At 48.6% G+C, this 55,891-nt stretch carries 61 protein-coding genes, 1 tRNA gene, 1 other RNA gene, 2 pseudogenes and 1 riboswitch (2 of these 66 cut by a window edge); of the genes and pseudogenes, 8 read left to right on the top strand and 57 right to left on the bottom strand.

Annotated features, from left to right (window positions below; all coding sequences use genetic code 11):
* From KNQ06_RS02275 to KNQ06_RS02220, 12 genes are all read right to left on the bottom strand, one after another.
* Window positions 1–196, bottom strand: the 5' portion of a protein-coding gene (locus KNQ06_RS02275) for a methionine ABC transporter ATP-binding protein (protein WP_023469162.1). It extends 827 nt beyond the left edge of the window; the window shows 196 of its 1,023 coding nt (coding positions 1–196); it begins with the start codon at window positions 194–196; its stop codon lies beyond the left edge, outside the window.
* 78 nt (window positions 197–274) lie between these two features.
* Window positions 275–379, bottom strand: a riboswitch (SAM riboswitch).
* A 57-nt stretch (window positions 380–436) separates the two neighbouring features.
* On the bottom strand, window positions 437–1,603 hold the full coding sequence (locus KNQ06_RS02270) for a bifunctional cystathionine gamma-lyase/homocysteine desulfhydrase (protein ID WP_149427756.1): 1,167 nt from the start codon (window positions 1,601–1,603) through the stop codon (window positions 437–439).
* The gene (locus KNQ06_RS02265; protein WP_064299451.1) at window positions 1,596–2,519 is read right to left on the bottom strand and encodes a PLP-dependent cysteine synthase family protein; all 924 of its coding nucleotides are present in this window, start codon (window positions 2,517–2,519) and stop codon (window positions 1,596–1,598) included. The genes KNQ06_RS02270 and KNQ06_RS02265 overlap by 8 nt, the downstream gene beginning before the upstream one ends.
* Window positions 2,516–2,980, bottom strand: coding sequence for an S-ribosylhomocysteine lyase (locus tag KNQ06_RS02260; RefSeq protein WP_023469165.1), 465 nt, complete (start codon window positions 2,978–2,980; stop codon window positions 2,516–2,518). The genes KNQ06_RS02265 and KNQ06_RS02260 overlap by 4 nt, the downstream gene beginning before the upstream one ends.
* A 3-nt stretch (window positions 2,981–2,983) precedes the next feature.
* Window positions 2,984–3,622 carry a class I SAM-dependent methyltransferase gene (locus KNQ06_RS02255; protein WP_215147271.1) on the bottom strand — a complete coding sequence of 213 codons (639 nt, stop codon included), beginning with the start codon at window positions 3,620–3,622 and terminating at the stop codon, window positions 2,984–2,986.
* Between the two features lie 539 nt (window positions 3,623–4,161).
* Window positions 4,162–4,443 (bottom strand): thioredoxin family protein, encoded by a 282-nt coding sequence (locus KNQ06_RS02250; protein ID WP_023469167.1) that lies wholly within the window; start codon window positions 4,441–4,443, stop codon window positions 4,162–4,164.
* A 98-nt stretch (window positions 4,444–4,541) separates the two neighbouring features.
* A complete protein-coding gene (gene gcvH / locus KNQ06_RS02245; protein ID WP_029342437.1) occupies window positions 4,542–4,925 on the bottom strand; it encodes a glycine cleavage system protein GcvH in 384 nt (127 codons plus the stop codon).
* Between the two features lie 64 nt (window positions 4,926–4,989).
* Window positions 4,990–5,352, bottom strand: a complete 363-nt coding sequence (locus tag KNQ06_RS02240; RefSeq protein WP_023469169.1) for an arsenate reductase family protein — start codon at window positions 5,350–5,352, stop codon at window positions 4,990–4,992.
* 34 nt (window positions 5,353–5,386) lie between these two features.
* Entirely contained in the window at window positions 5,387–5,839 is a 453-nt protein-coding gene (locus tag KNQ06_RS02235; RefSeq protein ID WP_149427758.1) for a DinB family protein, read from the bottom strand.
* A gap of 75 nt (window positions 5,840–5,914) precedes the next feature.
* A complete protein-coding gene (locus tag KNQ06_RS02230; RefSeq protein ID WP_047393397.1) occupies window positions 5,915–7,699 on the bottom strand; it encodes an acyl-CoA dehydrogenase family protein in 1,785 nt (594 codons plus the stop codon).
* A complete protein-coding gene (locus tag KNQ06_RS02225; RefSeq protein ID WP_055968856.1) occupies window positions 7,696–8,886 on the bottom strand; it encodes an acetyl-CoA C-acetyltransferase in 1,191 nt (396 codons plus the stop codon). Before KNQ06_RS02225 ends, KNQ06_RS02230 begins: the two co-directional genes overlap by 4 nt.
* Before the next feature lie 17 nt (window positions 8,887–8,903).
* On the bottom strand, window positions 8,904–11,321 hold the full coding sequence (locus tag KNQ06_RS02220) for a 3-hydroxyacyl-CoA dehydrogenase/enoyl-CoA hydratase family protein (RefSeq protein WP_215147269.1): 2,418 nt from the start codon (window positions 11,319–11,321) through the stop codon (window positions 8,904–8,906).
* Between the two features lie 183 nt (window positions 11,322–11,504).
* Between KNQ06_RS02220 and KNQ06_RS02215 the strand changes: the two genes are divergently transcribed.
* Entirely contained in the window at window positions 11,505–12,152 is a 648-nt protein-coding gene (locus tag KNQ06_RS02215) for a class I SAM-dependent methyltransferase (RefSeq protein ID WP_055968860.1), read from the top strand.
* A 524-nt stretch (window positions 12,153–12,676) separates the two neighbouring features.
* Here KNQ06_RS02215 and KNQ06_RS02210 read toward each other — a convergent pair.
* The 14 genes and pseudogenes from KNQ06_RS02210 to KNQ06_RS02140 form a co-directional block, all read right to left on the bottom strand.
* Complete coding sequence (locus tag KNQ06_RS02210; protein ID WP_215147267.1) at window positions 12,677–13,357, bottom strand: hypothetical protein; 681 nt, start codon at window positions 13,355–13,357, stop codon at window positions 12,677–12,679.
* Window positions 13,358–13,441: 84 nt separating this feature from the next.
* On the bottom strand, window positions 13,442–14,260 hold the full coding sequence (locus tag KNQ06_RS02205; protein ID WP_215147265.1) for a DUF2785 domain-containing protein: 819 nt from the start codon (window positions 14,258–14,260) through the stop codon (window positions 13,442–13,444).
* A 59-nt stretch (window positions 14,261–14,319) separates the two neighbouring features.
* A complete protein-coding gene (locus KNQ06_RS02200; protein WP_064299442.1) occupies window positions 14,320–15,237 on the bottom strand; it encodes a proline dehydrogenase family protein in 918 nt (305 codons plus the stop codon).
* Between the two features lie 84 nt (window positions 15,238–15,321).
* Window positions 15,322–15,996 carry a TVP38/TMEM64 family protein gene (locus KNQ06_RS02195; RefSeq protein WP_047393377.1) on the bottom strand — a complete coding sequence of 225 codons (675 nt, stop codon included), beginning with the start codon at window positions 15,994–15,996 and terminating at the stop codon, window positions 15,322–15,324.
* Window positions 15,993–16,652, bottom strand: coding sequence for a PAQR family membrane homeostasis protein TrhA (gene trhA / locus KNQ06_RS02190; RefSeq protein ID WP_035396436.1), 660 nt, complete (start codon window positions 16,650–16,652; stop codon window positions 15,993–15,995). Before trhA ends, KNQ06_RS02195 begins: the two co-directional genes overlap by 4 nt.
* 218 nt (window positions 16,653–16,870) lie before the next feature.
* Window positions 16,871–17,486 (bottom strand): annotated as a pseudogene (gene hisIE, locus KNQ06_RS16945) (bifunctional phosphoribosyl-AMP cyclohydrolase/phosphoribosyl-ATP diphosphatase HisIE).
* Window positions 17,483–18,232 carry an imidazole glycerol phosphate synthase subunit HisF gene (hisF, locus tag KNQ06_RS02175; RefSeq protein ID WP_023469183.1) on the bottom strand — a complete coding sequence of 250 codons (750 nt, stop codon included), beginning with the start codon at window positions 18,230–18,232 and terminating at the stop codon, window positions 17,483–17,485. Before hisF ends, hisIE begins: the two are co-directional and overlap by 4 nt.
* Complete coding sequence (gene hisA, locus KNQ06_RS02170) at window positions 18,226–18,930, bottom strand: 1-(5-phosphoribosyl)-5-[(5-phosphoribosylamino)methylideneamino]imidazole-4-carboxamide isomerase (protein WP_029342450.1); 705 nt, start codon at window positions 18,928–18,930, stop codon at window positions 18,226–18,228. The genes hisF and hisA overlap by 7 nt, the downstream gene beginning before the upstream one ends.
* Complete coding sequence (gene hisH / locus KNQ06_RS02165) at window positions 18,903–19,490, bottom strand: imidazole glycerol phosphate synthase subunit HisH (protein ID WP_215147262.1); 588 nt, start codon at window positions 19,488–19,490, stop codon at window positions 18,903–18,905. Before hisH ends, hisA begins: the two co-directional genes overlap by 28 nt.
* Complete coding sequence (gene hisB, locus KNQ06_RS02160; RefSeq protein WP_215147260.1) at window positions 19,487–20,068, bottom strand: imidazoleglycerol-phosphate dehydratase HisB; 582 nt, start codon at window positions 20,066–20,068, stop codon at window positions 19,487–19,489. The genes hisH and hisB overlap by 4 nt, the downstream gene beginning before the upstream one ends.
* Complete coding sequence (locus KNQ06_RS02155; protein WP_215147258.1) at window positions 20,041–21,012, bottom strand: pyridoxal phosphate-dependent aminotransferase; 972 nt, start codon at window positions 21,010–21,012, stop codon at window positions 20,041–20,043. Before KNQ06_RS02155 ends, hisB begins: the two co-directional genes overlap by 28 nt.
* Window positions 21,012–22,229 carry a histidinol dehydrogenase gene (gene hisD, locus KNQ06_RS02150; protein ID WP_029342453.1) on the bottom strand — a complete coding sequence of 406 codons (1,218 nt, stop codon included), beginning with the start codon at window positions 22,227–22,229 and terminating at the stop codon, window positions 21,012–21,014. The genes KNQ06_RS02155 and hisD overlap by 1 nt, the downstream gene beginning before the upstream one ends.
* A complete protein-coding gene (gene hisG / locus KNQ06_RS02145; protein WP_215147256.1) occupies window positions 22,226–22,837 on the bottom strand; it encodes an ATP phosphoribosyltransferase in 612 nt (203 codons plus the stop codon). Before hisG ends, hisD begins: the two co-directional genes overlap by 4 nt.
* On the bottom strand, window positions 22,838–23,659 hold the full coding sequence (locus tag KNQ06_RS02140) for an ATP phosphoribosyltransferase regulatory subunit (protein ID WP_023469190.1): 822 nt from the start codon (window positions 23,657–23,659) through the stop codon (window positions 22,838–22,840).
* A gap of 122 nt (window positions 23,660–23,781) precedes the next feature.
* On the opposite strand from KNQ06_RS02140, the gene hisJ reads away from it, so the two are divergent.
* Window positions 23,782–24,576 (top strand): histidinol-phosphatase HisJ, encoded by a 795-nt coding sequence (gene hisJ / locus KNQ06_RS02135; protein ID WP_215147254.1) that lies wholly within the window; start codon window positions 23,782–23,784, stop codon window positions 24,574–24,576.
* Between the two features lie 39 nt (window positions 24,577–24,615).
* Here hisJ and KNQ06_RS02130 read toward each other — a convergent pair whose 3' ends face one another.
* From KNQ06_RS02130 to hxlA, 3 genes are all read right to left on the bottom strand, one after another.
* Entirely contained in the window at window positions 24,616–25,386 is a 771-nt protein-coding gene (locus KNQ06_RS02130; protein WP_215147252.1) for a DUF4367 domain-containing protein, read from the bottom strand.
* A gap of 189 nt (window positions 25,387–25,575) precedes the next feature.
* Window positions 25,576–26,124: a 6-phospho-3-hexuloisomerase gene (hxlB, locus tag KNQ06_RS02125; RefSeq protein WP_215147251.1), complete on the bottom strand. Its 549-nt coding sequence runs from the start codon at window positions 26,122–26,124 to the stop codon at window positions 25,576–25,578.
* Complete coding sequence (gene hxlA / locus KNQ06_RS02120; RefSeq protein WP_023469194.1) at window positions 26,125–26,760, bottom strand: 3-hexulose-6-phosphate synthase; 636 nt, start codon at window positions 26,758–26,760, stop codon at window positions 26,125–26,127.
* A gap of 205 nt (window positions 26,761–26,965) precedes the next feature.
* Here hxlA and hxlR point away from each other — a divergent pair, with 205 nt between their 5' ends.
* On the top strand, window positions 26,966–27,331 hold the full coding sequence (gene hxlR / locus KNQ06_RS02115; RefSeq protein ID WP_029342458.1) for a transcriptional activator HxlR: 366 nt from the start codon (window positions 26,966–26,968) through the stop codon (window positions 27,329–27,331).
* Between the two features lie 55 nt (window positions 27,332–27,386).
* Here hxlR and KNQ06_RS02110 read toward each other — a convergent pair whose 3' ends face one another.
* Window positions 27,387–27,896, bottom strand: a complete 510-nt coding sequence (locus KNQ06_RS02110; protein ID WP_215147249.1) for a GNAT family N-acetyltransferase — start codon at window positions 27,894–27,896, stop codon at window positions 27,387–27,389.
* Window positions 27,897–28,075: 179 nt separating this feature from the next.
* Between KNQ06_RS02110 and KNQ06_RS02105 the strand changes: the two genes are divergently transcribed.
* Complete coding sequence (locus KNQ06_RS02105; RefSeq protein WP_215147247.1) at window positions 28,076–29,593, top strand: AAA family ATPase; 1,518 nt, start codon at window positions 28,076–28,078, stop codon at window positions 29,591–29,593.
* Window positions 29,577–30,287, top strand: coding sequence for a hypothetical protein (locus KNQ06_RS02100; protein ID WP_215147245.1), 711 nt, complete (start codon window positions 29,577–29,579; stop codon window positions 30,285–30,287). Before KNQ06_RS02105 ends, KNQ06_RS02100 begins: the two co-directional genes overlap by 17 nt.
* Window positions 30,288–30,436: 149 nt before the next feature.
* Here KNQ06_RS02100 and ssrA read toward each other — a convergent pair.
* The 13 genes from ssrA to KNQ06_RS02035 form a co-directional block, all read right to left on the bottom strand.
* Window positions 30,437–30,795: a transfer-messenger RNA gene (gene ssrA, locus KNQ06_RS02095) on the bottom strand.
* A 58-nt stretch (window positions 30,796–30,853) separates the two neighbouring features.
* Window positions 30,854–31,324, bottom strand: coding sequence for an SsrA-binding protein SmpB (gene smpB / locus KNQ06_RS02090; protein WP_023469198.1), 471 nt, complete (start codon window positions 31,322–31,324; stop codon window positions 30,854–30,856).
* Between the two features lie 32 nt (window positions 31,325–31,356).
* Window positions 31,357–33,711, bottom strand: coding sequence for a ribonuclease R (rnr, locus tag KNQ06_RS02085; RefSeq protein WP_023469199.1), 2,355 nt, complete (start codon window positions 33,709–33,711; stop codon window positions 31,357–31,359).
* A gap of 14 nt (window positions 33,712–33,725) precedes the next feature.
* Window positions 33,726–34,466 carry an alpha/beta hydrolase gene (locus tag KNQ06_RS02080; RefSeq protein ID WP_023469200.1) on the bottom strand — a complete coding sequence of 247 codons (741 nt, stop codon included), beginning with the start codon at window positions 34,464–34,466 and terminating at the stop codon, window positions 33,726–33,728.
* 101 nt (window positions 34,467–34,567) lie between these two features.
* Window positions 34,568–34,801 (bottom strand): preprotein translocase subunit SecG, encoded by a 234-nt coding sequence (gene secG / locus KNQ06_RS02075; protein ID WP_023469201.1) that lies wholly within the window; start codon window positions 34,799–34,801, stop codon window positions 34,568–34,570.
* Window positions 34,802–34,947: 146 nt separating this feature from the next.
* Window positions 34,948–35,865, bottom strand: coding sequence for a ribose ABC transporter substrate-binding protein RbsB (gene rbsB, locus KNQ06_RS02070; protein WP_035396322.1), 918 nt, complete (start codon window positions 35,863–35,865; stop codon window positions 34,948–34,950).
* A 27-nt stretch (window positions 35,866–35,892) separates the two neighbouring features.
* Window positions 35,893–36,861: a ribose ABC transporter permease gene (rbsC, locus tag KNQ06_RS02065; RefSeq protein ID WP_050678685.1), complete on the bottom strand. Its 969-nt coding sequence runs from the start codon at window positions 36,859–36,861 to the stop codon at window positions 35,893–35,895.
* Window position 36,862: 1 nt separating this feature from the next.
* Complete coding sequence (locus KNQ06_RS02060) at window positions 36,863–38,341, bottom strand: sugar ABC transporter ATP-binding protein (protein ID WP_215147244.1); 1,479 nt, start codon at window positions 38,339–38,341, stop codon at window positions 36,863–36,865.
* A gap of 12 nt (window positions 38,342–38,353) precedes the next feature.
* Window positions 38,354–38,743: a D-ribose pyranase gene (gene rbsD, locus KNQ06_RS02055; protein WP_215147243.1), complete on the bottom strand. Its 390-nt coding sequence runs from the start codon at window positions 38,741–38,743 to the stop codon at window positions 38,354–38,356.
* On the bottom strand, window positions 38,740–39,618 hold the full coding sequence (gene rbsK / locus KNQ06_RS02050; RefSeq protein WP_215147241.1) for a ribokinase: 879 nt from the start codon (window positions 39,616–39,618) through the stop codon (window positions 38,740–38,742). The genes rbsD and rbsK overlap by 4 nt, the downstream gene beginning before the upstream one ends.
* Window positions 39,615–40,595 (bottom strand): LacI family DNA-binding transcriptional regulator, encoded by a 981-nt coding sequence (locus KNQ06_RS02045; RefSeq protein WP_215147239.1) that lies wholly within the window; start codon window positions 40,593–40,595, stop codon window positions 39,615–39,617. The genes rbsK and KNQ06_RS02045 overlap by 4 nt, the downstream gene beginning before the upstream one ends.
* 197 nt (window positions 40,596–40,792) lie before the next feature.
* Complete coding sequence (locus tag KNQ06_RS02040) at window positions 40,793–41,032, bottom strand: hypothetical protein (protein WP_215147238.1); 240 nt, start codon at window positions 41,030–41,032, stop codon at window positions 40,793–40,795.
* A gap of 329 nt (window positions 41,033–41,361) precedes the next feature.
* Entirely contained in the window at window positions 41,362–41,715 is a 354-nt protein-coding gene (locus tag KNQ06_RS02035; RefSeq protein ID WP_058264670.1) for a hypothetical protein, read from the bottom strand.
* Window positions 41,716–41,850: 135 nt separating this feature from the next.
* Between KNQ06_RS02035 and KNQ06_RS02030 the strand changes: the two genes are divergently transcribed.
* Entirely contained in the window at window positions 41,851–42,171 is a 321-nt protein-coding gene (locus tag KNQ06_RS02030) for a hypothetical protein (RefSeq protein ID WP_023469210.1), read from the top strand.
* Window positions 42,172–42,300: 129 nt separating this feature from the next.
* On the opposite strand, the gene KNQ06_RS02025 is transcribed toward KNQ06_RS02030, so the two are convergent.
* The 10 genes from KNQ06_RS02025 to KNQ06_RS01980 all read right to left on the bottom strand — a co-directional run bounded on the left by KNQ06_RS02025 (window position 42,301) and on the right by KNQ06_RS01980 (window position 52,380).
* Window positions 42,301–42,549: a hypothetical protein gene (locus KNQ06_RS02025; RefSeq protein ID WP_230088506.1), complete on the bottom strand. Its 249-nt coding sequence runs from the start codon at window positions 42,547–42,549 to the stop codon at window positions 42,301–42,303.
* Between the two features lie 12 nt (window positions 42,550–42,561).
* Window positions 42,562–43,473, bottom strand: a complete 912-nt coding sequence (locus KNQ06_RS02020; RefSeq protein ID WP_215083695.1) for an acyl-ACP desaturase — start codon at window positions 43,471–43,473, stop codon at window positions 42,562–42,564.
* A 322-nt stretch (window positions 43,474–43,795) separates the two neighbouring features.
* Window positions 43,796–45,088: a phosphopyruvate hydratase gene (gene eno / locus KNQ06_RS02015; RefSeq protein ID WP_023469213.1), complete on the bottom strand. Its 1,293-nt coding sequence runs from the start codon at window positions 45,086–45,088 to the stop codon at window positions 43,796–43,798.
* Window positions 45,089–45,147: 59 nt separating this feature from the next.
* Complete coding sequence (gene gpmI, locus KNQ06_RS02010) at window positions 45,148–46,695, bottom strand: 2,3-bisphosphoglycerate-independent phosphoglycerate mutase (RefSeq protein WP_133207684.1); 1,548 nt, start codon at window positions 46,693–46,695, stop codon at window positions 45,148–45,150.
* Window positions 46,696–47,448, bottom strand: coding sequence for a triose-phosphate isomerase (gene tpiA / locus KNQ06_RS02005; RefSeq protein ID WP_023469215.1), 753 nt, complete (start codon window positions 47,446–47,448; stop codon window positions 46,696–46,698). It lies immediately after the preceding gene.
* Window positions 47,449–47,475: 27 nt separating this feature from the next.
* Entirely contained in the window at window positions 47,476–48,660 is a 1,185-nt protein-coding gene (locus tag KNQ06_RS02000) for a phosphoglycerate kinase (protein WP_035396304.1), read from the bottom strand.
* Between the two features lie 121 nt (window positions 48,661–48,781).
* Window positions 48,782–49,789 (bottom strand): type I glyceraldehyde-3-phosphate dehydrogenase, encoded by a 1,008-nt coding sequence (gap, locus tag KNQ06_RS01995; protein WP_023469217.1) that lies wholly within the window; start codon window positions 49,787–49,789, stop codon window positions 48,782–48,784.
* A gap of 53 nt (window positions 49,790–49,842) precedes the next feature.
* On the bottom strand, window positions 49,843–50,871 hold the full coding sequence (locus KNQ06_RS01990) for a sugar-binding transcriptional regulator (RefSeq protein ID WP_023469218.1): 1,029 nt from the start codon (window positions 50,869–50,871) through the stop codon (window positions 49,843–49,845).
* A 115-nt stretch (window positions 50,872–50,986) separates the two neighbouring features.
* Window positions 50,987–51,247: a glutaredoxin family protein gene (locus tag KNQ06_RS01985; protein ID WP_023469219.1), complete on the bottom strand. Its 261-nt coding sequence runs from the start codon at window positions 51,245–51,247 to the stop codon at window positions 50,987–50,989.
* Window positions 51,238–52,380: an RNA polymerase factor sigma-54 gene (locus tag KNQ06_RS01980; protein WP_215083692.1), complete on the bottom strand. Its 1,143-nt coding sequence runs from the start codon at window positions 52,378–52,380 to the stop codon at window positions 51,238–51,240. Before KNQ06_RS01980 ends, KNQ06_RS01985 begins: the two co-directional genes overlap by 10 nt.
* Before the next feature lie 154 nt (window positions 52,381–52,534).
* Here KNQ06_RS01980 and KNQ06_RS01975 point away from each other — a divergent pair.
* Both KNQ06_RS01975 and clpP read left to right on the top strand, forming a co-directional pair.
* Window positions 52,535–52,610: transfer RNA gene (locus KNQ06_RS01975), tRNA-Arg, on the top strand.
* Between the two features lie 182 nt (window positions 52,611–52,792).
* Window positions 52,793–53,377: pseudogene (gene clpP / locus KNQ06_RS01970) on the top strand (ATP-dependent Clp endopeptidase proteolytic subunit ClpP); the annotation flags it as partial.
* Window positions 53,378–53,489: 112 nt separating this feature from the next.
* Here clpP and KNQ06_RS01965 read toward each other — a convergent pair.
* From KNQ06_RS01965 to rapZ, 4 genes are all read right to left on the bottom strand, one after another.
* The gene (locus tag KNQ06_RS01965) at window positions 53,490–53,726 is read right to left on the bottom strand and encodes a hypothetical protein (RefSeq protein ID WP_023469221.1); all 237 of its coding nucleotides are present in this window, start codon (window positions 53,724–53,726) and stop codon (window positions 53,490–53,492) included.
* A gap of 82 nt (window positions 53,727–53,808) precedes the next feature.
* Window positions 53,809–54,765, bottom strand: a complete 957-nt coding sequence (gene whiA / locus KNQ06_RS01960; protein ID WP_023469222.1) for a DNA-binding protein WhiA — start codon at window positions 54,763–54,765, stop codon at window positions 53,809–53,811.
* Window positions 54,762–55,760 (bottom strand): gluconeogenesis factor YvcK family protein, encoded by a 999-nt coding sequence (locus KNQ06_RS01955; RefSeq protein ID WP_035409984.1) that lies wholly within the window; start codon window positions 55,758–55,760, stop codon window positions 54,762–54,764. The genes whiA and KNQ06_RS01955 overlap by 4 nt, the downstream gene beginning before the upstream one ends.
* On the bottom strand, window positions 55,760–55,891 hold the 3' portion of the coding sequence (rapZ, locus tag KNQ06_RS01950; RefSeq protein ID WP_050678698.1) for an RNase adapter RapZ. Its footprint extends 738 nt past the window's final position; 132 of the gene's 870 nt are visible here — the last part of the coding sequence; its start codon lies off the right edge, out of view — the gene reads right to left on this strand; it ends in the stop codon at window positions 55,760–55,762. The genes KNQ06_RS01955 and rapZ overlap by 1 nt, the downstream gene beginning before the upstream one ends.

Raw genomic sequence — 55,891 nt, 5'->3', positions numbered from 1 at the left:
CATCGATTTGGATCGAACCACTCGTTGGTGCTTCAAGCATATTCAGCAATCGGATCAAGGTCGATTTCCCTGCTCCGGAATAACCGATTATTCCAAAAATTTCACCGCGCTCGATTGTCAGATCGACATTCGCGACGGCTTCGACCGCTCCGCGCTTTGAGCGATAAATCTTTCCTACGTCTTGTAAACGAATCACAACTGTCCCTCCTAAAATAAAAAAAGTGCGCGCGTTTTAGAGCAAACGCGCGCACTTTTCAGTACACAAAACCATTTGCTCTCATCTCCCAGACTTTTGTCTGCTGGAATTAGCACCACTTCGGATTAGATCCGCGGTTGCCGGGTTTCATCGGGCCAGTCCCTCCACCACTCTCGATAAGAGTTTCGGTATTAAGTTTGTAGAATATATTCTGAATATTAGCAGGGGTTATTTTTGTTGTCAAACAGTTTTTTCAGAAACTTTTTCGAGGAACGTGAAAGCACGTGTTAAGTCTTCTTTCAAATCTTCCGCGTCTTCAAGTCCAACTGAAATCCGGACGAGACCGTCTGTGATGCCGAGTTCTGCCCGACGCTCTGCTGGGATCGACGCGTGCGTCATCCGTGCCGGCACCGAAATCAGACTCTCGACGGCACCAAGACTCTCAGCAAGTGTGAAGAAGTGTGTCGCCTCGACGAGTTTTTCTGCATTCGCTGCTGAACCAACATCAAAGCTGATCATCCCACCAAACCCAGTCGCTTGTTTCGCTTGGATGTCGTGACCAGGATGCGATGCAAGTCCTGGGTAGAAGATGTTCGAGACGATATCTTGCGCTTGTAGGAACGCAACGAGATCATGGGCTGTCTCTTCGATCGCATCCATCCGGATACCGAGTGTACGAAGACCACGGACGAGCAAGAAGCTGTCTTGCGGTCCAAGCACGCCGCCTGTCGAGTTTTGGATGAAGTGCAGCTCTTCGCCGAGCGCATCATCTTTGACGACGACAAGTCCAGCGACGACGTCCGAATGTCCGCCGATGTATTTCGTCGCACTGTGCAAGACGATGTCTGCACCAAGTGCGAGTGGTTGTTGATGATAAGGTGTCGCGAACGTGTTGTCGACGACGAGTTTAAGATCGTGACGTTTGGCAATCGTTGCGATGGCTGCGATGTCCGTCACTTTCAACAACGGGTTCGTCGGTGTTTCGACGTAGACGATCTTCGTGTTGTCTTGGATCGCTGCTTCCGTTGCCGCAAGGTCCGTCGTATCGACGAATGTCACTTCGATGTTGAACTTCGGTAAGACACGTTGCATCAAGCGGAACGTACCACCGTAGACGTCATCTGTCATGACGATGTGGTCGCCAGACTCAAGCAAGTGGAAGACGGCATGGATTGCTGCCATCCCAGAACCGAAGGCAAAACCACGTGCGCCACCTTCGAGATCCGCAATCAATCGTTCGATGCTCGTCCGTGTCGGGTTCGCTGTCCGTGAGTATTCGTATCCGTCCTTGAGTTGACCGATTTTATCCTGCTTGTATGTGCTTGTTTGATAGATCGGAGGTGTGACGGCTCCTGTTGCCCGGTCGACACCTGTTCCTCCATGAATCAATGCTGTCTTCTTACGCATGAGTTTCGTCCACCTTTTCAAAGATTTGTTGGCTTAAGTAGCGTTCGGCACTGTCTGCGAAGACGGTGACGATCGTACTGCCGGGGTGACGCTTTGCGATATCAAGCGCAGCAACGAGCGCTGCACCTGCTGAACTACCGACGAGTAATCCTTCGCGAGCAGCGAGTGTATGAACCGCGTCAAATGCATCGCGGTCAGAAATCGTATGAATCTCGTCGACGAGTTCACGCGGAACGAGACTTGGCCATTTTGCTGTTCCAATGCCTTCTGTCTTATGCGGACCGGCTGGACCACCATTTAAGACGGAGCCTTCCGGTTCGACGATCGCTGCTTTTGTACCGAGACGTTGTTTTAAGAAGTCCGCTGTTCCGGCGAACGTACCACCTGAACCACAACCGGCAACGAACCAGTCGATGTGCGACAAGTCCGCAATCAGCTCAGGACCGAGTGTCCGCTGATACGTGACTGGATTCTCTTCGTTTTCGAATTGTAACGGAACGTAACTGTTCGGAATTTCCTGACCGAGTTCTTTAGCCCGGTCGATAGCCCCTTGCATATCGAGTTCAGTCGGCGTGTTGACGACGGTTGCGCCGAGTGCCCGCATCAACGTCTGTTTTTCTTGACTGAATTTTTCCGGAACGACACAGATGACTTGAAGATCATATTTTTTAGCGGCGAGCGCCAAGCCGATGCCGGTATTCCCGGCTGTCGGCTCGATGATCGTACCGCCTGGTGTCACATGTCCGTTTTCGATTGCTGCATCAACGAGTTGAATGCCAAGGCGGTCTTTGACGCTGCCCCCAGGGTTCATCCATTCGAGCTTCGCCAAAATGCGCGTACCAGCAGGCAAATCGAATGAAGTGATCTCGTAGAGTGGTGTGTTTCCGACGAGGTCGCGGACGTTGTTCGCGATCATCCGAAGACGATGTCCCATTCATCACGACCGGCAAGCATTTTCTCGGCATAGTGCTTCGCTCCTTTGAGGTCATGTGCGCTCGCAAATCCACATTGGACTTCGTTTTGCGCTGGAATCTCTTCTGCTGCGAGGACGTCTTTCAACGTCTTCTCAACGAGTTCGCTCATTTTTTCGACTGAGTCGAAGTTCATCATCGCCATGTAGAAACCTGTTTGGCATCCCATCGGCGAGACATCGATGACATCATCCGAGTAGTTACGGATGTTTTCAGCAAGTAAGTGCTCGAGTGTGTGCATCGCACGCATCGGCATTTGCTCAACGTTTGGTTGTGTGAAACGGATATCGTATTTGACGACTTGGTCGACTTTACCTTCTTTATAACCCGCGACGCGGATATAAGGTGCTTTGACTTTCGTATGATCCAGGTTAAAGCTTTCGACGTTCATTTTTTGAAGTGCCATGATTTATTCCCCCATTTTCTCGGCTTCTACGAGCCAGACGAAGTGATTGTATTGTATAAATTTAACAGTGAATCCCCGTGATGTAAACAATTCTTCCATGACTGGAATCAACGGGTAAAACTCGCGTTCGAGATCTTCCGCTAACGCATCAAACCCTTGAGCACGTGCTTCACGGATCGTTTGCAGGCGCGCCTCTTCTGAGACGAACATCGTATCCGCGTAGACGATTTTTCCGTCTGCCGGTAAATGTGATGCCATCAGTTCGATTGCTTCTCCCTTTTCCTCATCTGTTAGATGATGAAACGCATACGTCGAAACAAAACTGCGTGCTCCCTTCGCCTCGAACGAGAGGAAGTGACCATCCTGTACATCAAGCGATGGAATCTTTTCCGTCAGGATTGCCCGCATCTCCGGACTTGGTTCAACGGCGAGTACGGCGTCGTGACGTGCCAGAAGACGTTGTGTCAGGTTCCCTGTGCCTGCTCCGAATTCAATGACCGGCGACTGCGCTTTATCCGCTACTGTATCCAAAATCTCATCGTATCGACGAAAAACCTCTTTATATTCCGGATCGTGTCCGGTTACTGTCTCGTCATACGTTGATGCCCATTCTGTGAAAACATCCATAAAACGTACTGTCATGCCTTGTCGTCCTCCATCTCACCAGTTAATTCCGAGTAATCGGATATGAATTAAAGTAATTTTCCTTATTCGCATTGTAGCAAGGAGATTCTATCCTGGCAAGCGACCGGCTCGAAAAACTTCCAGAAAACAAAAAAAAGGCGTTGCCGGCGAACCGACAACACGAATAATGTGGTTAGAAATGCTACGAAGGAAAACCCAGCTCCATTCGGAATTGTTCGCTCTTCCGCGTGGAGGACGGCGCCTGTTCGACATGATCGCCAGCTTACGTTCACTTCCTGATCGGTCCTTTCGATCCACCACCCGTTCATTGCACCGCTTCGTCTTTGGGGGACGACTTAAGGGGAAACAATACACCGGCTTAGGATGGGAGAAAGGGTTCAGGACTTGAATCGTATTGAACGATCATCTCTGCTAGACTTCCTATAATGCATTTCTAGAAGTTGTTATGAATATACCATTCATATTTCTGCGTTGTCAACGGATTATTGTAAATATTCCGACAATTTAACAAAAAGAAAAATCCAGTTGGACTTTTCTTACCGTTCTTGACAGAAAGCAAAGACGTTTTGAACGGACTGGAAAGCATAAAGGCGCTCTACGACTTGATTTTCTTCAATTCGCAACAACGCAGGAACACTCATGACACGGGCTTCTTCTAAGAAATCCGGAATGAAATTCCCGTTCGCCTTCTGAATCGATTGACCTGATTCCGTCGCTTCGACGATATCGAGCATACGCTCCGCGATGGCGCATGTCCCGCACATCGGTGCATAGACATACAATAGCCCGTTTTCCGGGACGGTCGTGACCTCTTGCATGACGGTCGCTCCTTTCTTCGTGGTATCTGTCGTCAGTATACAAAAAAAAGAGAGCGGACGAAACGCAAGCGCCTCGTTCACTCTCTTTTCGTTAAGTATTACTCGTTGATCATCGATTTGTACGCCGCAGCGTCCATCAATGCCTCGACTTGTGAAGCATCTTCGATTTCGATGTCAACCATCCAAGCACCTTCGAATGGTGACTCGTTGACGAGTTCTGGGGAATCCGAAAGGTTTTCGTTGATGGCAACGACTTTACCAGAGATCGGTGCGTATAACTCCGAGACTGTCTTGACCGACTCGACTGAACCGAATGGCTCGTTTGCTGAGATCGTATCTCCGACTTCAGGCAATTCGACGAAGACGATATCCCCGAGTTCGTGTTGCGCGAAATCCGTGATTCCGATGCGCGCCTTGTTTCCTGATACTTCGACCCATTCATGTTCTTCCGAATAGCGTAAGTTGTCTTTTACTTGACTCATTTCCGATTCCCCCTGTGGACTAATTTGGACTAACGTGTTCAGTATACCAAAATCGACTCTGAACTTAATACCATTTTCCTTGATACATTTCTTCCTTGAAGCCGATCGTGACGTCTTTCCCGTCTGTGACGATCGGACGCTTCAACAACATGCCGTCACTTGCGAGTAACTTGTATTGCTCGTCTTCTGATAGCTCTGGAAGTTTGTCCTTGATCCCTTGCGAACGGTATGATTGACCGCTCGTGTTGAAGAATTTCTTCAGTGGCTCTCCACTCTTTTGATGAAGTTCCTGAATCGTCGTTGCAGATGGTGTCTCCTCGACGATATGTTTGTAATCCACTTCGACACCGTGCTGTTCGAGTGCTTTTTTTGCTTTGACGCACGTACTACATTTCGGATAGCCGTACATCGTGACTGTTTTTGTCATGTTCCTCACCTCACCTTCAAGAGTAGCAGATGGATCACTTCTGCTTCAAGCGTGCGAGCGCCCCGTCAATCTGATCTTGGTGATGCGCGTCATGGGCAACGAACGACTCGACGAATGTAAGTGGTCGGAAATCCTCATAGGTTGCTTCAAACTGCTCGTCAGACAAACGATCGAGGTGATTGACGATGTCACGCCGGACGCTGATTGCTTTCTTCAATAAGGCGAGCGGATCGATATGATGCGCATATTCGACCGCCAGTCGATTGAACTGATCAAAATCCGTCTCGACGAGCGTCAACGGTTCATCCGGTAACTTCGAGATGGCATGATCGTAATAAAACCGGTCCCATAAATACAGATGACTGACGCACTCAAGGACGGTCCACTTATTAAGCGCAAGCGGCAGATCCCATTCTTCCGGCGACAAACGTTCAAGGGATTGATAGTAGGCAATCGCAAATTGCAGTTCAACCAATTCTTGGCGCATCTCGTTTTCCTCCTCCAACCAAAAACTTCGCCTTTACAGAGATTTTCCCTGCAAAGGCGAAGCGGTAAACCTGACTTAGACCGTATATTTGTTTGACTCGATGAGACGTTTTGCGATGTCGCGTTTCGTACCGATGACGTTGATTGGCTGGTAACGGCTGAATTTTTTCAGCGCCGAGAGCAACATCCGGAGTTCGTCGCCGCTTGCTGCCGCGTAGAGAGTCTCTTTTGCGTCACGCTCGACAGCTTCGAACGCTTGTTGTGCGAAGACTTCCGTGTAACGGACTTTCAGTTCGCTCTTCTCGATTCCTTTGTCGGTAATCGCTTTGTCCGTCCGGACGATCGCTGACTCGAGCGCATAGATCGCACTCATGATGTCGGCTGTATTCGCTAAGATCTCTTGCTCGCCTTGGAGTTTGTCCTGGTATTTCTGGACCGCTGTTCCGGCAGTCAACAAGAAGATTTTCTTCATCATCGCGAGTAAGTGGCGTTCGCGATCAAGTGGTGCTGTTCCGATTTCTGTCGGCATGAAGCTCATCACTTCTTGTTGCAGACGTTGCGCTTCCGCAAGCAACGGCAACTCGCCTTTCATCGCTTTCTTCAGTAATGTTCCTGGAACGAGAAGACGGTTGATCTCGTTCGTTCCTTCGAAGATCCGGTTGATCCGTGAATCACGGTACATGTTCTCGACTTCATATTCTGCCATGAAGCCATAACCACCGTGGATCTGAACCGCTTCATCGATGACATAATCAAATGTTTCCGAAGCAAAGACTTTGTTCATTGAGCATTCGATTGCGTACTCAGCGATTGCATCGGCGATTTTCTTACCGTCCTTGCTCTCTTCTTCTGACAACTGATCGAGACTGTCTTGGAACAGACCACCCGTCCGGTAGACCGAACTTTCCATCGCATACGTCTGTGCTGCCATCGTCGCGAGTTTTTCTTGAATCAATGGGAACGAGCTGATCGGTGTCTTGAACTGTTTCCGTTCGTTCGAGTACTGGACTGCGAGATCAATCGCCCGTTTTGACGAACCGACAGCACCGACAGCTAATTTGTAACGACCGACGTTCAAGATGTTGAAGGCGATGACGTGACCGCGTCCGATCTCACCAAGGACGTTATCGACCGGTACTTCTGCATCTTGTAAGATCAACGTCCGTGTCGATGATCCTTTGATTCCCATCTTCTGTTCCTCGACGCCTGTCGAGACGCCTGGATACGATCCTTCGACGAGGAAGGCGGTGAACTTGTCACCGTCGATTTTTGCGTAGACGACGAACAAGCTTGCAAAACCAGCGTTCGTGATCCATTGTTTTTCACCGTTCAAGATGTAGTGCGTACCAGCTTCATTCAAGACAGCCGTCGTTTTAGCACCAAGAGCATCCGAACCAGAGCCTGGTTCCGTCAACGCGTACGAAGCGATCCACTCCCCTGAAGCGAGTTTCGGCAAGTATTTCTGCTTTTGCTCTTCGTTACCGAAGAAGACGATCGGCAACGAACCGATTCCGACGTGTGCGCCGTAGCTGAGGGCGAACGAACGTCCACGCGCGAACTTCTCCGTGATGATCGAAGACGAGATCTTATCCATCTGATAGCCGCCGTATGCTTCTGGAACGTCTGCGCCGAGTAGACCAAGCTCGCCTGCTTCACGGAGGAGACCGACCGACAGTTCGAACTCGTGTTTTTCGATTCGGTCAAGGACAGGAACGACACGATCTTCGACGAACTTCGCTGTCATGTCACCGACCATTTTGTGTTCTTCCGAGAAATCCTCTGGTGTGAAGAGACGTTCTGGTGCTAACTCATCTAATACGAAACTGCCACCTTTGATTAATTCGTTTGTCGTTTGGCTCATTGTCCTGTTCCTCCTTCAACTAGTTCGAATACACCTGCTGCGCCCATTCCGCCACCGATACACATCGAGACGACACCATACTGGACATTCCGGCGTTTCATTTCATGCAAGAGCGTCAATGTGAGTTTCGTTCCTGTACAACCGAGGGGGTGACCGAGGGCAATCGCTCCACCGTTGACGTTGACGATGTCTTCGTTTAATCCAAGCTCGCGGATGACACCGAGCGACTGCGAAGCGAACGCTTCGTTCAACTCGATCAAACCAACGTCCTCAAGCGTGATGCCTGCGAGGTCCAGTGCCTTTGGAATCGCAACGACTGGTCCGATTCCCATCACTTCCGGACGGACACCACCGACCGCAAACGACTTGAACTTTCCGAGAATCGGTAACCCTTGGCGTTCTGCTTCTTCCCGTTCCATGACGAGGACGGCAGCCGCACCGTCTGACGTCTGCGAAGAGTTCCCTGCTGTGACGCTACCGCCGAGGCGGAACGCTGGGCGAAGTTTCGCAAGACCTTCCGGTGACGAATCCGGACGAACGCCTTCATCGTGTTCGACGATGAATGTCTTCTCTTCGATTTTCAGTTCATCATTGACGAATTGTTCCGTCACCGTTACCGGGACGATCTCGTCAGCAAACTTACCAGCCGCGATTGCTGCCGCTGCTTTTTGATGGCTCTTCAAGGCAAACGCATCTTGATCTTCCCGTGAGACATTGTAGGTCGCAGCGACTTGCTCCGCTGTATGCCCCATGCTCATGTAGTATTCCGGTGCCGTGTCGACGATCGACGGATTAGGTCGGACGACGTGACCCGGCATCGGGACTTGACTCATCGATTCAAGTCCTCCGGCGACGACGGCTGTTGCTTGCCCCGTCATGATCTTCATCGCTGCGTCAGCGATCGATTGTAATCCACTTGAACAATACCGGTTGATCGTGATCGCTGGTACCTCGTGTGATAATCCACCGAGGACTGAAGCGTAACGGGCGATGTTCATCCCCTGCTCTGCTTCCGGTAAGGCACATCCGAGAATGACGTCATCGACCGCTCCCGTGTAACCGGACCGTTTCAATGTTTCTTGGATGGCGATGCCTGCTAATTCATCCGAGCGCATCGATTTGAATGCGCCCTTTTTTGCTTTTCCGACCGGTGTCCGTGCACCAGCGACGATTACTGCTTCCTTCATCCGAATCCCCCCAGTCCTCAGTTACGAAGCGGCTTGCCTTTGACGAGCATGTGCTGCATCCGTTGTTGTGTCTTCATCTCACCGATTAGGCTCAAGAATGCTTCCCGTTCGATGTCGAGCATATATTGTTCATCGACGTGGCTACCGAAGGCGACGTTTCCGCCGGCGATGACGTGTGCGAGTTTACTTGCGATTTTCAAATCGTGTTCCGAGATATAACCGCCGTAGAACATTTCGCGTGTTGCGAGTTCAAGCGTCGCTTTCCCCGCACGACCGACGACTGGAATCTTCGCTTTCGCTGGTGCCGTGTAGCCGGTCCGGTCCAGTTCAAGGACGAGTTGTTTCGCATCATACGTCAAGTGATCCCGGTTCATCGAGATCTGATCAACGGAGCGGACATATCCGAGTTCGCGTGCTTCAAAGGCTGATTTTGAGACTTTTGCCATCGCGACGTTCTCGAACGTCTTTTGCGCTGCTTTCTCGATATTGACGAGTCCGTCCGGTGTGTTTTCTAACAGTCGACGATACGTATTGACGTTTCCGCCGCCTCCTGGAATCAGACCGACACCGACTTCGACAAGACCCATATACGTTTCAAGCCCGGCTTGCAGACGAGCTGCCGGAAGCGAGATCTCCGTACCGCCACCAAGCGTCATCCCTTGTGGTGCAGCGACGATTGGACGCGATGCATAACGAATCTTTTGAATCGATTGTTGGAACTTGTTGATGATCCAGTCGAGCTCGAACCAGTTTTCATCTTCCGCTTCCATCAGCATCATCGCTAGGTTCGCACCGACACAGAAGTTCTTGCCATCGTTCGCGATGACGAGACCACGGTGGTTTTTCTCAACGAGATCGACCGACTGTTCGATCATCTGCATGATGTCGACACCGATCGCATTGCTCTTCGAAGTGAACTCGAGGACTGCGACATCGTCACCGATATCAAGCAAGCGTGCCCCATTGTTCTCAAGGAGAACACCGTTTGACTTCCGGACGTCGCGGAGGCGGATTTCCTTCGGATTGACCGTTGCTCCGACGTAGTCTTTCGTTGCAACGTCATAATGACGACCGGACGCATCATAGAAGCTCGTTTTTCCTGCTTCGAGCATCTCATCGACCCATGCCGGTACTGCGTAACCATCTTGTTTCATCTTCGCGACCGTTTTCTCGACGCCAAGTGCGTCCCATGTCTCGAACGGTCCCATCTTCCAGCCGAAGCCCCATTTCATTGCTTCGTCGATTGCTTTGATGTCGTCTGCGATTTCTCCCGTCAGCTGAGCCGAGTAGAGCAATGTTTTCGCGTGGATCGGCCAGAGTAAGGCACCGACACGATCTTGTGCGAAGACGACGGCTTTCAGTTTGTTTTTTGCGCCCGGAAGTGCTTTAGCTTGTCCGATTGACGGTTCAGTAAGCGCTCTCTTTTCAACGTACTCGAATGTCTCGAGATCAAGTTCAAGGATCTGTTTTCCGACTTTCTTATAGAACCCTTGACCCGTCTTCGCACCAAGCGCTCCTTGTTCGACAAGGCGACGCATCTCAGCCGGGACCGCGAACGTCTCCTTCTCTTCGCCTTCTGGCAACAAGTCATAGACGTTGTTTGCAACATGGACGAACGTGTCGATGCCGACGACGTCGAGTGTCCGGAACGTCGCTGACCCTGGGCGACCAAGGAGTGGACCTGTGACCGAATCGACCTCCCCGATCGAATAGCCACCTTTTTTCATCTCATCCATCGTTACGAGGAGACCGTATGTCCCGATCCGGTTGCCGATGAAGTTCGGTGTGTCCTTCGCAATGACGACGCCTTTCCCGAGTCGTTCCTCTGCGAATTGTTTCATGAAGTCAATGACACTCGGATCCGTGTCTGACGTTGGAATCAACTCAAGTAACTTCAGATAACGTGGTGGATTAAAGAAGTGTGTCCCGAGGAAACGACGGTTGAACGATTCCGAACGCCCTTCGCGCATCGCTTCGATCGAGATGCCTGATGTATTCGAGCTGACGATCGCGTCTTCCCGAATGAACGGTTCGATCGTTTTAAACAATTGCTGTTTGACGTCGAGTCGTTCGACAACGACTTCGACGATCCAGTCCGCTTCTTTCAGACGCTCTAAGTCGTCTTCTAAGTTTCCGACCTCGATGAAGTCGATCAATTTCTTCGATGCGAGTGGTGCTGGATTTTGTTTCAAGAGTTTTTCGCGGTTATCGCGCGCGATGCGGGAACGGACGCGCGGATCACTCAGCGTCAAGCCCTGCTTCTCTTCTTGTGCCGTAAGTTCTTTTGGTACGATATCAAGCATCAATGTCCGTATGCCAGCATTCGCAAGATGTGCCGCGATGCCTGCACCCATCACCCCTGAACCGATGATGACGGCGAATTGGATGTGTTTCGTCAACTGGATTGTGGTCGGCTGACCGATTTGACTCGCCATGATATACCCCCTGAGTTTAAATTGAATGAACAACCATTCATTATACTGACAAAAAAAGAAGCCGAACGACTTTGGTGTGCTTCTTCTACATCTTCATCATAAATGAATAATGATTCAGTAGCAATAAAAAATCAGTCAATGGACAAATTTTCCTGTTAGACTGATAAAAAGGAGTGGATAGAAATGAGTCAAACCGAGCATGTATGGAATCAAAAAGCCGCCGACTGGGCGGATCGCGCTGACGATATGTGGACGAACGGCAGTCGGAAAACCGTTTTGCCGTTCTTACGAAAAACAATCACCGGTGGTCGTTTGCTTGATCTCGGTTGCGGTGATGGGGCAGCCTGTCGCTTACTGACACCGGACTTTCAGACAGTCGGACTCGATGTCTCAGACGAGATGATCCGAATCGCGCGTGAGAAGTCACCCGAGCAGACGTTCATCGTTGGAACAGGTGAAGCATTGCCGTTCGCCGATCATGCGTTTGATGTCGTCCTCGCCGTCAACTCACTCGAATGGTCGACACGTCCCGTTCAAGTGCTGCAAGAAATCGAACGTGTCGCTCCGCTCGTCGTCATCAGTCTACTCGGTCCGACAGCAGCACCGCGGCAACTTGCTTATCGTCGTCTGTATGGTGAGGAAGTCGCGATGGGGAATACGATGATGCCGTGGGAACTGTTGCAACTAGCAAAAGAACGGGGTTGGACGTTACTCGATGAAGCGGTCATTCAAAAAGAAGGAGCCGTCATGACGGGGCATCGGTTACTGGATCAAGCCCATGCTTTCTCGTGTTTGTTTGCTTTTCAGACGACAGCTGCGAGGGAGAGATAACTATGTCATATAGTACTTTTTATACTTTTATTTTGATTGCGTTAGGTATCAATCTGTTATTTTATATCGATTCACTTGATGTTTTAGAACGATGGCAATACTTTTTATTGTATATGGTTTTTCTAATGGGTATACCTGAACTCGGAAGACGCATTTTTCGACGCTATCAAGAAAAACGATTCCATCCGCAGACCTCTATCTTTCTTGTCATTCTAGTATTTGCAGGCATGCTGTTTTTAGGAAATATCATTTTGCCGTAATGATTGATGAAACTCCATCATCAGTAACCTCACTGTCTTCTCACCCGCTTTCCTGCAGGAGTCGGGTGAAGACATATGAGGTAGCTTAAATGTAATAAACGGTCTCTCACTAGAAGTTAAGAGACCGTTTTTGGTTGATTTCATTCAATTTGAGACTGCAAGTCACATTGTCTTCATCACACCGGTAACGGTAATGATACGTGTGAATCAAGATCGTCTACTTACTAAAATTCGTTTAGTACTTTAAGAAGTACTTTTACAGATTCAATCCTCCAAGTCATATTTCAAACGAGAAAAAGAACGACTTACCTTAAAATCGAAATCAATAAGAGTAGTTACATCGTAACTCTTTTGACGATAGATCTCTTTCATGAGTTGCAAGAAAATATAGCGACACGTATATAAATCATCTCCAGTGTCTTCTCTCATCGAAGCATAATCAATTTCTTCACCTAGCGAATCATACACAATCGTTTCAAACTCTAAATTCGTATGCCACATAAAATCTAAAAATCCTTGTAGAACTGCTTTTTTATACATATCTAGTGGAAAAGTAGACAAGATTTTATTTTTATAATAAAACTCTACTACTTTTTTTTGATAGAAAAATCGCATGATAAAGTTAGAAGAGACTTCCTCGCTCTCATATTGTAAAGACCAGTTTGATTTTTCAATGTCATATAGTTCACTTGTCGATACACTTTTTATTAAAGCGTGCCAAAACATGTATAGCTCACTTACATGTGCGTCAAAGGGAAGTGGTTCACCATCCATGCAAAAAACAACTTTTCCAGAAGGATATCCGTCAGCTCGGCCAAATGCATAATTAAATACATCGGTGTCTTTTAAATCGGTCATCTTTATGAACCCTGGGTATTCTTGATTAATATCTAGTTCTTTTTTTTCAGGAGGAATTTTAATGAAACTCTTAACTTCCAAATGCATAATAAAATAGTCCTTTCGTTTATGAGGATACTTCCTACCTGAGGACAGCGAAGAATTCGAAGACGTCCAATATACTCTATGTCTTTATCCTCCATGCGTTCGCTGATGTACCTGTCGCAACCACTCTTCAATTAAGACGAGATCCGATTGTTCTTCCCATTTCAGTCGGAAATAGAGTGTCTGTAGCATCTGTTTGACGTTACGATACGTCGTCCACTCCGCATCTCCCCACGTCACGTCACTCTCAAGCCACTCCTTAATATTATGTTCGATTCGTTGTAATAGGACATCTTCCGACAGTCCATGGCGACAAACTTGCAACCATGCCGTCACCATCCGGTCCGCTTCTTCATCGACATAGAGATAATCGGACCGCGTCAACTGACGAATCATCGCATCAATCGCTCCGAGTTCCTCCTCTGGACGACTCGCTGGGTGCGTAAACCAAACCGCATAGACATCTGCGATATGTGCCATGCTGTGTGCCCACCCCATTCCGTCAATGAATCCACGGACATCCTTTTCTTGCTCCAGATAAGTTTGTAAGTAAGTGGACAGCCGATCCAACTGACTTTGCGTCAATAAGTGTCGGGTTTTGTCCATCACTAACAATTCAGCGAGTGCCAGTGCTGAAAACGATCGTGTCAGGACAGCCGTTGTATCCGACGTTCCCATCCGATACATCAATCCATGCCCGCTTAAAATAAAATCGAAAATTCGATTGGTGTCTTCTATCGTAAATGACTCTGATGCGATGTAGGTCGCTAACTGCGGATAGATCAATCCATCCCGTAACTCAGAATCCGTCGAACCGATATGTAGAAGTAACTCATCGAGTAATGCAGGCGTTACACTCGCGTCTTGTTGTAGCAGTTCCTTTAATTCTTGTTCTGTGCATGCCATTCTGTCCTCTCCTCTCTGAATCAAAAAAAGACGATGCAACGTTGCATCGCCTTCTCTTCTTATCCTTTGACCATTCCTTTGAGAACGAAGGCAACGTTTGCCGGTCGTTCTGCTAAGCGGCGCATGAAGTAACCGTACCAGTCACGTCCATAAGGAACGTAGACACGGACTTTATAGCCTTGTTTGACGAGTTCGAGTTGACGCTCGACCCGGATGCCGAATAACATCTGGAATTCGAACTGGTCTTTTTCGATTCCGTTCTCTTTAGCGTGACGGATGACTTGCTCGATCATCGCATCGTCATGTGTTGCGACGGCAGCATAGTTTCCGAGTGATAATTGTAACTTCACGAGCTTGATGTAGTTGTGGTCGACATCTTCTTTCTCTGGGAACGCAACCGTTGCCGGCTCTTTGTATGCCCCTTTGACGATCCGAAGATTCGTCTCGAAGCGTCCGACACGTTTGATGTCATCTTCCGACCGGTAGAGGTATGACTGGATGACTGTTCCGATGTTATCGAAAGATTGGCGCAATTCTTCAAACAATTGAATCGTCTTTTCACAACGTGGCTCATCTTCCATATCAATCGTGACGAAGACACCGAGTTCTTTCGCCCGCGTTAAGATCCGTTCCATGTTCGAGCGAATCAATTCGTCCGAGATATCGAGTCCGAGTGATGTCAGTTTCAACGAGAGTTGCGAGTCTAATTTTTCTTCCGCAATCATCTCAACCGCACGAATACATTCTTGTGTCATCATCTCTGCTTCCGCTACCGTCGAGATGAACTCCCCTAAATGGTCCATCGTGACGCATAACCCTTTTGCGTTCAATTCCTGGATCGCCCGTTTCGATGCTTCCAATGAATCCCCTGCCACGAAGCGACTTGCTCCGAATTTAAGCCCGTATCGCTTGGCGAGACCGTTCAATGTCTTGTTTTGCGATAAGAAGATAAAACCATCCCGTAGTACTTTTTCCATCACTCATGATTCCCCCTAAATAAATGCTAGGCTGTTTTACCGTATCGGTTCACATCTCTGCACTCATATTATGCCATAAAGCGCTTACATACGCTCTTTATTTCGTTTATTTTTGAGAATCCGTTGAGCAACAAGTCCTACGGCAAAGAATAGGACATATAGTCCGATCGCAACGAAAAATTGCCAGGAGAACGGATCGCGCAGGCTTGAGCCGATATTGTTGTAAACGAACGCACCGGGAATGATCCCGAGATAGTTGGCGATAGCGAACTGTTTAAAGCGGATTTTCGATAGACCCGACGCGTAGCTGATCGCGTCAAACGGAAACAGTGGAATCAATCGAACGACGAGCACAACGAGAAAGCCGTTCGTCGCAATCCGTTCGTCAAGCACGTTCAGCTTCCCTTTCCCGATCAACTTCTCGACGCCACGGCGACCGAGCAACCGGGCGATCCAAAAGCTGAGCAAACCGCCGGTACCGGCACCAATGACGTCGAGCAATGTCCCGAGCCACGGTCCGTACGTATACCCACCAAATAACGTCAACAAGCTCGCCGGGAAAAAGACGAGTGGTCGGACGGTGTAGGCGAGCACGTAAAGCAACATCCCTGTCAGACCTTGATCCCGTACCCAATCCGATAATGCTTGAATGTCGAATTGCTCCAGCATTCCCGACATCCGGAAGTACAGGAGCAATCCAAGTCCAAACATAAAATACAGCGTAAGCGGGAGCCAGTCCCGGAGCCGTAATTTCTTCATGACATCGTCGCCGGAGCAACGTAATAGAAAATCGACAGGAAGATCAACACACTACCAGCAAGGACGAACAAATGCCAAATCGCGTGGTTATACGGCAAGCGTGCCCAGACGTAAAAGATGACGCCGAGGGAGTACGCAAGTCCACCACCGAGGAGCAGTAAGAATCCTTGTAACCCGAGTGCTTCATAGATCGGCTTGATCGCAAACAGACAACACCAGCCGAGGATCAGATAAGACGCATTCGAGATCCAGACATATTTACCGGTCGAATAGAGTTTCCAGATGATGCCGAGCGTTCCGACACCCCAGACGATTCCGAGCAATGTCCAGCCGAGCGGACCACGGAGCGTGATCAAGGCGAACGGTGTATAACTACCAGCAATCAAGAGATAGATGCCAGCATGATCTAAAATTTGTAGAACCTTGTTTGCTTTCGTATGCATCAGCGAATGCATCAAGGTCGAGAACAGATAAAGGAGAATCATCGTTGCCCCGAAGATACTGACAGCAGTGACGTTCCAAGCGCTGCCGGATTTCGTCGCCTGCAGAATCAACATCACGAGCGCGACGATACTGAAAATGACACCCAATCCGTGTGTAATGGCACTGGCGATCTCCTCTTTCAAGGAGTCACCTTTCGCGAGTAGCTCTTCGATCGTTTCTTTCGATTGTTGCTTGATCGTTTGCTTAAGTTCTTTTTTGGTAACCAACCGAACACCTACTTTCTAATGACACAAGACTAACACTTTGATTATACGCTCTGAAGCGACAGCGTGCCTATCGAAAGATTCTGTCGATTTGATGACAACCGTCATCTGTTTGTCTTTTCCCGCTTATACAAAAATCCACACCGCCTAGGCGATGTGGATGTCGTTTACCATTGTTCAATATCCGGGCGATCCTTGAACGTCGATTTTGTACCGTGACGTTCGTTAAGGACGGCTTCGACTTCTTTGAATGAGACACCGCGCTCAGCGAGCAAGACCGTTAAGTGATACAACAAGTCTGCTGTCTCTTCTGCTAACGTATCGTTACCAGCAAGAACGACTTCAAATGCCTCTTCACCGAACTTCTTCGCGATTTTCTCATACCCAGAAGCAATTAAATAGTTCGTATAGGATTCTGCTTCTTTCGCGTCAATCTTCGCTTTGACCGTCTGTTCCAGTTCGTATAACATCGGGCACCTCCACTTCCGTATAGAAACAACTGCGATTTCCGGTATGGCATGTCGGACCATTCGCTTTGACCGTGATCAAGAGACTATCTTGATCACAATCGATCCACATCCGTTTGAGTTCAAGCGTGTTCCCGCTCGTCTCCCCCTTTGTCCAGAGGCGATTCTTCGTCCGCGAGAAGAAGGTGACGAGACCGGTCGCAAGCGTCTTATCATAAGCGGCTTGGTCCATGAAGCCGACCATCAAGACATCGTTCGTCTGCTCGTCGACGACGACGGCAGCGACGAGTCCTTTTGAAAAATTCAATGTCGTCATCGGACTTCGACTCCCCGTTCTTTGAGGTAGGCTTTCGTTTCCGGCATCGTGTATGTCGCTTCATGGAAGATTGAAGCAGCAAGAGCCGCGTCAGCGCCTGCTTCCAACCCTTCTGCTAAGTGATCGAGCGTTCCGACCCCACCGGAAGCGATGATCGGCACATTGACGACTTCACGTAGACGACGGATCAAGGCGAGATCATACCCGTCCTTCGTGCCGTCAGCATCCATCGATGTGACGAGTAACTCGCCGGCACCGAGGGCAACGGCTTCCTGCGCCCACTCGATCGCGTCACGTCCGACGGGTTGTGTTCCACCGTGTGAGAAGACACCCCACGAGTCGCCGGTCTGCTTCGCATCGATTGCGACGACCGTCGCTTGGACACCGAACAGGCGGCTGACTTCTTGAATCAGTTGTGGATTTTGAAGCGCTGATGAATTGAGTGAGACTTTGTCAGCACCAGCACGAATCAAGCGTTTCGCGTCTTCGATTGTCTTGATTCCGCCACCGACCGTAAACGGCATGTAGATGACTTCCGCGACGCGTTCGACGATATCAAGCATCGTCTCGCGCCCTTCTTGCGTTGCTGAGATATCGAGCAGGACGAGTTCGTCCGCCCCTTGCTCGTAATAGTATTTCGCGACGGCGACCGGGTCACCAAGATCACGTAAGTTTTGGAATTTAACGCCTTTGACGACACGTCCTTCCTTGACGTCAAGACAGGGAATGATCCGCTTCATCAACATACGCGTAACACCTCTTTTAAGGCGAGTGATCCGTCGAGTAACGCCCGACCGACGACCGCTCCGTCCATCCCGATTTCTTTGAGGCGCGCGACGTCATCGACTGTCGTCACACCACCGGAAGCGATCAATTCGACCCCTTCCCGTTTTAAACGATCGAGTCCATCAACGTCCGGTCCCATCATCATTCCGTCACGCGAAATGTCTGTATACAGGAACGTCTTGATGCCTTTGCCGATCAGGTGTGTCATTGCCTCTTCAAGCGTCCAACCGCTCGCTTCGAGCCAGCCGCGTGTTTGAACGATACCTTCTTTTGCATCTAACGCAACAGCCAGTTTATCACCAGCGAGAGCAATCATCTGTTCGAGTAACGCTTCGTCTTCAAGGGCGACCGTGCCGACGAGAATTCGGTCGATTCCGGCACCGACGTATGCTTCGACCGTCTCGATGTTACGGACACCACCACCAGCTTCGACGAACAAACCGGTCTCCTTTTTGATGTCGGCAATCAAGTTCAAGTGCAACGGTTCGCCGGCTTTCGCGCCATCAAGATCGATCAAGTGGATCGCTGTCGCCCCATCTTCCTTGAAGCGCTTCGCAATCGTCAACGCATCACCAAAGAATGTCTGTTGGTCAAAATCTCCTTGCTTCAGGCGTACTGCCTGTCCGCTCATTAAATCGATTGCTGGGTAGAGTTGCATGTCGTCTCTCTCCATTCCTTCAGTAGTTTCAGTCCGACTTCGCCACTCTTTTCCGGGTGGAACTGCATCCCGGTGACTTGTCCTTTTTGAACGATCGCTGGAACAAGACGTCCGTATTCAACCGCGTCGACGATCCATTCTGGGTTACAAACAGCGCCGTACGAGTGGACGAAATAGACCGCTTCGCCGTGGTTCGTCAGCTGGTGCCAACCCATGTGTGGTAAGCGGACGTCATTCGGTAGTTTTTCGATCGTTCCCGGTAAGATCCCGAGACCTTCCGTCAGTCCATCTTCGTCACTTGATTCAAAGAGCAGTTGCATCCCGAGGCAAATCCCAAGAAACGGTTTCTTTTCCGCTTGTTCTTTTAAGAAGTCGACGAGTCCCGTTTCCTTCAGGCGCTCCATTGCCGGTGCATAGGCACCGACACCCGGTAAGACGAGTGCTTCTGCTTGGTCAAGCAACTCCGTGTCACTCGTAACGATGACTGCTTCGCCGAGCTCCTTTAACGCCCGCTCGACATTCGCGATATTCCCGACGCCATAATCGACGATTGCTATCATTGATCAATCAACCCTTTCGTAGACGGTACGCCTTCGCTCGTCACGGCGACTGCCTGACGGACGGCTCGACCGAGTGCTTTGAACAACCCTTCGATCATGTGGTGTGTGTTCGAGCCATATAAGACTTCGGCATGAATCGTCATCCGGGCACTCCGTGATAAGCCTTGGAAGAACTCTTCTGCGAGTTCCGTATCAAAGTCACCGAGCTTCGGATTCTTGAAGCTAGCACGGAAGACTGTGAACGGACGACCGCTGAAGTCGAGGACGACCGACGCGAGTGTCTCGTCCATCGGCACACGGGATTCACCGTAGCGTTCAATCCCGGCTTTATCGCCGAGCGCTTCCGTCAATGCTGCCCCGAGGACGATCGCGGTATCTTCGACCGTGTGATGCGCATCGATCCACGTATCACCTTTTGCTGCAACCTTCAGACCGATCCGGGCCTGAAAGGCAAATAACGTCAACATATGATCAAAGAAGCCGACACCGGTTTTGATCTCAACCGGACCTCCTGCGAGATCGACCTCAACCTTGATGTCTGATTCTGCACTTACTCGTTCGCTTGCGCCACGCCGCATCGTAATTCCTCCTCTACACACGTTTCTAATACTTGCATCGCTTCTGGTGATCCACAACTGACACGGAACGCCTGGTTAAACAAACGAATCCGTAATCCGGCGTCAGCACAACGTTGCGTAAAGCGTTCGGCTTCCGGATACTCGACGTAGACGAAGTTCGCTGCACTTGGATACGTCTTGCCGATTGGGGCGAGAATCCGTTCGATCGCCTCGCGGCTCGCATACGTTTCCTCTAAGACTCGATCGAGTTCCGGTTCTGCCATGATAGCGATGCCGACAGCTGCTGATAGACCAGAGACGTTGTACGGTGATTTAATCTGTTCGATTTCTTCGATGATTTGTTCGCTCGCGATGACAAAACCAAGTCGAAGCGATGCGAGTCCGAACGCTTTTGAGAGCGTCCGTAAGATGATCGCTTTCGGATATTCCTCGAGTAAATGAAGCATCGACTGTTCGAGCGCGAAGTCGATGTACGCCTCATCGATAACGACGTATTTGCCACTGTCGAGCAAACGACGGATGTCCGCTTCCTTCCGGAGGACACCAGACGGATTGTGCGGGTGACTCAAGAAGATGATCTCACCGGGTGCTGCGATCAATCCCTCGACGTCAAGCGCCATCTTGTCAAGTAGCGGTACCCGTTCGAACGGTGCCCGTGCCCGGTCAGCGTAGAACTGGTACATGACGAAGTCCGGTTCTGAGGCGATGACCGGCATCCCGGGTCCGCCGTAGCGGGCACATAAGTAGCCGATCAACTCGTCCGAGCCGTTTCCGGCGACGAGTTGCGTCGAACGGACACCGGCGTACGTCGCGTACGACGCCTTGACTTGATCGATGATCTCGACTGGATATTCGTTTAATGGGAACGTTGCGATCAATTCCTGGATCGCTTCGATCCCGACTGGACTGTGGGTCGTGAATCGTTCGTTTTGGTGTAATCGCATTAGTCTTCCCTCACTTCGATGGCTTGTGCGTGTGCTTCGAGTCCCTCGACCCGGGCAACGGTCTTCGCTGCGTTCGCGAGACGTTGTACGCCTGCGCGTGTGGCTTCGAGCATTGTCTGGTGACGCAGGAACGTCCGCGCTGATAATCCAGACGCAAAACGAGCTGTTCCGGATGTCGGTAAGACGTGGTTCGTTCCAGCGACGTAATCGCCGAGCGTTTCCGGTGTCTCGTGACCGAGGAAGATCATCCCGGCGTGACGGATCGATTTGACGACCTCTTGCGGATTGGCAACGGCAAGTTCCAAGTGTTCCGCTGCGAGACGGTTCGCTTCTTCGATCGCTTTCTCAAGTGGAGCGACGAAGACGCCACCGTTTTCCATCGCACGACGGGCGATCTCTTGACGCGGCAATTGCTGTAAACGCCGTTCGATCTCTGCATCCACCGCTTGTTTCATCTCTTCCGTTGGCACGAAGGCGATCGCGACAGCGTCACGGTCGTGTTCAGCTTGCGCAAGTAAGTCGGCTGCGATCCGGTCCGGATGCGCTGTTTCGTCCGCGATGACGACAACTTCCGATGGACCCGCGACCGAGTCGATGCCAACAATTCCGTAGACTTGGCGTTTTGCTTCAGCGACGAAGCGGTTCCCTGGTCCGACGATCAAGTCGACGGCTTGGATACTTTCTGTTCCGAATGTCAGCGCGGCGACCGCTTGCGCTCCACCAATCGTATAGATTTCTGTCACACCAGCAATCCGTGCCGCAACGAGGACCTCGTCACTTAAGTTTGTCATCGGTGTCACCATGACGACGCGTTCAACACCAGCGACTTTCGCTGGGATGGCGTTCATCAAGACGGTCGACGGATAACTTGCTGCACCACCCGGTACGTAGATCCCGACCGAATCGACGGGAACGAACCGTTGGCGTCGTGTCACGTCTGCTTCGACGAGTTCGATGTCCGACGGCAGTTCTTGTTCGTGCCATTCGACGAGCCGTGTCGCCATCAACTTCAATGAGTCGATCAAATTGGCGTCTGCCTGTTCGAAGGCTTGCGTGATCCGTGTTTCACTGAGACGGAAATCTTCAAGATCGACCTGATCGAACTGGTTCGTGTAATCGCGGACAGCAGCGTCACCGTCTGTTGCGACGCGTTCGAGAATCGCGCGGACCGCGAGCTCTGTGTCGCGATCGATGCTGAAAGGTTTTGTCGGTGTCATGATCGTGTCACTCCTTCTGTCAATTGCTCAAGCAAGCGGATGACTTCCACCCGCTTCCGTTTTAACGTCCATTCGCTCGTAAAGAATCGAGCGCTGATATCGATGATTTTTTCGTATTCATTTAGTCCGTTCGCGCGTAACGTCTCACCTGTCTCGACGATATCGACGATCGCGTCAGCAAGTCCGAGTAACGGTGCCAACTCGACCGAACCGTTCAGCGGTACGATGTCGACGTCGACACCGAGTTCGCTGAAGTAGCGTTTTGCGATGACTGGATACTTTGTCGCAATCCGGACGCGGCGTCCGCCTTCGAATTGTAGCGGTTCCTTCGCGCAGACCGACATCCGGCAGACTCCGAATTGCAATTCCGCGAGTTCCGATAGTTCTTGATCCGATTCAAGTAAGATGTCGCTCCCCGTGATCGCGACGTCAAGGACGCCTTGAGCAACGTACGGAATCAAATCCGATCCTTTCATGAAGACGAATTCGTGCTCGCCCCGTTTGACGATTAGTTCGCGTTCAATGGCTCCCCATGTCTCGACGCCAGCTTCTTTTAGGTAACGTTCTGTCGCTTTCGACAGCCGTCCTTTCGTAATTCCGATTCGCATTTAGAGCACCTCCGCCAACCGTTCGACCGAGAATCCGATGCCGAACGCCTGTTGTTCTTGTCCGAATTGTTCATAAAGCCGGTCATAGCGTCCACCGACGAGGACGGGTTCCGTCACACCTTCGATGAAACCGTGAATCGTGATCCCGTCATAGTACGTCTGTAAGCCCATTTGACCGAAGTCGAGATCGGCATTGACGGCTTCCGCGAGATCAAGCACGGCATTGAGTCGTGACTCGTCGACGTACGGTAGGATCGTCTCTGCCCCTTCACGTCCGAATAATAAAGGAAGTTTCGCAAGTAAGGCATCATCGAGTTGACCCGCGATTCGCTTCAGTTCGATGACGTTACGTAAACGGAGCATCTGTGTCACTTGGTCGCGTAAGTGGTGATCACCGACGCGCGTCTCGATCAAATGCTCGATCAGTCCGGCATCACCGATCGAGAGTGTGACTTCTTTTCCTGTCAGTTCCTCGACGAGTCGGACCGCGAGTTGAATTGCTTCGACTTCTGCGATTTGTCCCCGTTCCTCGAATCCGACCTGGAACTTCTCTTCCGGTTGAAAGACGGAGCCACTGTAGAAGACACGTTTATATTGTTCGCGACCCCGTTCGCTGAGTGCACGCGCGACACTAGTCGTAAAATCCATCCGAATCTGTTCCCGTCCACCGATTTCCTCAATTAAGGGGGTGATTAATCGGGTATAGTTAGATTGTTCGAGTCCATCTTCGAGCTGACGGATGACCTGCTGGAGCCGCGTTGCCGAGGCACCGACATAGTCCGTCGCTCCATCCTTGAGTCGAATCGTAGAAAATGATTGCATACTCCCACTCCTTTATCTTATTATCACTGTACCACGCTAAATTATTTAACGATAAGATACCGCGTTTCGGGCACATTGTCAATCGCTTTGCTTGCCAATTCTAAAAAATCGGAGGGTTACTCATGCAATTATTGAAATGGGACGGTCACGTCCACAGTCCATATTGTCCACACGGTACGAAGGATCCACTCGAAGCCTACATCGAGCGTGCGTTAGAGCAAGGCTTAGAACGGATCAGCTTCACGGAACATGCCCCTTTACCTGAAGGTGTGGCGGATCCTGCGCCAGATAACGATTCCGGAATGTCGTTCGCGACAGCCGATGCCTACCTGAAGGAATTAACGCAACTCCGCGAGACATACAAAAATCAGATCGACATCCGGATCGGGATGGAGTTCGACTACTGGGAAGGACATGTCGACGGGACGCGTGATATCATCGCTCGCTACGCTGACGTCTTAACCGACGGCATTCTCTCACTGCATTACTTATACATCGATGAGCAATATTACGGCGTCGACTTCAGCAAGGAAAGTTTCGGTGAGATCGTCACGAAACTCGGAAGCGTCACGGCGGTCCACGAACGGTATTATGAAGGCATCCAAGCCCTCGTCATGACGGACCTCGGTGCACACCAGCCAAAGCGACTCGGTCACTTGACGTTACCGACGAAGTTCATCCAAGCCTATCCGCTCGAGTCGAACCCAACGAACCTCGACGACACGTTACGGAAGATCCGTCAGGCGAACTTCACACTCGACGTCAACACGGCAGGACTCCGGAAGCCGTTATGTGGTCTTTCCTATCCTTACCCGGAACTCTTGCAAGTCACGCAGTCGTTATCAATTCCGCTCGTTTATGGATCAGATGCCCATCTCGCAAAAGATGTCGGTGCTGATTTCGATTTCAAATGGTAAAACAAAAATCCGGATGCCGCAGCGTCCGGATTTTTTTGTTTAGGAATACGGAAAATCAGCAGCGTCGACAGGAGCAATTGATCGTGCTAATTTTTTTAATTGTTTTAGTGATACGTTACCGGACAGGAGGACGATTTGATTATCTTCGACGTAATAAAGGTTCGTTCTCTCTTGTTTTTCTTGGAAGTAAGCCGTCTGTCCGTTCGCAAGCGTCGTTTCCTTCCAGTCCTCGCCTTGAACGTCTTGCTTCGGAACGACGGTTAGCAGAATCGTTTGTGACTTCGTGTGGAAGAACCAGATGCTATCGTCCCCATTAGGAGTTGAACTACTCATAATCGCTTGGAATGTCGAGAACGGTAAATTCAAGCCGCGAGTCGAACTATCTTTTTTAATATTTTGAACGTCGTCATATAAGACGCCTCCTAACATCCAATTCTTCTCTTGCTTGGTATACTCTAGTACAGCAAGACGATCTGCTCCTTTTGGATAATGCAACGTCACGTAAGCATGATTCCCGAGGGCGACACTACTCCAGATATCGCCTTCAGTCGGATGCGCTTTTGTTCCATCTTTAAAGTAAAACGTCACGTGACGACGGAAATCCGCTTCAAACGAATCCTGTTCTGAAAAGTCTTCTGCTTTAATACGTTGTACGATGGCATCAGGTTCAGCACCATCCTCAGCAGTGTTATCATAGATCCATCGTGATTTAAGCTGATTTAAAGGCGGAACTTGGTCCGGTTCTGCACAACCGGTTAAGACACTGGTAGCGAGTAAAGCACTAATTACACCAATCCATTGAAATCGCATGACAATCTCCTTTTCCTCTTTTTTCCTTTCTTTGAGTATCTCACGTTGCGGGACTAAGTCTTTAAGAAAATTATGAAAAGAAGGAAAGGAGAATTTCTGATTAATACGCATTCATACACGAAAAATCTACAGACAAAAACAGACTAGCCCCCTTCTATTGAAGAAAAGAACTAATCTGTTTCGTATGTTTCATTCTAGGTTGGCGTGTTTCCCGTACATCGTTTGCGAATCGAGTTGTTTGTCTTCCATGATCTGTAGAATCAAGGCATCATAGAACAACAACATTGTCTGTTCGAACAACGATCCCATCGGTTGCACCGTCTCATCTGCTGATGCCGTTTGTTCTTTCGGAACTCCAGGCAGTTTGACGATTAAGTCGGCTAATCGTGCTAACGTCGACGTCGGATTGATCGTGACAACGGCAACCGTTCCACCGAGTTGCTGTGCTTTCTCGACGATTGGAACCAGTGTTTTCGTCTCACCCGATCCGGAACCAACGATCAACACGTCACCGTCGCGCAAGTTCGCTGTGACCGTCTCACCGACGACATAAGCGTCGAGTCCCATGTGCATCAGTCGCATGACGAACGCTTTCCCCATCAAGCCGGAGCGACCGGCTCCTGCGAGAAAGATTCGGTTCGCTTGAAGCACAGCGTCTGCCAGTTCTTTCGTCTCCGTCTCATCGATCGCTTCGACCGTCGAGGTCAGTTCTTTGATAATCGTTTGGATATGTGTCATTTACGCCTCTTGAAGCATCCGGTGCATCGTTGACGCTGTCTCTTGTTTATCATCTTGTCCCGTGATGCCACCACCGACGATGATCAGGTCAGGACGTGCAGCGATGACTTCCGGTAACGTCTCCATCTTGATGCCACCCGCAACAGCTGTTTTTGCGTTCGTCACAACCGACTTGATCGTCGCGAGATCCTCGAATGAATTTTGACCGACTGCTTGGAGATCATAACCTGTGTGGACACAGATGTAGTCGACGCCCAACGCATCGAGTTCTTTCGCACGTGTTGCGATATCTTTCACAGCAATCATGTCGACGAGAATCTGTTTGCCTGATTTTTTCGCTTCTTCGACTGCCCCTTTGATTGACATGTCTTCGGCTGCCCCAAGGATCGTCACGATGTCAGCACCATGTGCGACAGCTTGGCTGACTTCGTAACCGGCAGCGTCCATGATTTTTAAATCAGCGAGGACCGTTAAGTTCGGAAACGCGGCTTTCATTTCTTTGACGGCGCGGAGCCCTTCGTTGATGACGACCGGTGTGCCGATCTCAACGATATCTAGATTGTCTTCCCCGATTTCTTTGACTAAAGCAATCGCACCTGCTGTATCGACTAAATCGATGGCGAGTTGTAATTTCATTTTTTATCTCTCCTAATTCTTCTCTATATTGTCTTACCTGACACTTCCTTCAAACGTTCACGAAGGAACACGACTAAATATAATCCGCAGGAGCATTCTTGAGAAGTACGCACTTTTAATTTACATAGTGCGGTTTTTCATACATAGTGCAGAAAAGTATACTGTCGACCGGAAGAAAGACTATACTGGAGCAGGAGGTGGATCAATGCCACATTTTGAAGACCGTCAGTTTAACTGTGAGAAGGAATTGACCCTCTCGATCATCGGGGGAAAATGGAAGATGCTCATTCTTTGGCACTTAGGCAAGGAAGGGACGAAACGCTTCGGGGAACTGAAAAGTCTGATGCCCGGCATTACGCAACGGATGCTCGTCAATCAATTGCGCGAACTCGAAGATCACCACATCATTCACCGGGAAGTCTATCCGGTCGTACCACCGAAGGTCGAATACTCGTTGACACCGCACGGTCATAGCTTAATGCCGATTTTAGATGCGATGTATGACTGGGGTAAGGATTATGCGAAAAATGTTCTGGAGATCGATTTCGAACAACAAAAGATATCGCCATAAAAAAGATGCTCAAGGTCTCGTCTCTTTTTAGAGATAAGTCCACTGAGCATCTTTTTTAGGATTCTTCCGTTGTATAAATCTTCGACATTGCCAGTTCATCGACGTAATCGCCATCGATAAAGAGTGACGCAATCCGTGTGCCTTCGATGTTGAAGCCAAACTTATGATAGAGCTCGATGGCCCGTAGATTATCTTTGCGAACCGTCAACTCGAGTCGGATGAGTCCCGCTTCAATCGCAAAGGCATCAACCGCTTCAAGTAAACCCGCACCAAGTCCACGACCTGTGTAGGCATCGAGCAAGCCAATGACGAGGTTTGCTCGGTGACGAATCCGACTCGGTTCACCACCAACGACGAGCACATAACCGACAAGTTGTTCGTCAACATCTACGACGAAGATGTCCGAATTCGCAGCCTGACCGAATTTCTCGATGAACGCCTCCGCCTGTTCCGTTGACAGGACGCGTTCCTCCGGCTCATACAACATATATTTCGTTTCCCGATCAATGCGTCGCATCAAGTCCGATAAGGATTTTCCGTCCATCAACGTTGCGCGTCGTATCATAAAAAGTCAAATCCCTTCTAGACTATAAAGAATATTTTTCTTTGTGAAATTATGAACTATGTAAAAAATATCATTTAATTTTTTCAAAGTAAATTTTATTACACTACGTACAACCTTTTAAATACCTGGTATAGTTAATTATAAAATGAATAAAACTTATTTTAAAGAGGTGAATATTTTTGGAATTAAAAATAGAAAAATTAGCCCATATAGATTCTGCAACATTAAAAGATGATAGCGATCTGACTATTATTGTTGGTGATAATGGAACTGGAAAAACTTTATTGCTTGAAACTTATGCTTTACTTCAAGAAGAAATCAACGATATTAGAAACGAAATCACAAACAAAATTATTAATACATTTAATGAATCATTTAAAATACTCTTTGATCAAGAAACAAAGGAAACACTAACTAATCTTATTTCGCTTCATAAAAGTACTCTAGAAGAACTTTATGAAGAAGATGAAACTTCAAACTACATAAGAAATGCACTGCTTTATAAATTTAAAAATATTTATCCGGAAATTACAAAAGGTTTAATTCTTAATGCCGAGATTATAATTGACGATACTTCTAGTTTAAATGCTTCTCTACAGTCGTATGCAGAACAAGTAAAACTTAAGTTTATAAACCAGGTGGAATCTAAAATTCTGTTTAATTCTAGCGAAATTAAATCAATAGATTTTATTAAAACTATTCCAACATTAAAAAATAATTACTCCTTTTCATTTAATTTTAGAATGAGTCCTGCTTTTTTTAGAATAAATAGATTACCATTTAATAGGCTTATTTATCCCTACGATGGTCTTAGCGACCTTTCTTTCGAAAACTTAGAACGAAGATTGCAGATTGCTATTTTGCATTCGTTTATAGATTCAATTTTTAATTTAGAATTTATTGATACATCAAAATCTGATGTTTTATTAATACCGACTGAAAGAAATTCAATAATTGCCAACTCGAATTTAAGAACTCGTAAAGAATTAGAAAATAGTAAAGTTTTTTCTAGATATAGTGAGTTTTCATTTACACTAGAATTTTTAAAATTTAAAGAAGAGCTAGAACAACTAGATTATGATTTTTTCGAAGATCCAACTCCTGAATCCGAAACAATCACCACTCTTTCTTCAATTGAAGAATCGAATAATATAACAACAATTACCCGGAAATATTCTAAAGAATTTTCTGAAATGCTTGGCGGTAATTTAATACACGACAAACAAGGTAAGATAAACAGCTTAATTAATTTTGAAGGCAAAGAAATAAGTAGTCGATTATTTTCAACTAAACAAAATCACGTGAGTTCTTTTGCAATCCTTGATGAAAATATTCGTCAGTACGATTTAGTTATAATAGAAGAACCTGAAGCAAACCTTTCTCTAATTGCAATAAAACAATTAGTTGATTACTTGTTCTATTTAATGAAAAATTATAAAACAAAGTTTATTTTAACCACACATAATGAATTATTTTTCCAAAGAATGAATTTACTTCTATTAAAAAATCAAGACATTTCATCTAGAGTATATGAATTTAAGAAATTTAATGATCGAAACACATTAGTTGAACTCTCAATGAATAATTATGGATACACAGTCGATTTGTTTAATTCTGAACTGGAGCAAATTTTTAAAGAAAGTAATGAAATTCAATCTTCTTTTCAGAAGGAGAATTTAAATGACTCCTCCTATTAACAGTTGGTTTAATCTCTTAAAAACAGGTACTCTAGAACATTTAGAAGAAAGTAAGGATTATCTTTTCGAATCTTTAGATGAACCTGAACTTGAATACATGAAATTAAATCTTTCTTTCCAATCGAACTCAATTTGCTACCGTATGATGAGATGTGTCGATGGGGAAGAAGCAGAAGAAAATAAACAAGTAATAACCTCTGGCTTACTCTCATTTATTAATGTTAGTAATTTTCCTGATGGAATATTTTTGGAAATAACATCAGATAAAACACCAATTTTTCACATTATTGAATTAAAGAGATTTCCTCCAAATCAGTTTGAGCAAATTTCAAAACAATTTTTATCAGCATATCTTCACTGTAAAACTATAGAATCATTATTACATTTAAATACAACAGCACAGTTTAAATACTATATTGGATTTAACGAAGTAGTCATGAATGAGAAATTCCCATCTATACAGTCAAATGTAGTTTATAATCAATCAAATTCACCAAGATTTTTTCCTGGCCAACCATTACCTGAATCTGTTGTAAAATGGTATCAAAATAATACAATTTCTTATTACTCTACACAATATTCACATCGTTTTGATTTCAAGGAAATTATAAATATTCCGTTACCATTTGTGCAGAACACTACCTATGGTGAAATAGAACGAAAAGAATTTTTTTCCGAATACGAAGTAAAGTAAGGAATGCTTTATTCACTAAAGCGCTCTTCACCAAAAGCGTACTTAAAAGTAAAACAAAAAGTAGTTTTCTCCTAATTGAGAAAACTACTTTTTGTTTACATTAAAACTTTTACAAGAAAAAGTCTTTTTTGAAATCCACTGATTTCGTCGTATGGAGACGGTGGGAGTCGAACCCACGTCCGAAGGCATCGTATACTTAAGCTTCTACGTGTGTAGTCAATTTATTGGGATCTCGTCGTCAGGCTGCCAATTGACAGGCGTCCGTCCGACCAGTCTGATTCCATCTCTTCTCTTTCCCTCCAGACGGAAGGGTCCAAGCGTAGCCTGTTTAAAGTGAGACCCTAGAAATCAGCCGACCAGGCGACAGCTGCTAGGATCCGCAGTTGCTATTACGCTGCTGCGAGTTGTGTGTTAGTTTTGCCAGTTATGGCTGGTGCGTTTTAACGAGGCCGACCCCTCGACACGCCACAGAAGACCGAACTACCCCCGTCGAATCCGTAACGTCCCCAAGATAATAAATTGGGGCTTTCCGAATACTAATATTCTAGCAGAAAAGTGTTACGGGTTCAATACTTTTGCTTATCGCGTAGTGCTCGTTCGATATCACGCTTCGCATCCTTCTTCTTCAGATCATCGCGTTTATCGAATTTCTTCTTCCCGCGTCCGAGTCCGATCAAGCATTTCGCGTAACCGTTCTTGATGTAGACCTTCAGCGGTACGATCGTATAACCGTCCCGTGAGACTGCCCCGATCAAGTTCGCGATCTGTTTCTTGTGCAGCAACAGCTTCCGTGGGCGGAGCTGCTCATGGTTGTACCGATTCCCCTGTTCGAAGTGGGCGATGTTCGAGTTCCAGAGAATCGCTTCTCCCCCGTCGAACCGGACGAACGCGTCCCCGATGCTGATTTTTCCTTTACGGACCGATTTGATTTCCGTTCCCGTCAAGACAAGACCGGCTTCAATCGTATCCTCGATCGCATAATCGAACGAGGCCCGTTTGTTGTTCGCTAAGACTTTCGAATCTGTTCCCTTTGGCATGTTCGTTCACCACATTTCCGATGCGGAAGCGCTTATTTGCGCTTCCGTTTCTTATTCGAGACCGCCTTATGGAATGGCGGTTTATCTTTCTTATTCTTTAACGAGAATCCTTTTCCCTTGCTTTGGTCGCTCTTACCTGACCGTTTCTTGCCACGACGATCGTCTTTCTTCTTGTCGTCGCGTTTTTGTCCCGGACGTCCACCGCTTGAGCGGATCGTCTTCGACTCGAAGCGTTTCTTCGGTTGCCGTTCTGGCATCCCGACGACACTGAAGTCAATCGTCCGTTCATCGATGTTGACGTTCGTGACCTTGATCTCAACGACATCACCAATCCGGAACTGTTGCTTCGTCCGCTCGCCGATCAGCTGATAGTTCGCTTCATCGTAACGGTAGAAGTCATCCGTCATCGCTTGGATGTGGACGAGTCCTTCGATCGTGTTCGGCAATTCGACGAACATCCCGAAGTTCGTGACACCACTGACGACACCTTCAAATGTCTCACCGATGTGTTGCTCCATATACTCGGCTTTCTTCAACGCGTTCGTTTCCCGCTCCGCATCAACGGCGCGACGCTCGCGTTTTGACGAATGATCAGCGATTTCCGGGAGGATCTCTGAGTAACGGTCTTGCGTCTTCTGCGACTTGTCATTGTAGATGACATATTCGCGCAACAGACGGTGGACCATTAAATCCGGATAACGACGGATCGGTGACGTGAAGTGCGTGTAGTAGTCCGTCGACAGACCGAAGTGACCAATCGGTTCGATGTCGTATTTCGCTTGTTGGAGCGAACGGAGCATGACCGTACTGACGACGGCTTCTTCTGGCTCACCTTCAACAGCATTGAGGATCGATTGCAATGTCTTCGGTGCAACTGACTCCCCTTTACGTTCGACGTTGATGCCGAAGTTACCGATGAACTTGAAGAACGTATCGAGACGTTCTGCTTTTGGCTCATCGTGGATCCGGTACATGAACGGCAGTTTTTGACGCTGGATGTGCTCCGCGACCGTTTCGTTCGCTGCGAGCATGAACTCTTCGATCAGCTTCTCGGCGACCGACCGTTCCCGGAGGATAATCTCACTCGTCTTGCCTTCTTCGTTGACGAGGACCTTCGCTTCTGGGAAGTCGAAGTTGATCGCCCCACGACGTGAGCGACGTTCGCGGAGGATTGCTGCGAGTTCCGCCATCTTGTCGAAGTACTCGACGAGATCTTGGTACTTCGCAATCACTTCTTCGTCTTCACGCTCGATGATTTTCCGGACGTCCGTGTACGTCATCCGTTCCGTCGTCTTGATGACACTCTGGAAGATCTCATGGTTGACGACAGCACCGTTCGCATCGATTTCCATGATACAGCTGAGCGTCAGGCGATCGACGTGCGGGTTGAGTGAACAGATTCCGTTCGATAGACGGTGCGGAATCATCGGGATGACGCGGTCGACGAGATAAACACTCGTTCCGCGCTCACGCGCTTCTTCGTCGAGTGCCGAATCTTCTTTGACGTAATGCGAGACGTCGGCGATGTGGACACCAAGCTCGAAGTTGCCGTTCGCTAATTTTTTAACATGAACCGCATCATCGAGGTCTTTTGCGTCCGCTCCGTCAATCGTCACCGTCAATTCGTTCCGTAGATCAACGCGTCCGACTAAATCCTTCTCATCGATTTGATCCGGTACAGCGTTCGCCTCAGCGATCGCTTCCGGTGAGAAGTCGACGTTGATGCCGTGCTTATGGACGATCGACAAGATGTCGACGCCTGGGTCATTTTTGTGACCGATGATCTTCAAGACTTTTGCCGTTCCAGCGTAGCGACCATCGGGATACTTCGTGATCCGGGCGAGAACTTTATGGCCATCGACGGCACCGAGCGTATCATCGTTCGCGACGACCGGTAAGAACGTCAGCTTCGTATCATCCGGTTCGATGTAAGCGATCGACTCGATCCGTCCTTTTGGACTGACGAACGTTCCGACGAAATCAGCTGGTCCGCGTGAGAGAATCTTGAGCAATTTCCCTTCACGACGGTCGCCGCCGTTTGACTCGGCAAACACTTTGACGAGGACACGGTCGCCGTTATAGACGTTCTTCAGTTCCGGTGCCGGCAAGAAGATATCGCCTTCTGAGCCGTCTTCCGGTGAGACGAAACCGAACCCGCGCTGGTGGACGGAAATCTTCCCTGCGACTTGACCGATCTGCGCAAGCGTTCCGTACTTGTTCGAGCGTGTCCGGGCGATCAACGCTTCGTCTTCCATCGCGTTCAGCGTCCGAATCAATTCCTTGAATGCTTCCGTATCCGCTAGTTCTAGTTTTTTCGTTAATTGATCAATCGACAACGGACGTTCTTCCGTCGTGATGACCGTTAGTATTCGTTCACGTAATTCCAACGTGACACCTCCAGTTACTTGCTCCAGTTCAATGACTCCAGGAAGTCCAAGATGTCAGAGTGGAGCTGGTCTTTTTCTTTGTCGAGCGTAATGACGTGACCTGAGTTCTCATACCAGATCAGCTCTTTTTGGAAGGCACTGACTCCATCATGGATGATGTTCGCGGAGTCGGTGTTGATCATGTGATCGTTGCGCGCTTGGACGACAAGCGTCGGTGCGTAGACGTCCTCGAGCGAATCGCGTGTCTCGCGCAGCAGTTCCTGTAAGTCCTTCAAGGTCGGCATCGGTTCGAAGGACGCCATCTCGTGGTCGATCTCTTCTTGTGATTTGCCTTCTCGCTTCTTGAATTCTCGTGCGTACTCGGTGACTCCTGCATACATGACTTCTTCACTTTTGATGTAGGCGGGTGCACACATCGGGATGACCGCTTTGACCGGACGGTTCATCGATAACTTCAACGACATGACTCCACCGAGCGACAGTCCGCAAACGGCGATTTCGTCATAACCTTTATCGACAAGTTCCTGATATCCGGCAAGGACATCCTGCCACCAGTCGGCTGGCCCGGTCTTCGTCAGCTCTTCGGGTGGGGCAGCGTGCCCTTTATATTGTGGTGCGAGGGACGTATAGCCCTGCTTCTGTAAATAGCGACCGAGGATGCGGACATCCGCGCTCGATCCCGTGAATCCGTGCAATAGTAAAACGGCACGTGGGCCGGCTTCGAAAAAGAATGGTTTTGGTAAAGTGATTTTCATAAAATGATTCCCCCTCTAACTCTATACCCCATATCCGGAAAAAATGAATATCGAGAAATACAAAAAACGACAGCGCGATCATACGGCTGTCGTTTCAATGCTCACTTATAAAAAGCGACGAGTAACGCCAAGATGAAGAGTAATGCCCCTAAGATAGACGCCACACGATTTAGGACCGCATCCAAGCCACGAGCTTTTTGGCGACCAAATAATTGTTCTGCTCCACCCGTCAATGCTCCGAGTCCGGTCGTACGACCCGACATCAATAGAACGACGATGATGAGAAGAACGGAAACGACGATGAGGCCGACAAGAGCCACGTTATGAATGATCATCGATGATCCTCCTTCAGTAATATACGCTTCTTTCATTATAGAGAAAAACAAGTACGGGAACAAGGAATAGATTTAGGAACTTTTTCCTGCCTGCTCCACCTGACGAAAAGAGACACCTGAATCGTCGACTCAGGTGTCTCGTCTCCTTATTGTTTGATCAATTCGAGATCGACTGGGATGTTCTTCTCGACTGTTTCACCTTTTAAGTGCTTAATCGCTGTTTCGACACCCATCTTCCCGATCTCCGTCGGTTTTTGAGCGATCGTTCCTGCCATTTTTCCGTCTTTGACAGCTTTGACGGCATCATCCGTTGCATCGAAGCCGATGACTTTAACATCGTTCAGACCTGCTGCTTTTAATGCTTCAACCGCACCGAGTGCCATTTCATCGTTGTGCGCGAAGACGGCTTTGATGTCTTTGTTGTTCTGGAGGATGTTCTCCATGACCGACAAGCCTTTTGCCCGGTCGAAGTTTGCTGCTTGTTTTGCGACGACGTCAAGTTTACCGTCGACTGCTTCATGGAACCCTTTACCACGGTCGCGTGTTGCGGATGCTCCTGGAATTCCTTCGAGCTCCACGACTTTTGCTTTATCGCCGACGAGTTCGATCATGTACTCACCTGCTTGTTTCCCACCCGCGACATTATCTGACGCGATGTGTGCGACGACGTCGCCTGCTTCTGCGTTCCGGTCAACCGTGATGACGGGGATGTTTGCATCGTTTGCTGTTTGGACGGCTGCACCAACTGCTGCTGAATCCGTTGGGTTGATCAAAATGAGATCGACTTTCTTTTGAACCATGTCTTCGATATCGCTTGCTTGTTTTGCTGCATCATCTTGTGCATCTGCGACTTGAAGTGTTGCGCCTTGTGCTTTTGCTTCTTGTTCTGCCCCTTCTTTTAACGAGACGAAGAATGGGTTATTGAGGGTTGAAATCGAAAGACCGATCTTGAAGTCCTTCGTCTTCTTCTTCGTATCACCGTTGCTGCTGCCTGGCTGTTCCGTCGAACAGGCGGCTGCGAAGACCATTAATGCCATCATGACGACTGCAAGTAATTTTTTCATCTGTAAATCCTCCTTTTTGAGTGTGGGTTATGCTGCTTGTTTCCGATCCGCGAGTACCGCGAACAAAATGACCAAACCTTTGACGACGAGTTGGAAGAACGAGGAGACACCAAGCAAGTTGAGACCATTGTTCAGTGTTCCGATGATCAAGGCACCAATCAAGGTACCGACAATCCAGCCACGACCACCTGACAAGCTCGTCCCACCAAGGACGACTGCTGCGATGGCGTCGAGTTCGTACGATGTCCCCGCCGTCGGCTGTGCCGAGTTCAGACGAGACGTCAGGATGATTCCGGCAAGTGCTGCCATCAAGCCTGAGAGTGAGTAGATCATGATTTTGACTTTATTGACTTGAATCCCCATCAACTTCGCTGCTTCTTCATTGCCGCCGATCGCATACGTATAGCGACCGAACGTCGTCTTCTTCAAGATGAAGTAGAGAACCGCGAAGGCGATCAACATCGTTAGAACCGGTACCGGGAAGATCCAGAAGTAACCGCGTCCGAACAATTCGAACCAGCCACCTTGGCTTAGACCGGTGATCGGTTTCCCGTCCGTATAGACGAGCGTCAAGCCGCGGAAGATCGTCATCGTCGCAAGTGTCGCGATGAACGGTGCGACTTTTCCGAGTGAGATGACCATCCCGTTCAAGGCACCCATGACGGCTCCGACGATCAGACCAGCCAGAACAGCAATCAACGCTGACGTTCCATCCGTCATCAGACCCGCGACGAAGGCGGACGAGAGCGCGAGAATCGAGCCGACCGATAAATCAATCCCACCCGTCAGAATGACGAACGTCATTCCGAAGGCAATCAAGGCATTGATCGAGACTTGCCGTAAGATGTTAAATAGATTATTCAGTGTTAAAAAGTCCGGTTCCATGATCGAGACGACGAGGACGATCGCGAACAATCCTGCGAGTGGTCCAAGCTTTTGTCCGATCCCAAGACGTCTCGGTTTTGCTTCCGTTACCTTGCCTTGCATCAATTCCATATCATTGTCCTCCTGTCGCAAGTGTCATGATGCTTTCTTGCGTCGCTTCCTGTCGTGTCAACATGCCGCTCATCTTGCCTTCGCGCATGACGTAGACCCGGTCGCTCATCCCGAGAATCTCCGGGAGGTCCGAGCTGACCATGATGATCGCGACACCCGCCGCAGCGAGTTCGTTCATGATGAGGTAAATCTCTTTCTTCGCCCCGACGTCGACACCACGTGTCGGTTCGTCGAGTATCAAGACTTTTGGTTGTGTCCCGAGCCACTTTGCGAGGACGACCTTCTGTTGGTTCCCACCGGACAGTGACTTCGCCGGCTGGTCCATTGAGCTGTGGCGGACCGAGAGCGACTTCAAGTATCCTTCTGCAAAATCGCGTTCTGCCTGATCCTTAATGACACCGGATCTTGATAACGAACGAATCGTTGGCAACGTGATGTTCTCACGTAGTGAAAAGTCGAGGAACAAGCCTTCGCCTTTACGGTCCTCGGTCAAAAAGCCGATGCCTTGGCGGATCGCATCATACGGTGTCTTGATCTTCAGCGACTGTCCGTTCAGTTCGATCGTCCCATCTTTCAGGCGATCGACCCCGAACAATCCGCGCATGACTTCCGTCCGCCCCGCACCCATCAAACCAGAGAAGCCGATAATTTCGCCTGCTTTGACGGAGAACGAGACATCGTCGAACCGTTTTCCGCTCGCCTGTTTGACCTCAAGAACAGTTGCACCGATCGACACATCACGGTCCGGATACCGTTCACCCATCTCACGACCGACCATCTCTCGGACGATCTGTTCGAACGATGTCTCGGGAATCGCGTGCGTCGAGACGGAGATCCCGTCCCGTAAGACCGTGATTCGGTCACAAAGCTCGAAGATTTCCTCCATCCGGTGTGAGATATAGACGATTGAGACACCTTGGTTGCGAAGTGCCGTCGCGACGCTAAATAAGGCGCGAATTTCCCGCTCTGTCAGTGCCGCTGTCGGTTCATCCATGATGATGACCTTCGCGTCCGTCATTAGAGCTTTTGCGATCTCGATCATCTGTTGTTGACCGACCGATAACGTCCGGGCAAGTTGATCGACATCCATGAAGACGTTCAATTCCGCGAGTTCACGTTCTGCCTGCCGCTTCATCTCTCCTTGCTTGAGAATCCCGAAGCGTGACTTCAGCTCCCGTCCGAGGAACAAGTTCTCCGTCACCGTCAAATCCGGGAGGATGTTCAGCTCCTGGTGGATGAAGGCGATCCCCGCCTCTTCGGCAAGCTTCGGATTCTTATATTCGACGTCCTGTCCATCGACGCGGATCGTACCTGCGTCTGCTTTATGGACACCGGTCAAAATCTTCATCAGCGTCGATTTCCCGGCACCGTTCTCTCCCATCAAGGCATGAATCTCACCCGCAGCGAGTTCGAAATCGACACCTTTCAGGACGGGAACAGGACCGAATGCTTTTTTGATACCTGTCATCTCGATACGCATCGCATGACCCCCTTAAAAGATTACGCCGGAATGGAAGATGACATTTGCGTACGGTGTCGCTTCTCCGGTCCGGATGATGACCTTCGCCTGCTGTGTCTGTTTCTTGAATTCTTCATGCGAGACGAACGTCGTTTCGATCTGCATGGCTTCTAGTTGCTCGAGGACGTCCGGATTCGCTTCCTTGATCTCTGTTGCCAGTGTCAGCTGTTCAATCGCCATGTCACTGGCGACGACACGGACGACGTCGAGGAATGATGGTGTACCGAGCTCCAGTGCTAAATCAATTCGGGCGACTCCGTCTGGAATCGGTAAGCCGCAATCGGCGATGACGATCGTATCGGTATGACCGAGATCAGTCAGGACTTTGCTGATATGACTGTTTAAGATACCGTGCTTCTTCATGCGTCTCCCTCCATCTGTTTCCGTGTCGGCATGCCGCCTTGAGCGCCGAGCGCACGAATGGATAAGCCGGCTGCCCGGTTCGCGAAACGAATTGCCTCAACGAGCGGTTGTCCTTCCGTTAACGCGACGGCTAAGGCACCGTTGAACGTATCCCCTGCTCCTGTCGTATCGACGACGGTCGTCTCGATTGCTGGAATCGTCACGATCGACTCACCATCGTAGAAGCGTGCCCCACGACTGCCTTCGGTCACAATCAGTTTATTCGGGTATTCCATGAGCCAATGTTCGATCGGCTGGTCTTGTCCGAAGATCAAACCACATTCATGTTCGTTTGGCGTTAAGTACGTGACGTGTTCAATCAATTCCGGACTGAGTGACATCGCCGGTGCTGGATTCAAGACGACTGGAATGCCGACTGCATGTGCTTCGCGAGCAACGGTCTCTACCGTTTCAATTGGAATCTCGAGCTGGAGTAAGATGATTTCACTATCTGCAAGAATCGGTGCGAGTGTGTCATCTGCAAATTGCACATGTTGATTGGCAGATTGAACAACAACGATCGAATTGTCGCCTTCAGCGAGCGTAATATGTGCCGTTCCCGTCCGTTCGCCTTCAATCGTTTGTAAGTGTGTCGTCTGTACCCCTTGCCTTTTGAAGTTTTCGCGGATCGCTTCACCGTTTGCGTCACTGCCAACGCAACCAATCATTTCGACGGTACTGCCGAGACGCGCGACTGCCACCGCTTGGTTCGCACCCTTTCCGCCCGGTACGGTATGAAAGGCATCCCCGATGACCGTTTCGCCTGCACTTGGACGGCGTTTACTTTCGACGACGAGATCCATCGAGATACTGCCGATGACACTGATTTGTTTCATACTTCCTCATCCTTCCGTTTCGTCGTTTCCCGTTCGATGATCTCAACCGTCAACTCATGATGAACGGCGGCAATCGGTGTGCCTTCGATCCGCTGAATCAAGAGTTTCGCCGCTAGCTCCCCCATTTGATAGATTGGCTGCGCAATCGTCGTCAACGGTGGTGAAATCATTTGTCCGAGTTCGATCCCGTCATAGCCGATCACTTGTAGCTCGTCCGGAATCGTGATCCCGCGTTCCGCAGCGACCTGCACCGTTGCTGCGGCAATGACATCACTCGCGGCAAAGATCCCGTTGCAATGATAGTGATCAAACAGATAATTCGCGGCATCGAGCGCCCCTTGAAAGTGGAACGGTGACTCGATGCTTGCGACGAGGTGGGTTCCGGCGACTTCCTCAAAGCCGTCTCGTCGTTTCTTGATCGTCGGGAGTTTCGATGGCCCGCTGATGACGGCCAGTTCCGTCGCACCAGATGCAAGTAAAAATGATGCTGCCTTCTTCCCGCCTTCGTATCCGTTTGAGGTCACCGTCGGAATCGCTCCTTGTAACACACGGTCTAACGCTACGACCGGCACTTCGAGTTCTTCATAGTTCGGATTGTTCGAGTAGTTCGTCGTGATGATCAATCCGTCGACATGCATCGCCTCGAGTGACTTGATATATTCGCGTTCTTTCTGAAACTGTTCGTCTGTGTTACACAAAATGACCTGAAAACCATGTTGATGTGCCATATCTTCCACAGCCCGTGCGAGTTGTGGGAAGAATGGGTTCGTGATGTCTGGAACGATCAAACCGATCAATCCGGATCGTTTTTGGAACAACGATCGTGCGACCCGGTTCGGTCGATAATCCAATTGTTTGATTGCCTGAAGCACCGCCTTACGCGATTTCTCACTAACATAACCCTTTTCGTTCATGACGCGTGAGACCGTCGCGACGGAGACATGTGCCGCTTTCGCTACTTCCCGGATGGTCGACATGTTTCGCCACCTCTTTCTTTTGATAACGCTTACAAGAATCATCATATTGTGTAACCGGTTACACATCAATCTTTTTTATATAAAATATATTTTATTTTTTTTGAACTCGTAGATTGGACCATAAAAAAGAAGCCTGACGCGGCATCAGACTTACGGTAATTCCGTATAATCATGCACTTGAACGTTCTGAATCATCCTTAAATAAAGACGATCAGCGAGAGACCAATCAGAATATTAATGAATCCTAACCCATCCGTCGCTTTTGTGTATAACGATGGTTTATCTTTTTTTGCGCTATCGTTTAGATACATCAATGTCACGGCAATAACAGTCGTGATGCCCAGAGGTGCATTTAAAAAACTATCGGAATACGTAAATAAGTTATTAGTAATATAGAGACTATTTAAGACAGATAAACCAAACAACACTTTATGCACGAAACTCACTCCTATAATCATCAGGATCTTACGAAACCAACTAAGATCTGATTTCGCTCTCCCTCTATTATAGAATATTCTTCCAGTTACTCTCCCTTACACTATTGAAAGAAAGTATTTGGATGCATACGCAAATACACCGCAAGACAGCGTCACGCCATCTTACGGTGTATTTCTTGTCCTCTCAGTAGCACGTTAGGTTAGATTGTTGATTTCCGAAAAAGACGGAAACTCCTGCGGGAAGAGCGCAATAGGCAAGACCCCACAGGAGCACACACGACAAGGAGACTTGCCTTCCGTCCGCGGAAAGCGACGTCTTGGGCGGAAAATCAATGAATATCTTCGCTTTGATTCTTTTTATTTTTCTTCTCTGTATACAAACGTCGAATCAAAGCAACAACGAACGCAATGATTGCTAGCGGCTCAAACAAATAAATCAATAGGAACGTGACATCGATGACGGCATCCTCCGGATTATAACGGATGATATAGAGCGCACCGGGTAAGATGGCAATCAGTCCGCCAATTCCGAGTGCCGTTCCCAAAATCAGACTCTGACGTGAAAACCGGCTCGTGATTTGATACAAACCGATGAATAGTATGAGTTCCGTAAAATAGATGAGGCGCAACGGGATGTCACCAATCGACGTATCAAGCCCTAAAAACAAAAACCGAAATAGCATGTCGATTCCCCCTTCCCTCTAGTTCTACCCCGAACAGCGTCCTCGTAATGCTGGATTTCCAGTTTCCCTGCATATCCTCGCTTCAATTAGGGAATAGCTAGAGAGTTACAGTCACATACAGAGAGTTGGGATCGGATGAAAGAAGAACACTCGATGAGGGTCGTCAGTTGTCTGAATGATTATTTCGAACGTCATCAGCAACCCCTTCAGGTCGATCTCTTACGAGGTCTACCACCTATCGTGCTATTGTTGCGCGATGACGCGAAACGTGCCTTTCCGAAGGAAGCGAACTTGCACGATGAACTGTTACAAGACATCAAACGTTTGATTCAGGAATGTTTGGATCCCGATACACTACGCGAATTGGGAATCGATGTCGATCTCCCGGACTTTTTCGTGACCCGTGCACCGCTTCATTCTGCTCATCATTATCTCGTTACATTCATCGAAGACTGACTTCATGTTAAAAGCAGCTATTTCTTCTTTCACAAAATATGTGAAGCAAGAGATAACTGCTTTTTTAAATATAACAAAAAACCGATAGAGCCGAAGCCCTAACGGTTTTATTTCTATGAAGAAGACGACTTAATTCTCAACCTCAAGAATCGCTTCGATTTCAGCTTCTACTTCTTTGTTGACCATTTGCGAACGTTTTTTACGTAATTCGAGATCCATCTCCTGATCGATGAACTGATTCGTATGCTTGTCGAAGCAATCAAAACAGATTGGATAAAAATCTTTTGCTTCTTTGTTCAATGAGTTGAATTCCCACGTGTCGAGTTCCAAGTAACTGACTTGGTTGTTCGTTTCAGTTCCACAGATTTCACACTTCATCTTCATTCCCCCTTACGCGTCAAGCTTCGCTTTTTCGAGTTGGCGTTCCTGACGTTCCTTGATGCGCTTCAAACGTCCGTGATACTTCATGATGTTCGCTTGAGATTGTTTCGCTTCGTCAGTTGTCGGTTCTAAATCGGCGATGCCCCAGAATTTGACGACGACGTCTAATACTTGGTCGAAGTATTGGAGTGGTCCATAGTTCGTATCGACGGCAATCGTCTTCATGCGTTCCGTGAAGTCCGGCATGACAGCACCTGGCATCGAGAAGTTGATGATGACGTCTTCGAAGAAGACGATGAAGTTCGGGTCAAGCTCTAGGTGTGCTTTGACCGTGTCACGATAGAACGCATAATGGAGCGCTTCGTCCTTCGCTAGACGACGGAGTAGCGTTGCTAAGTCCTTGTCGTGCGCCCCTGCGATTTTCGCGACATTGTTATAAAAGACGAGTGTCGCTAACTCTTGCAGTGACGTATATGCCATTGTCGCTAACGGATTCGTGAAGTCTGGGAACCAGCCGTTTTCAACGACGCGTCTTCTTAATTGATGAAGTCGCGTTGGATTGACGTTTCGCGTGACGAGTAAATACGTCTCGAGTAAGTTCGAGTGCTGATCTTCTTCTGCTGTCCATGTCCGAACGAAGTCATTGATGACTTCCATCGAGTTCTTGAATGTATAGTCTAAGTGCGACGTGTACCACGGTAGGTTGACTTCTGTCAGTAATGCCGTCTCGATTGCGACGATGACACCTTCCGGAAGCGTGACTTGGCTTTCGTCCCAAGGAACGCGTTTGAACGACATCGCCTTATCCCACGGAATGAACTCGTGGTAGCTCCAGTCAATATTAGCTGAACGCTCCTTGTGTAGTCGATATAACTCTTGAATGCGTGGTTCTAAACGGATATCTAAATCTGAATTTAGCATGATCGTATCTCCTTTAGACGTATTTGTCATCTTCATCGAGCAAGATGTAATTAATGCCTATAACTATTTAATTTGCACTTATTTATGAGTATAACATTTTAGTCATCTACTAGGATGAATTTAATTTGCACTTATTTATGAGTATAACATTTTAGTCATCTACTAGGATGAATCAATTTTTTGACAGTTCAATATAGTTTTGATGACAAAAGCGACTTTTTGGTTTGACATTGCTTGATATACAAAAAACCTCCTATCCGCGTGTACGTATCACACGAATAGGAGGTTTTCCTTATAGCTTGTTCAAACGATCAACCTGAAATTACTTCTTGAGGTTGTAGAATGATTTGATTCCGTCGTAGACAGCAACGTCTGAAAGCATGTCTTCGATGCGGAGAAGTTGGTTGTATTTCGCGATACGGTCTGTACGTGAAAGTGAACCAGTTTTGATTTGACCAGCGTTTGTCGCAACAGCGATGTCAGCGATCGTTGAATCTTCAGTTTCACCAGAACGGTGAGAAACGACAGCTGTGTAACCAGCTTTTTTAGCCATTTCGATTGCGTCGAATGTTTCAGTCAACGTACCGATTTGGTTAACTTTGATGAGGATCGAGTTAGCGATGCCTTTTTCGATACCTTCAGCAAGTTTCTCAGTGTTCGTTACGAACAAGTCATCCCCAACGAGTTGGACTTTGTGTCCGATACGATCTGTAAGAAGTTTGTGACCATCCCAGTCGTTTTCGTCACAGCCATCTTCGATTGAGATGATTGGGTATTTGTCAACGAGTTGTGCGTAGAATTCAACAAGCTCTTCTGTTGAGAGGACTTTGCCTTCGCCAGCGAGGTTGTATGTTCCAGCTGCTTTATCGTAGAACTCAGAAGAAGCGACGTCCATTGCAAGGTAAACATCTTCGCCTGCTTTGTAGCCAGCTTTTTCGATTGCTTCAAGGATAACTGTGATTGCTTCTTCGTTTGATTTCAAGTTTGGAGCGAATCCACCCTCGTCACCAACTGCTGTGTTAAGACCCATTCCGCTAAGAACTGATTTCAACGCGTGGAAGATTTCAGCACCCATACGAAGTGCTTCTTTGAATGTTGGAGCACCGACAGGCATGATCATGAACTCTTGGAAGTCCACGTTGTTGTCTGCGTGTGATCCACCGTTGATGATGTTCATCATTGGTGTTGGTAATGTTTTCGCGTTGAATCCACCGAGGTATGTGTAAAGTGGAAGACCAAGCTCATCAGCAGCAGCACGTGCAGCAGCCATAGAAACACCAAGGATTGCGTTAGCACCGAAGTTACCTTTGTTTTTCGTACCGTCGAGATCGATCATCTTTTTGTCGATTCCAGCTTGGTCGAAGACATCGTAACCGATGATTTCTGGTGCGATTTTTTCGTTGACGTTGTCAACAGCTTTCAAAACACCTTTTCCGAGGTAACGTGCTTTGTCGCCATCACGGAGTTCGACTGCTTCGTGCTCACCAGTTGATGCACCTGATGGTACGAGTGCGCGACCGAAACCGCCATCTTCTGTATAAACTTCTACTTCTACTGTTGGGTTACCGCGTGAATCAAGAATCTCGCGTGCGTAAATCTCTGTAATCATTGACATTTAAATTCGCTCCTTTTGTGTGTAAGAAATATGTGGTGTAGCTACTTCGATCGACGGGATTATTTCTTCAATACGATCGATTTACCAGTCATCTCTGCTGGTTGGTCCGCTCCGAGAAGATCAAGGACCGTTGGTGCGAGATCAGCGAGTGCACCTGTGAGTGGTTCAAGGAGTTCAACGTCCTCGACCGTCACGATACATGGAACGGGTTCTGTCGTATGCGCCGTCATCTTACTGCCGTCCGCATTGAGGACTTTATCCGCGTTCCCGTGGTCAGCCGTGATGACTGCCGCGCCGCCTTTGCTGAGAATCAAGTCAACGACTTTCCCAAGACACTCATCGACAGCTTCGATCGCCTTTTTCGTCGGCTCGAGCATACCCGAGTGACCGACCATATCCGGGTTAGCGAAGTTGAGGATGATCGCGTCGTGTTTGTCCGAGTTGATTGCGTCGACGAGGGCATCTGTGACTTCATAGACGCTCATCTCCGGTTTCAAGTCGTATGTCGCGACTTTTGGTGAAGGGATCAAGATCCGATCTTCCCCTTCGTATGGTTCTTCACGTTGTCCGTTGAAGAAGAACGTGACGTGCGGATACTTTTCCGTTTCCGCGATGCGTAGCTGTTTGAGACCTTGTTTTGACAATGTCTCACCAAGCGTGTTCTTGATGTCTTCAGGTGGGAAGACGATGTCCGTATCAATCGCATCCGAGTACTTCGTCATTGAGACGAGTAGCAGGTTCTTCGGTGCGTTGTCCGGAATTTCGAAACCGTTGAAGCCACCTTTTTCTTTGTAGACTTTCGAAAGCTGAATCGCACGGTCAGGACGATAGTTGAAGAACACGATCGCATCGTTATCGTGGATCGGTGCGACTGGCGTACCGTCTTCCTGCACGACAACAGTTGGTTCGATGAACTCATCCGTTACGTCTTGTTTGTACGAAGCTTCAACCATGCCGATTGGATCCTTCGTCGTTGGACCTTCACCGAACGTGATGACGTCATAGACTTTCTTGACGCGTTCCCAACGGTTATCGCGATCCATCGCATAATAGCGACCAGAGATACTCGCGAATTGTCCAACATTCAATTCATCCATCTTCGCTTGCGCGTCACGGAGGAAACCAGCGCCCGATTGTGGGTCGCAGTCACGACCGTCCGTGAAAGCATGGAGGTAGACTTTTTCGATTTCGTGAAGTTTCGCGAATTCGAGCACCGCATACAAGTGGTTGATGTGACTGTGGATCCCACCGTCAGAGACCAAACCGAAGATATGAAGCGCTGAACCGTATTTCTTCACGTGACCTGCCGCATCGTTCATCGCTTGACGCGAGAAGAACGAGCGATCCTTGACCGCGTTGTTGATTCGGGATAGCGATTGATAGACGACGCGACCTGCACCGATGTTGAGGTGACCCACTTCTGAGTTCCCCATTTGACCTTCAGGCAAACCGACGTATTCGCCTTTCGCATTCAACAACGTATGCGGGTATTGACCCCAGTAACGGTCGAAGTTCGGTTTGTTTGCCGCCGTAACGGCATTTCCGAACTCCTCGTCACGCATACCAAAACCATCAAGGATGATCAGTGCGACTGGACGTTTTTTCATTTAAATCGCCTCCAACAGTTTGAGGAACGATCCTGTCTCAAGACTTGCACCGCCGACGAGCGCGCCGTCGATGTCTGGTTGAGCCATATATTCTTTGATGTTTTCCGGTTTGACGCTACCACCGTATTGGATGCGGACAGCTTCTGCTGCTTCAGCACCGAATTCAGCTGCAACGACGTCACGGACGAATTTACAAGAATCTTGTGCATCTTGTTCTGTCGCTGATTTACCTGTTCCGATTGCCCAGACAGGCTCGTAAGCGACGACGAGATTTTTCACTTGGTCGACAGTAAGGCCTTTGAGGCTGTTTGCTGTCTGTTCGCGGATGACGTCTTCGAACTTGCCGCCTTCACGCTCTTCCAGTGTTTCACCTACACAAACGATTGGAACGAGACCGTGCTCGAACGCTTTTTTCGCTTTGCTGTTGATGAACGCATCTGTTTCGCCGAAGTACTCACGACGCTCAGAGTGACCGAGGATGACGTACGTCACGTCGAGTTCTTTGAGCATGAGCGGGCTGATTTCACCAGTGAACGCACCGCTCTCTTTGTCGTACATGTTTTGAGCACCGATCTTAAGATCCGTACCAGCTGCTGCTTCTGTCAAGTGTGCCAAGAATACTGCTGGCGCACACACAGCTGCGTCGACTGTCGTCGAAGCAGGTACAGCTCCTTTGACTTCCTCAACGAATGCGACTGCATCCTTGAGCGTCAGATTCATCTTCCAGTTACCTGCGATAATTGGTTTACGCATTGAGAAACACTCCCTTGTGAACTTAGATTACTTGTCGTTTAGCGCTTCGACACCAGGAAGAGCTTTCCCTTCCATGAATTCGAGACTTGCTCCACCACCTGTAGAGATGTGGCTCATTTTGTCAGCAAGACCGAATTTCTCTGCCGCAGCAGCTGAGTCGCCACCGCCGATGATTGAGTACGCATCGCTGTCCGCAAGAGCTTGCGCGACACCTTTTGTACCGTTTGCGTATTTATCGAGTTCGAATACGCCCATCGGTCCGTTCCAGACGACGAGTTTCGAGTTCTTGATTGCCTCTGCATAGAGTTCAACCGTTTTTGGACCGATATCAAGTGACATGTGATCTGCTGGGATCTCTGTGATGTCACGTGGTCCGACATATGTTTCTTCTCCGAATTCCTTCGTGATGACACAGTCGATTGGCATAAGGAACTTAACGCCTTTTTCTTCTGCTTTCTTCATGAATTCCTTCGCTTGGTCGATTTTGTCGACCTCAAGAAGTGAAGTACCGACTTCGATACCACGAGCTGTGAGGAACGTGTACGATAAGCCGCCACCGATGATCAACGTATCGACGATGTCGAGTAAGTGATCGATGACACCGATTTTATCCGCAACTTTCGAACCACCGATGATTGCCGTGAACGGGCGATCTGGGTTAGAAAGAGCTTTACCGAGAACTTGAAGTTCTTTTTCGATGAGAAGACCGGCAACTGCTGTGTCGACATGGTGTGCGATACCTTCTGTCGATGCGTGTGCACGGTGTGCTGCGCCGAACGCGTCGTTGACGAAGACGTCAGCGAGTTTCGCGAATCCTTTAGCGAGCTCTTCGTCGTTTTTCGTTTCACCAGGGTAGAAGCGGACGTTCTCTAAGACGACGACATCGCCGTTTTCGAGTTTGCTGACTGCTTCTTCTGCAACTGGACCGTATGCTTCTTCAACGAGCTTGATGTCTTTACCAAGCAATTCGCTGAGGCGTGCTACGACTGGTGCAAGTGAGAACTCAGGGTTCTTTTCGCCTTTTGGACGACCCATGTGGCTAGCGAGAATGACTTTTGCTCCACCGTCGATCAAGTGTTTGATCGTTGGGAGTGCAGCACGGATCCGTGTGTCATCCGTGATTTTACCGTCTTCCAACGGTACGTTGAAATCTACGCGTGTAAATACGCGTTTTCCTTGTACATCGATGTCGCGAATCGATTTCTTATTCATACATTCGTCCTCCGTCTCTTACGTATAGTGAGGGGCGAATGCCCCTCCCGCTTTTTTCCGCAATAAGAGCGGAGACTGATATCGTTTCCGCTCTTATTCAATTGCTATTTAATTGCTCGAATTACTTAGCGATTTCTGCGAAGTGTTTGAGTGTACGAACGAGTTGGCTAGTGTAAGACATTTCGTTGTCATACCAAGCAACTGTTTTAACGAGTTGTTTGTCGCCGACTGTCATGACTTTAGTTTGTGTTGCATCGAAGAGTGATCCGTAAGAGATACCAACGATGTCAGAAGAAACGATTTCGTCTTCAGTGTAACCGTAAGACTCGTTAGCAGCTGCTTTCATTGCTGCGTTAACTTCTTCTACAGAAACTTTTTTGTCGAGTACAGTTACGAGCTCAGTGAGTGAACCTGTAGCGACTGGTACACGTTGTGCAGATCCATCAAGTTTACCTTGAAGTTCTGGAAGAACGAGACCGATTGCTTTTGCAGCACCAGTTGAGTTTGGAACGATGTTTGCTGCTGCCGCACGTGCACGACGGAAGTCACCTTTAGGGTGTGGAGCGTCGAGTGTGTTTTGGTCACCAGTGTAAGCGTGGATCGTAGTCATGAGACCTTCAACGATTCCGAACTGATCTTGGAGAACTTTAGCCATTGGCGCGAGACAGTTTGTAGTACATGAAGCACCAGAGATAACTGTTTCAGTTCCGTCAAGGATTTCGTGGTTCGTGTTGAAGACGACTGTTTTCATGTCGCCAGTTGCAGGTGCAGAGATAACGACTTTTTTAGCGCCAGCTTTCAAGTGAAGCTCAGCTTTTTCTTTGTCTGTGAAGAAACCAGTACATTCGAGAACGATGTCAACACCGAGCTCGCCCCATGGGAGTTCTTCTGGGTTGCGGTTAGCAAGTGTTTTGATTTCTTTACCGTTGACGAGGAAGTAACCGTCGTGTACTTCAACTTCGCCGTCGAAACGACCTTGAGTCGTATCATATTTGAGAAGGTGTGCAAGCATTTTAGTGTCTGTAAGGTCGTTGATCGCGACTACTTCGATTCCATCGAATTGAAGAATTTGACGAAGTGCCAAACGTCCGATACGTCCAAATCCGTTAATACCAACTTTTACTGCCATGATAATTTTCCTCCTTTTAATGTAAAGCGAGTTATCTATTATTCAAAAGGGGGTTACCCTTTCAAAATCGAAGCTGCTGCGCCTTCATCCGTGATCAGGATGATGTCCGGCGACTGTTTGACATAGGCGTTGATCGCTTCTGCCTTCGAATGACCACCTGCGACGACGATGACGTGTTCGACTTGCTTCAAGTCAGCCAGTTGGAGACCAACCGTCTTGACCCGGTGCACGATGTTCCCGTCTCGGTCGAAGTAATATCCGAATGCTTCTGCTACTGCCTGTTCATGTTCCAGTCGGGTCAGGAGATCCTCAGACGCGCGACGACGTTTTGCCATCGTTTTCGCCTCACCAATTCCATGTACCACGATTGAAGCACCTTTAATCATTTGAAGTACATTTTTTATGCTCGGCTCTTCGATCATCTTGACGAAAGTCTCTGTGCTGACCATGTCTGGGATGTGAAGCAGATGATAATCACTTTGAGCGCGTGACGCCATCCGTGAGCATACTGTGTTCGCTTGTAGTTCGAGCGTTTCTCCCAGTCCTCCGCGTGCCGGAACGAACGTCATCGGACGGTGTTCCTTGTCTGGCGACATCATCGCCGCGACGGAAGCCATCGTCGTACCGCCTGTGACAGCGATCGTATTGTGATGGTCTGAAGAAAGCTCTCGTTTGAGTCGTGCGACGGTCGCCCGCCCCATGTCTCGTTGTACCCAGAAGGTCTCATCGGAATCACCCGGTACGATGACGACGTCCCGTACTCCGAGTCTCTCTTTCAAGGCTTTCGCCATGTCTGAGATCCCTGCGAGTTCTCCCATGATGCTGTGCATGCTGCGAAGAACGTTTCGTCCTTCATCCGTCAAGGACATCCCTTGCGTCGCGACCTCTAGGAGGTCTTGCTGCTTCAAGAAGTCGACTTCCCGCCGTAAGACGCGTTCCGTCAAGCCAAGGCTTGTCGCAAGCGTACGTCGTCCGATCGGTTGCATCAGTCGTACGTAATGAAGGATGTCGTAGCGTGTCTGCATTTCTTCGATCAGATCAGGCACGATTCGTTTTTGGATCTGGACTAACTGCCGAATCATGTATTTCCCTCTCCTCTCAAGTAGCTGGACGCTTTCTGTCCCGCATGTCATAACGTGTCCCACTTGGTACACCGTTATCATAACAGTCCATTTCTCGCCTTGCAAGTCTCGTTTCTCAAGTTTTTTGAAGTAAGCGGTTTCTTATCGTTTCCGTCTCGAATTTGCCATAACTCCAGATTTCCTCGTCATGCATGACGACCGGAATCTCATATAAGAACCGTAGACTGAGCGCTTCATCCTGATCAATGTTGACTTCCTCGAACGTCCATTCCGGAAACTCATCGAGTACGAAGTCGAGTAAGATGGCGGCCTCTTCACATAGCGTACATCCCGGACGTGAATAGAGTGTTAAGTGTCTGTGTCGTTTTAATCCCATTCTGATTGCGCCTTCCTTTGCTGCATCGTTTTTTTCGTTAAACCAAGCGCTGCCCGGTACTTCGCGACCGTCCGTCGCGCGACTGTCAGACCGTCTGCTTGCAGACGATCCGTCAATTGCTGATCACTTAACGGACGATCGCTGTGTTGAATGTATTCGGCGATCCGCCGTTTAATCAAAAAACTCGAATCTCCGGTTGTCGTCCGTGAGACGAACAAGTCTTCTAGGGCAACGAGACCATGGACCGTCTCGACATACTTCTCAGCAATCGCTCGACCAATCGTTGACGGATGATGTCCCGTTGCCTCAGCGACTTGTTTTTTCGTCAGTGGCTCGAGATGCAGTTCTCCCTTGAACCAGCGTTCTTGTCGCTCAAGCAAGACCGAGAGGATGGCATGCATCGTGACGCGACGTCTTTCGTACGCGCGCAAAAAAGGCGTTGCCTCTTTTAATCCGAGCCACGTCTGATCCGTGTCGAGTGTCATCCAGTCGATTTGAAGTTTTCCATCTAACAGGTGAATCCGCGCTTCTGCCATGACCGATCGTTCTTCTTTTGGAAGGTCCGGTGTCCGGCTCAGCCTTGTCAATCGTTTTCGCAACCGCGCTCGATCCTGTTCACTGAACTGAGCGAACACCTGACTCGCCGGTTCATGTCGTAGCCGATCCGTCAGTCCGATCAATTCCGCGTCGTCAAGCTCGATCGCCTGTAACCATTGGCACTCGCGTTCCGAGCGGGCAGCGATGCCGACTGGTTCACATTGTTGTAAGAGTGTCCGTGCTTCTGTAATCGTTGCGACATCGGTCGAGAAGGATGCAGCGAGCTGCTCGTCCGACGTCCGCAATAAACCGTCCGCTTCTAAATACACGATGAGTTGTTCCGCCATATATCCTATTTCCTGTCTGACTGATTCTAAACGTATTTGTGCAAGAAGCTCGTCTTCATAGGATGCCAAATGTCCTGCCATCTGCTCGACCTCTAGCGAAACCTGATTCGGGTAATGACGATGCAATCGTCGTTTCAACCGTCGCCATTCCTCCTCGAGCTCTGCCGCTGGTTGCTCAAGCACATGTAATTGATACTGTTGTGACGCCGATAAAGTCATCTGTTGCGTCTGTTCCTGGCGTTGATCCATCAATTCCCCCTCCTCCACTTCTTATTATAGAAGAAACGTTTTAAAAAACATGCTCTGAACCTTTCTCGAACCGCTCAGGAAAAGAAAAGTCATCCTTCCCTATTGCTTTTCTGAAAAAATGTCGCTATACTATTAATTGTTCAGTACATCAGATGCACCCGTAGCTCAGGGGATAGAGCACTGGTTTCCGGTACCAGGTGTCGGGAGTTCGAATCTCTCCGGGTGTACCATTTATTCAACTACAAGGCAATGCCAGCAATGGCGTTGCCTTTTTTCTATATTGATATGTTTCATTTGCCCTTGTAATGGAAAAATACCTAAAAGTCGCATCGTATCTTTTGACCAATATTGACCAAAGGATTATGATAAGGATAAGTCGAATAGGAAGCTACATACCAACTATAAGGAGGCAAAGACTATGTTAATTCCAACAGTCATCGAACAAACAAACCGCGGGGAACGTGCTTACGATATCTACTCACGTTTGCTAAAAGACCGCATCATTCTTCTTGGGAGCGCGATTGACGACAACGTCGCCAACTCAGTCGTTGCCCAACTTCTGTTCTTAGCAGCAGAAGATCCAGATAAAGAAATCTCGCTTTACATCAACAGCCCAGGTGGTTCGATCACTGCCGGTATGGCGATTTACGATACAATGAACTTCATCAAGCCACAAGTCTCAACGATTTGTATCGGTATGGCAGCATCGATGGGTGCGTTCTTGCTCCAAGCAGGCGCAAAAGGAAAACGTTTCGCGTTACCAAACGCTGAAATCATGATCCACCAACCACTCGGTGGTACACAAGGTCAAGCATCGGATATCAAAATCCATGCGGAGCGTATCATCAAAATGCGTGAGCACCTCAACAAAATCATGGCTGAAAACACAGGACAACCACTTGAAGTCATCGAACGCGATACAGAGCGTGACAACTTCATGTCAGCACAAGCTGCTGCTGATTACGGTCTCATCGACCGCGTCATGGAACGTGCATAAGTCATCCAGAGTGTCTCCTTCGGGAGGCACTTTTTTTGTATCCATAAAGTCTTGTCGCTTATCGTTGCATACAAAAAAACCTCCCGTTCCTTATAGAACGAGAGGTCGATGATCAGTCGATCAAGTCTGTGATGTCTGAAACGATATCGTGGTTTTCACGAATCAGCGAGTAGATCGCGTTCGCATGTGGCGAAAGCTCTTCTTCTGCTTGTAATTGTTTCAGGAATAAAGATGTTGCGAACGCAACGAGTGTGCTTTTCGGTACACCGATTGATTTTGCTTTTTTTGTTAACACTTCATCAAACTTCGCATCGACTGTCAGCGAAATACGTTTCTTTTCGTTAGCCATTTCAAAAACTCCTTAATTCGAACATTTAGTTGCATCGACTATATATTATAGTAGACTATGGTTCATCCCGCAAGCGACCCTCTTATAAGGCCCCTGTCATCGACTCTCCATTCCGTACTTTTTCAGCGATTTGATCAATCTTCCGCAACCGGTGATTGATCCCAGATTTTGAGATGGAGCCGCTTTCGACCATCTCACCGAGCTCTTGTAACGTGACGTCTTGATGTGTCACGCGCAAGATCGCGATTTCCTTCAACTTATCCGGTAAGACATCGAGTCCGACCGTCCGCTCGAGGAACTTGATGTTCTCGACTTGGCGTAATGCCGCACCAACCGTTTTGTTGAGGTTTGCCGTCTCACAGTTGACGAGACGGTTGACCGAGTTACGCATATCTTTTAAGATCCGGACGTCCTCGAACCGCAGCATCGATTGTGTCGCATCAACGAGCTTGAGGAAATCGGAAATCTTCTCGCTCTCCTTGATGTAGAGGATATGTCCCTTTTTCCGTTCGATTGCTTTCGCGTTCAAATCAAAGACGTTCGATAGACCACGGAGCGCTGCATTATGTTCTTCATATAAGCTGAAGATCTCCAAGTGATACGACGACGTCGCGGGATTGTTGAGCGAACCCCCGGCGAGGAACGCCCCTCGTAAATACGCCCGCGCTTTTCGTTCATCGTTGAGGATCGTATCACTGATTGAACGAATCATCGTGAACCCCTCTCCGAGGATTCCGAGGTCTTGCAAAATCTTATCCGCCTGTTGTTTGACGCGGACGATGTAGACGTTATTCTTTTTCAGACGCATTTTCTTCCGCACGAGCAGATCGAGATGGACACCATATGCTTTTTTTAGCAATGAGTAGATTCGACGGGCAATTGAGGCATTCTCGGTCGAGATATCGAGTGTCAGACCACGTCCGAGACCGAACGAGATCGCACCGTTCATCCGAGCGAGTGCCGCGAGTTCCGCCTTCATCTCGTGATCGGTGATCGGAATCTGCGTTAATTCTTTTTTGACTTCTGAGGCAAAGCTCATGTCAGCTCCTCCTTTCCTTCGAGTTGACGCATCCGTCGAATCGACAACACTTTTCGCATGACGAGGCTTGCGACGGCATCTGAGTCATGACGAATGAAGTGATGATTGTAATCGACGATATCGTCTGCCAGCACTTCAACGCCAGCGAGCTCGAATTGTTTTTCATTATAGGTGACGATGTCAGCGTGATCCTTCTGGTATTTCTTCAGGTAACTCGCATCGATCGATTCGTTGTTGACGATGATCGTATCAACGACGCCTTGTCCAAGGAAGCGTTCCAGTGCCGCTAAATGTTCATTCGCTGTGAACGCCGTCGTCTCGCCGGGTTGCGTCATGACGTTACAAATATAGACGACCGGAGCCAGTGATTGTTGGATCGCTTCCCGGATCTCATCGATCAGGACGTTCGGGATGATACTCGTATAGAGACTACCCGGACCAAGGACGATGACGTCGGCGTCAAGAATCGCCTGAATCGCTTCCGGTACCGGACGGACGTCTTGTTCTTCAAGGAAGATCCGTTCAATCTTCTTACCGACCTTCGGAATCAACGACTCACCTTTGACGATCGTTCCGTCCTCGAACTCAGCACATAACGTGATCGTCCGCTCTGTCGCCGGATAGACTTTTCCTTCCGCGTTCAACAGTTGTCCCATGACGCCGATTGCTTCGACGAACGAACCGTTACAGAGCTGGGTTGCTGCCGTCAGCATCAGGTTTCCGAGCGAATGCCCGTGTAAGCCTTCCCCAGTCTCGAACCGGTACTGCATGATTCGGTCCATCAACGTCTCCGACTTCGATAAGGAGACGATGACGTTTCGGATATCGCCCGGCGGCAACATGTTGAATTCCGTCCGCAGACGACCAGAACTGCCGCCGTCATCAGCGACCGTGACGATGGCTGTGATGTCGAGCGGATAATGCTTCAGTCCACGAAGAAGCGTCGAGAGTCCCGTCCCGCCACCGACAGCGACGACTTTACGTTCCCATTTCATCACTTCTCCTCCTTCGCATGCACATAATCCCGGTGATTCGTCTCGATGTGATACTGCGTCGCAAATTCTTTACTGATCGCTTCCGCGAACGTAATCGAGCGGTGTTTCCCGCCTGTACAACCGAGGGCGAT

Source organism: Exiguobacterium sp. s91 (assembly GCF_018618915.1).
GTDB classification, from domain to species: Bacteria; Bacillota; Bacilli; order Exiguobacteriales; family Exiguobacteriaceae; genus Exiguobacterium_A; species Exiguobacterium_A abrahamii.
This window is presented reverse-complemented; position numbering and strand designations above follow the sequence as displayed.

Excerpts from the sequence above, each read along its gene's own strand:
- KNQ06_RS02270 (WP_149427756.1), bottom strand. The coding sequence starts at position 1,603 with ATGCGTAAGAAGACAGCATTGATTCATGGAGGAACAGGTGTCGACCGG.
- KNQ06_RS02265 (WP_064299451.1), bottom strand. The coding sequence starts at position 2,519 with ATGATCGCGAACAACGTCCGCGACCTCGTCGGAAACACACCACTCTAC.
- KNQ06_RS02260 (WP_023469165.1), bottom strand. The coding sequence starts at position 2,980 with ATGGCACTTCAAAAAATGAACGTCGAAAGCTTTAACCTGGATCATACG.
- KNQ06_RS02255 (WP_215147271.1), bottom strand. The coding sequence starts at position 3,622 with ATGACAGTACGTTTTATGGATGTTTTCACAGAATGGGCATCAACGTAT.
- KNQ06_RS02250 (WP_023469167.1), bottom strand. The coding sequence starts at position 4,443 with ATGCAAGAGGTCACGACCGTCCCGGAAAACGGGCTATTGTATGTCTAT.
- gcvH (WP_029342437.1), bottom strand. The coding sequence starts at position 4,925 with ATGAGTCAAGTAAAAGACAACTTACGCTATTCGGAAGAACATGAATGG.
- KNQ06_RS02240 (WP_023469169.1), bottom strand. The coding sequence starts at position 5,352 with ATGACAAAAACAGTCACGATGTACGGCTATCCGAAATGTAGTACGTGC.
- KNQ06_RS02235 (WP_149427758.1), bottom strand. The coding sequence starts at position 5,839 with ATGCGCCAAGAATTGGTTGAACTGCAATTTGCGATTGCCTACTATCAA.
- KNQ06_RS02230 (WP_047393397.1), bottom strand. The coding sequence starts at position 7,699 with ATGAGCCAAACGACAAACGAATTAATCAAAGGTGGCAGTTTCGTATTA.
- KNQ06_RS02225 (WP_055968856.1), bottom strand. The coding sequence starts at position 8,886 with ATGAAGGAAGCAGTAATCGTCGCTGGTGCACGGACACCGGTCGGAAAA.
- KNQ06_RS02220 (WP_215147269.1), bottom strand. The coding sequence starts at position 11,321 with ATGGCGAGTCAAATCGGTCAGCCGACCACAATCCAGTTGACGAAACAC.
- KNQ06_RS02215 (WP_055968860.1), top strand. The coding sequence starts at position 11,505 with ATGAGTCAAACCGAGCATGTATGGAATCAAAAAGCCGCCGACTGGGCG.
- KNQ06_RS02210 (WP_215147267.1), bottom strand. The coding sequence starts at position 13,357 with ATGCATTTGGAAGTTAAGAGTTTCATTAAAATTCCTCCTGAAAAAAAA.
- KNQ06_RS02205 (WP_215147265.1), bottom strand. The coding sequence starts at position 14,260 with ATGGCATGCACAGAACAAGAATTAAAGGAACTGCTACAACAAGACGCG.
- KNQ06_RS02200 (WP_064299442.1), bottom strand. The coding sequence starts at position 15,237 with ATGGAAAAAGTACTACGGGATGGTTTTATCTTCTTATCGCAAAACAAG.
- KNQ06_RS02195 (WP_047393377.1), bottom strand. The coding sequence starts at position 15,996 with ATGAAGAAATTACGGCTCCGGGACTGGCTCCCGCTTACGCTGTATTTT.
- hisF (WP_023469183.1), bottom strand. The coding sequence starts at position 18,232 with ATGTTGATGAAGCGGATCATTCCCTGTCTTGACGTCAAGGAAGGACGT.
- hisA (WP_029342450.1), bottom strand. The coding sequence starts at position 18,930 with ATGCAACTCTACCCAGCAATCGATTTAATGAGCGGACAGGCAGTACGC.
- hisH (WP_215147262.1), bottom strand. The coding sequence starts at position 19,490 with ATGATAGCAATCGTCGATTATGGCGTCGGGAATATCGCGAATGTCGAG.
- hisB (WP_215147260.1), bottom strand. The coding sequence starts at position 20,068 with ATGCGGCGTGGCGCAAGCGAACGAGTAAGTGCAGAATCAGACATCAAG.
- KNQ06_RS02155 (WP_215147258.1), bottom strand. The coding sequence starts at position 21,012 with ATGCGATTACACCAAAACGAACGATTCACGACCCACAGTCCAGTCGGG.
- hisD (WP_029342453.1), bottom strand. The coding sequence starts at position 22,229 with ATGACACCGACAAAACCTTTCAGCATCGATCGCGACACAGAGCTCGCG.
- hisG (WP_215147256.1), bottom strand. The coding sequence starts at position 22,837 with ATGCGAATCGGAATTACGAAAGGACGGCTGTCGAAAGCGACAGAACGT.
- KNQ06_RS02140 (WP_023469190.1), bottom strand. The coding sequence starts at position 23,659 with ATGCAATCATTTTCTACGATTCGACTCAAGGATGGAGCGACGGACTAT.
- hisJ (WP_215147254.1), top strand. The coding sequence starts at position 23,782 with ATGCAATTATTGAAATGGGACGGTCACGTCCACAGTCCATATTGTCCA.
- KNQ06_RS02130 (WP_215147252.1), bottom strand. The coding sequence starts at position 25,386 with ATGCGATTTCAATGGATTGGTGTAATTAGTGCTTTACTCGCTACCAGT.
- hxlB (WP_215147251.1), bottom strand. The coding sequence starts at position 26,124 with ATGACACATATCCAAACGATTATCAAAGAACTGACCTCGACGGTCGAA.
- hxlA (WP_023469194.1), bottom strand. The coding sequence starts at position 26,760 with ATGAAATTACAACTCGCCATCGATTTAGTCGATACAGCAGGTGCGATT.
- hxlR (WP_029342458.1), top strand. The coding sequence starts at position 26,966 with ATGCCACATTTTGAAGACCGTCAGTTTAACTGTGAGAAGGAATTGACC.
- KNQ06_RS02110 (WP_215147249.1), bottom strand. The coding sequence starts at position 27,896 with ATGATACGACGCGCAACGTTGATGGACGGAAAATCCTTATCGGACTTG.
- KNQ06_RS02100 (WP_215147245.1), top strand. The coding sequence starts at position 29,577 with ATGACTCCTCCTATTAACAGTTGGTTTAATCTCTTAAAAACAGGTACT.
- smpB (WP_023469198.1), bottom strand. The coding sequence starts at position 31,324 with ATGCCAAAGGGAACAGATTCGAAAGTCTTAGCGAACAACAAACGGGCC.
- KNQ06_RS02080 (WP_023469200.1), bottom strand. The coding sequence starts at position 34,466 with ATGAAAATCACTTTACCAAAACCATTCTTTTTCGAAGCCGGCCCACGT.
- secG (WP_023469201.1), bottom strand. The coding sequence starts at position 34,801 with ATGATCATTCATAACGTGGCTCTTGTCGGCCTCATCGTCGTTTCCGTT.
- rbsB (WP_035396322.1), bottom strand. The coding sequence starts at position 35,865 with ATGAAAAAATTACTTGCAGTCGTCATGATGGCATTAATGGTCTTCGCA.
- rbsC (WP_050678685.1), bottom strand. The coding sequence starts at position 36,861 with ATGGAATTGATGCAAGGCAAGGTAACGGAAGCAAAACCGAGACGTCTT.
- KNQ06_RS02060 (WP_215147244.1), bottom strand. The coding sequence starts at position 38,341 with ATGCGTATCGAGATGACAGGTATCAAAAAAGCATTCGGTCCTGTTCCC.
- rbsD (WP_215147243.1), bottom strand. The coding sequence starts at position 38,743 with ATGAAGAAGCACGGTATCTTAAACAGTCATATCAGCAAAGTCCTGACT.
- rbsK (WP_215147241.1), bottom strand. The coding sequence starts at position 39,618 with ATGAAACAAATCAGTGTCATCGGCAGTATCTCGATGGATCTCGTCGTC.
- KNQ06_RS02045 (WP_215147239.1), bottom strand. The coding sequence starts at position 40,595 with ATGTCGACCATCCGGGAAGTAGCGAAAGCGGCACATGTCTCCGTCGCG.
- KNQ06_RS02035 (WP_058264670.1), bottom strand. The coding sequence starts at position 41,715 with ATGCTATTTCGGTTTTTGTTTTTAGGGCTTGATACGTCGATTGGTGAC.
- KNQ06_RS02030 (WP_023469210.1), top strand. The coding sequence starts at position 41,851 with ATGAAAGAAGAACACTCGATGAGGGTCGTCAGTTGTCTGAATGATTAT.
- KNQ06_RS02025 (WP_230088506.1), bottom strand. The coding sequence starts at position 42,549 with ATGAAGTGTGAAATCTGTGGAACTGAAACGAACAACCAAGTCAGTTAC.
- KNQ06_RS02020 (WP_215083695.1), bottom strand. The coding sequence starts at position 43,473 with ATGCTAAATTCAGATTTAGATATCCGTTTAGAACCACGCATTCAAGAG.
- eno (WP_023469213.1), bottom strand. The coding sequence starts at position 45,088 with ATGTCAATGATTACAGAGATTTACGCACGCGAGATTCTTGATTCACGC.
- gpmI (WP_133207684.1), bottom strand. The coding sequence starts at position 46,695 with ATGAAAAAACGTCCAGTCGCACTGATCATCCTTGATGGTTTTGGTATG.
- tpiA (WP_023469215.1), bottom strand. The coding sequence starts at position 47,448 with ATGCGTAAACCAATTATCGCAGGTAACTGGAAGATGAATCTGACGCTC.
- KNQ06_RS02000 (WP_035396304.1), bottom strand. The coding sequence starts at position 48,660 with ATGAATAAGAAATCGATTCGCGACATCGATGTACAAGGAAAACGCGTA.
- gap (WP_023469217.1), bottom strand. The coding sequence starts at position 49,789 with ATGGCAGTAAAAGTTGGTATTAACGGATTTGGACGTATCGGACGTTTG.
- KNQ06_RS01990 (WP_023469218.1), bottom strand. The coding sequence starts at position 50,871 with ATGATTCGGCAGTTAGTCCAGATCCAAAAACGAATCGTGCCTGATCTG.
- KNQ06_RS01985 (WP_023469219.1), bottom strand. The coding sequence starts at position 51,247 with ATGGGATTAAAACGACACAGACACTTAACACTCTATTCACGTCCGGGA.
- KNQ06_RS01980 (WP_215083692.1), bottom strand. The coding sequence starts at position 52,380 with ATGGATCAACGCCAGGAACAGACGCAACAGATGACTTTATCGGCGTCA.
- KNQ06_RS01965 (WP_023469221.1), bottom strand. The coding sequence starts at position 53,726 with ATGGCTAACGAAAAGAAACGTATTTCGCTGACAGTCGATGCGAAGTTT.
- whiA (WP_023469222.1), bottom strand. The coding sequence starts at position 54,765 with ATGAGCTTTGCCTCAGAAGTCAAAAAAGAATTAACGCAGATTCCGATC.
- KNQ06_RS01955 (WP_035409984.1), bottom strand. The coding sequence starts at position 55,760 with ATGAAATGGGAACGTAAAGTCGTCGCTGTCGGTGGCGGGACGGGACTC.